General features: G+C 49.1%; 60 protein-coding genes and 3 pseudogenes (2 of these 63 running past the window's edge). 56 read left to right on the top strand and 7 right to left on the bottom strand.

From position 1 onward, the window contains the following. The 7 genes and pseudogenes from fabD to ACFSUC_RS00815 all read left to right on the top strand — a co-directional run. Window positions 1-659: the 3' portion of an ACP S-malonyltransferase gene (fabD, locus tag ACFSUC_RS00845; RefSeq protein WP_379927488.1), read on the top strand. Its footprint begins 289 nt before the window's first position; 659 of the gene's 948 nt are visible here — the last part of the coding sequence; its start codon lies beyond the left edge, outside the window; its stop codon occupies window positions 657-659. Between the two features lie 36 nt (window positions 660-695). Then, window positions 696-1439, top strand: coding sequence for a 3-oxoacyl-[acyl-carrier-protein] reductase (gene fabG / locus ACFSUC_RS00840; RefSeq protein ID WP_379927487.1), 744 nt, complete (start codon window positions 696-698; stop codon window positions 1437-1439). Window positions 1440-1502: 63 nt separating this feature from the next. Further along, window positions 1503-1736 (top strand): acyl carrier protein, encoded by a 234-nt coding sequence (acpP, locus tag ACFSUC_RS00835; protein ID WP_379927486.1) that lies wholly within the window; start codon window positions 1503-1505, stop codon window positions 1734-1736. 230 nt (window positions 1737-1966) lie between these two features. Beyond that, the gene (gene fabF, locus ACFSUC_RS00830; RefSeq protein WP_379927485.1) at window positions 1967-3205 is read left to right on the top strand and encodes a beta-ketoacyl-ACP synthase II; all 1239 of its coding nucleotides are present in this window, start codon (window positions 1967-1969) and stop codon (window positions 3203-3205) included. A 71-nt stretch (window positions 3206-3276) separates the two neighbouring features. Further along, complete coding sequence (rnc, locus tag ACFSUC_RS00825; protein WP_379927484.1) at window positions 3277-3963, top strand: ribonuclease III; 687 nt, start codon at window positions 3277-3279, stop codon at window positions 3961-3963. Window positions 3964-4132: 169 nt separating this feature from the next. Further along, window positions 4133-4719, top strand: a pseudogene (locus ACFSUC_RS00820) (IS1595 family transposase); the annotation flags it as partial. A 50-nt stretch (window positions 4720-4769) separates the two neighbouring features. Then, window positions 4770-5285: a hypothetical protein gene (locus tag ACFSUC_RS00815; RefSeq protein ID WP_379927483.1), complete on the top strand. Its 516-nt coding sequence runs from the start codon at window positions 4770-4772 to the stop codon at window positions 5283-5285. Window positions 5286-5304: 19 nt separating this feature from the next. Here ACFSUC_RS00815 and ACFSUC_RS00810 read toward each other — a convergent pair. Then, window positions 5305-5788 (bottom strand): annotated as a pseudogene (locus ACFSUC_RS00810) (transposase); the annotation flags it as partial. Window positions 5789-5943: 155 nt separating this feature from the next. Here ACFSUC_RS00810 and smc point away from each other — a divergent pair. From smc to rpiA, 19 genes and pseudogenes are all read left to right on the top strand, one after another. Then, window positions 5944-9519, top strand: coding sequence for a chromosome segregation protein SMC (gene smc / locus ACFSUC_RS00805; RefSeq protein WP_379927482.1), 3576 nt, complete (start codon window positions 5944-5946; stop codon window positions 9517-9519). A 103-nt stretch (window positions 9520-9622) separates the two neighbouring features. Next, window positions 9623-10648, top strand: coding sequence for a signal recognition particle-docking protein FtsY (gene ftsY / locus ACFSUC_RS00800; RefSeq protein ID WP_379927481.1), 1026 nt, complete (start codon window positions 9623-9625; stop codon window positions 10646-10648). A 153-nt stretch (window positions 10649-10801) separates the two neighbouring features. Continuing rightward, window positions 10802-11140 (top strand): YlxM family DNA-binding protein, encoded by a 339-nt coding sequence (ylxM, locus tag ACFSUC_RS00795; protein ID WP_379927480.1) that lies wholly within the window; start codon window positions 10802-10804, stop codon window positions 11138-11140. A 167-nt stretch (window positions 11141-11307) separates the two neighbouring features. Next, window positions 11308-12663 carry a signal recognition particle protein gene (gene ffh, locus ACFSUC_RS00790; RefSeq protein ID WP_379927479.1) on the top strand — a complete coding sequence of 452 codons (1356 nt, stop codon included), beginning with the start codon at window positions 11308-11310 and terminating at the stop codon, window positions 12661-12663. Window positions 12664-12711: 48 nt separating this feature from the next. Next, the gene (gene rpsP, locus ACFSUC_RS00785; RefSeq protein ID WP_379927478.1) at window positions 12712-12984 is read left to right on the top strand and encodes a 30S ribosomal protein S16; all 273 of its coding nucleotides are present in this window, start codon (window positions 12712-12714) and stop codon (window positions 12982-12984) included. 21 nt (window positions 12985-13005) lie between these two features. Further along, window positions 13006-13236: a KH domain-containing protein gene (locus ACFSUC_RS00780; RefSeq protein WP_379927477.1), complete on the top strand. Its 231-nt coding sequence runs from the start codon at window positions 13006-13008 to the stop codon at window positions 13234-13236. A 373-nt stretch (window positions 13237-13609) separates the two neighbouring features. Next, window positions 13610-14128 carry a ribosome maturation factor RimM gene (gene rimM, locus ACFSUC_RS00775; protein WP_379927476.1) on the top strand — a complete coding sequence of 173 codons (519 nt, stop codon included), beginning with the start codon at window positions 13610-13612 and terminating at the stop codon, window positions 14126-14128. Beyond that, a complete protein-coding gene (gene trmD, locus ACFSUC_RS00770) occupies window positions 14128-14871 on the top strand; it encodes a tRNA (guanosine(37)-N1)-methyltransferase TrmD (RefSeq protein ID WP_379927475.1) in 744 nt (247 codons plus the stop codon). Before rimM ends, trmD begins: the two co-directional genes overlap by 1 nt. A gap of 140 nt (window positions 14872-15011) precedes the next feature. Beyond that, window positions 15012-15362 (top strand): 50S ribosomal protein L19, encoded by a 351-nt coding sequence (gene rplS, locus ACFSUC_RS00765; protein WP_379927474.1) that lies wholly within the window; start codon window positions 15012-15014, stop codon window positions 15360-15362. A gap of 110 nt (window positions 15363-15472) precedes the next feature. Then, window positions 15473-16102: a signal peptidase I gene (gene lepB / locus ACFSUC_RS00760; RefSeq protein WP_379927473.1), complete on the top strand. Its 630-nt coding sequence runs from the start codon at window positions 15473-15475 to the stop codon at window positions 16100-16102. Next, window positions 16099-16989, top strand: a complete 891-nt coding sequence (gene ylqF / locus ACFSUC_RS00755) for a ribosome biogenesis GTPase YlqF (RefSeq protein ID WP_379927472.1) — start codon at window positions 16099-16101, stop codon at window positions 16987-16989. The genes lepB and ylqF overlap by 4 nt, the downstream gene beginning before the upstream one ends. Before the next feature lie 215 nt (window positions 16990-17204). Further along, window positions 17205-18146, top strand: a complete 942-nt coding sequence (locus tag ACFSUC_RS00750; protein WP_379927649.1) for an AAA family ATPase — start codon at window positions 17205-17207, stop codon at window positions 18144-18146. A 5-nt stretch (window positions 18147-18151) separates the two neighbouring features. Continuing rightward, entirely contained in the window at window positions 18152-19258 is a 1107-nt protein-coding gene (locus ACFSUC_RS00745; RefSeq protein WP_379927471.1) for a DUF58 domain-containing protein, read from the top strand. After that, window positions 19259-20539 (top strand): DUF4129 domain-containing protein, encoded by a 1281-nt coding sequence (locus tag ACFSUC_RS00740; protein ID WP_379927470.1) that lies wholly within the window; start codon window positions 19259-19261, stop codon window positions 20537-20539. 5 nt (window positions 20540-20544) lie between these two features. Continuing rightward, window positions 20545-21174 (top strand): annotated as a pseudogene (locus ACFSUC_RS00735) (ribonuclease HII); the annotation flags it as partial. Between the two features lie 119 nt (window positions 21175-21293). Next, complete coding sequence (locus ACFSUC_RS00730; RefSeq protein ID WP_379927469.1) at window positions 21294-23249, top strand: hypothetical protein; 1956 nt, start codon at window positions 21294-21296, stop codon at window positions 23247-23249. Continuing rightward, on the top strand, window positions 23246-23581 hold the full coding sequence (locus ACFSUC_RS00725; RefSeq protein ID WP_379927468.1) for an EscU/YscU/HrcU family type III secretion system export apparatus switch protein: 336 nt from the start codon (window positions 23246-23248) through the stop codon (window positions 23579-23581). The genes ACFSUC_RS00730 and ACFSUC_RS00725 overlap by 4 nt, the downstream gene beginning before the upstream one ends. Then, window positions 23562-23948, top strand: coding sequence for a YraN family protein (locus ACFSUC_RS00720; RefSeq protein WP_379927467.1), 387 nt, complete (start codon window positions 23562-23564; stop codon window positions 23946-23948). Before ACFSUC_RS00725 ends, ACFSUC_RS00720 begins: the two co-directional genes overlap by 20 nt. A 19-nt stretch (window positions 23949-23967) precedes the next feature. Beyond that, entirely contained in the window at window positions 23968-24660 is a 693-nt protein-coding gene (gene rpiA / locus ACFSUC_RS00715) for a ribose-5-phosphate isomerase RpiA (protein WP_379927466.1), read from the top strand. Between the two features lie 26 nt (window positions 24661-24686). On the opposite strand, the gene ACFSUC_RS00710 is transcribed toward rpiA, so the two are convergent. From ACFSUC_RS00710 to ACFSUC_RS00690, 5 genes are all read right to left on the bottom strand, one after another. Next, entirely contained in the window at window positions 24687-26027 is a 1341-nt protein-coding gene (locus tag ACFSUC_RS00710) for a class I adenylate-forming enzyme family protein (protein WP_379927465.1), read from the bottom strand. A gap of 23 nt (window positions 26028-26050) precedes the next feature. Then, window positions 26051-26359, bottom strand: coding sequence for an acyl carrier protein (locus ACFSUC_RS00705; RefSeq protein WP_379927464.1), 309 nt, complete (start codon window positions 26357-26359; stop codon window positions 26051-26053). Then, on the bottom strand, window positions 26359-27435 hold the full coding sequence (locus ACFSUC_RS00700) for a hypothetical protein (RefSeq protein ID WP_379927463.1): 1077 nt from the start codon (window positions 27433-27435) through the stop codon (window positions 26359-26361). The genes ACFSUC_RS00705 and ACFSUC_RS00700 overlap by 1 nt, the downstream gene beginning before the upstream one ends. Window positions 27436-27825: 390 nt before the next feature. Beyond that, window positions 27826-28005: a DUF2524 domain-containing protein gene (locus tag ACFSUC_RS00695; protein ID WP_379927462.1), complete on the bottom strand. Its 180-nt coding sequence runs from the start codon at window positions 28003-28005 to the stop codon at window positions 27826-27828. Between the two features lie 97 nt (window positions 28006-28102). Then, window positions 28103-29713: a YifB family Mg chelatase-like AAA ATPase gene (locus ACFSUC_RS00690; RefSeq protein WP_379927648.1), complete on the bottom strand. Its 1611-nt coding sequence runs from the start codon at window positions 29711-29713 to the stop codon at window positions 28103-28105. A 196-nt stretch (window positions 29714-29909) separates the two neighbouring features. Here ACFSUC_RS00690 and ACFSUC_RS00685 point away from each other — a divergent pair, with 196 nt between their 5' ends. From ACFSUC_RS00685 to sucD, 3 genes are all read left to right on the top strand, one after another. Then, window positions 29910-30197 carry a hypothetical protein gene (locus ACFSUC_RS00685; RefSeq protein WP_379927461.1) on the top strand — a complete coding sequence of 96 codons (288 nt, stop codon included), beginning with the start codon at window positions 29910-29912 and terminating at the stop codon, window positions 30195-30197. Between the two features lie 231 nt (window positions 30198-30428). Further along, window positions 30429-31589: an ADP-forming succinate--CoA ligase subunit beta gene (sucC, locus tag ACFSUC_RS00680; protein ID WP_379927460.1), complete on the top strand. Its 1161-nt coding sequence runs from the start codon at window positions 30429-30431 to the stop codon at window positions 31587-31589. A 25-nt stretch (window positions 31590-31614) separates the two neighbouring features. Next, window positions 31615-32559, top strand: coding sequence for a succinate--CoA ligase subunit alpha (gene sucD / locus ACFSUC_RS00675; RefSeq protein ID WP_379927459.1), 945 nt, complete (start codon window positions 31615-31617; stop codon window positions 32557-32559). A gap of 37 nt (window positions 32560-32596) precedes the next feature. On the opposite strand, the gene ACFSUC_RS00670 is transcribed toward sucD, so the two are convergent. Further along, entirely contained in the window at window positions 32597-32920 is a 324-nt protein-coding gene (locus ACFSUC_RS00670; RefSeq protein WP_379927458.1) for a hypothetical protein, read from the bottom strand. 268 nt (window positions 32921-33188) lie between these two features. Here ACFSUC_RS00670 and dprA point away from each other — a divergent pair, with 268 nt between their 5' ends. The 27 genes from dprA to fliP all read left to right on the top strand — a co-directional run. Then, window positions 33189-34358 (top strand): DNA-processing protein DprA, encoded by a 1170-nt coding sequence (dprA, locus tag ACFSUC_RS00665; RefSeq protein WP_379927457.1) that lies wholly within the window; start codon window positions 33189-33191, stop codon window positions 34356-34358. An 11-nt stretch (window positions 34359-34369) separates the two neighbouring features. Further along, window positions 34370-36451, top strand: coding sequence for a type I DNA topoisomerase (topA, locus tag ACFSUC_RS00660; protein WP_379927456.1), 2082 nt, complete (start codon window positions 34370-34372; stop codon window positions 36449-36451). Window positions 36452-36481: 30 nt separating this feature from the next. Then, window positions 36482-37816, top strand: coding sequence for an FADH(2)-oxidizing methylenetetrahydrofolate--tRNA-(uracil(54)-C(5))-methyltransferase TrmFO (gene trmFO, locus ACFSUC_RS00655; RefSeq protein ID WP_379927455.1), 1335 nt, complete (start codon window positions 36482-36484; stop codon window positions 37814-37816). 53 nt (window positions 37817-37869) lie between these two features. After that, window positions 37870-38790: a tyrosine recombinase XerC gene (gene xerC / locus ACFSUC_RS00650; RefSeq protein WP_379927454.1), complete on the top strand. Its 921-nt coding sequence runs from the start codon at window positions 37870-37872 to the stop codon at window positions 38788-38790. Window positions 38791-38826: 36 nt separating this feature from the next. Further along, complete coding sequence (gene hslV / locus ACFSUC_RS00645) at window positions 38827-39393, top strand: ATP-dependent protease subunit HslV (protein ID WP_379927453.1); 567 nt, start codon at window positions 38827-38829, stop codon at window positions 39391-39393. A gap of 2 nt (window positions 39394-39395) precedes the next feature. Further along, on the top strand, window positions 39396-40787 hold the full coding sequence (gene hslU, locus ACFSUC_RS00640) for an ATP-dependent protease ATPase subunit HslU (protein ID WP_379927647.1): 1392 nt from the start codon (window positions 39396-39398) through the stop codon (window positions 40785-40787). 34 nt (window positions 40788-40821) lie between these two features. Continuing rightward, the gene (codY, locus tag ACFSUC_RS00635; RefSeq protein ID WP_379927452.1) at window positions 40822-41601 is read left to right on the top strand and encodes a GTP-sensing pleiotropic transcriptional regulator CodY; all 780 of its coding nucleotides are present in this window, start codon (window positions 40822-40824) and stop codon (window positions 41599-41601) included. Between the two features lie 366 nt (window positions 41602-41967). Further along, the gene (gene flgB, locus ACFSUC_RS00630; RefSeq protein ID WP_379927451.1) at window positions 41968-42369 is read left to right on the top strand and encodes a flagellar basal body rod protein FlgB; all 402 of its coding nucleotides are present in this window, start codon (window positions 41968-41970) and stop codon (window positions 42367-42369) included. Window positions 42370-42372: 3 nt separating this feature from the next. Next, window positions 42373-42822, top strand: a complete 450-nt coding sequence (gene flgC / locus ACFSUC_RS00625) for a flagellar basal body rod protein FlgC (protein WP_379927450.1) — start codon at window positions 42373-42375, stop codon at window positions 42820-42822. A gap of 19 nt (window positions 42823-42841) precedes the next feature. Further along, window positions 42842-43147, top strand: a complete 306-nt coding sequence (gene fliE, locus ACFSUC_RS00620; RefSeq protein ID WP_379927449.1) for a flagellar hook-basal body complex protein FliE — start codon at window positions 42842-42844, stop codon at window positions 43145-43147. Window positions 43148-43213: 66 nt separating this feature from the next. Then, the gene (gene fliF, locus ACFSUC_RS00615; protein ID WP_379927448.1) at window positions 43214-44803 is read left to right on the top strand and encodes a flagellar basal-body MS-ring/collar protein FliF; all 1590 of its coding nucleotides are present in this window, start codon (window positions 43214-43216) and stop codon (window positions 44801-44803) included. A gap of 12 nt (window positions 44804-44815) precedes the next feature. Then, window positions 44816-45829 (top strand): flagellar motor switch protein FliG, encoded by a 1014-nt coding sequence (gene fliG, locus ACFSUC_RS00610; RefSeq protein WP_379927447.1) that lies wholly within the window; start codon window positions 44816-44818, stop codon window positions 45827-45829. Next, window positions 45822-46697, top strand: coding sequence for a FliH/SctL family protein (locus ACFSUC_RS00605; RefSeq protein ID WP_379927446.1), 876 nt, complete (start codon window positions 45822-45824; stop codon window positions 46695-46697). Before fliG ends, ACFSUC_RS00605 begins: the two co-directional genes overlap by 8 nt. Then, window positions 46678-47991: a flagellar protein export ATPase FliI gene (fliI, locus tag ACFSUC_RS00600; RefSeq protein WP_379927646.1), complete on the top strand. Its 1314-nt coding sequence runs from the start codon at window positions 46678-46680 to the stop codon at window positions 47989-47991. Before ACFSUC_RS00605 ends, fliI begins: the two co-directional genes overlap by 20 nt. Before the next feature lie 14 nt (window positions 47992-48005). Next, window positions 48006-48437, top strand: a complete 432-nt coding sequence (fliJ, locus tag ACFSUC_RS00595; protein WP_379927445.1) for a flagellar export protein FliJ — start codon at window positions 48006-48008, stop codon at window positions 48435-48437. Between the two features lie 29 nt (window positions 48438-48466). Beyond that, a complete protein-coding gene (locus ACFSUC_RS00590; RefSeq protein ID WP_379927444.1) occupies window positions 48467-49369 on the top strand; it encodes a MotE family protein in 903 nt (300 codons plus the stop codon). Window positions 49370-49412: 43 nt separating this feature from the next. Next, complete coding sequence (locus ACFSUC_RS00585; protein WP_379927443.1) at window positions 49413-50891, top strand: flagellar hook-length control protein FliK; 1479 nt, start codon at window positions 49413-49415, stop codon at window positions 50889-50891. 34 nt (window positions 50892-50925) lie between these two features. Further along, the gene (locus ACFSUC_RS00580; protein ID WP_379927442.1) at window positions 50926-51459 is read left to right on the top strand and encodes a flagellar hook capping FlgD N-terminal domain-containing protein; all 534 of its coding nucleotides are present in this window, start codon (window positions 50926-50928) and stop codon (window positions 51457-51459) included. Next, a complete protein-coding gene (locus tag ACFSUC_RS00575; protein WP_379927441.1) occupies window positions 51452-51841 on the top strand; it encodes a TIGR02530 family flagellar biosynthesis protein in 390 nt (129 codons plus the stop codon). The genes ACFSUC_RS00580 and ACFSUC_RS00575 overlap by 8 nt, the downstream gene beginning before the upstream one ends. A gap of 96 nt (window positions 51842-51937) precedes the next feature. Then, complete coding sequence (flgG, locus tag ACFSUC_RS00570; protein ID WP_379927440.1) at window positions 51938-52765, top strand: flagellar basal body rod protein FlgG; 828 nt, start codon at window positions 51938-51940, stop codon at window positions 52763-52765. Between the two features lie 24 nt (window positions 52766-52789). Then, entirely contained in the window at window positions 52790-53017 is a 228-nt protein-coding gene (locus tag ACFSUC_RS00565; protein ID WP_379927439.1) for a flagellar FlbD family protein, read from the top strand. Beyond that, a complete protein-coding gene (locus ACFSUC_RS00560; RefSeq protein ID WP_379927438.1) occupies window positions 53014-53478 on the top strand; it encodes a flagellar basal body-associated FliL family protein in 465 nt (154 codons plus the stop codon). Before ACFSUC_RS00565 ends, ACFSUC_RS00560 begins: the two co-directional genes overlap by 4 nt. Window positions 53479-53525: 47 nt before the next feature. Next, a complete protein-coding gene (fliM, locus tag ACFSUC_RS00555; protein ID WP_379927437.1) occupies window positions 53526-54524 on the top strand; it encodes a flagellar motor switch protein FliM in 999 nt (332 codons plus the stop codon). Further along, complete coding sequence (gene fliY, locus ACFSUC_RS00550) at window positions 54514-55875, top strand: flagellar motor switch phosphatase FliY (protein ID WP_379927436.1); 1362 nt, start codon at window positions 54514-54516, stop codon at window positions 55873-55875. Before fliM ends, fliY begins: the two co-directional genes overlap by 11 nt. A 32-nt stretch (window positions 55876-55907) precedes the next feature. Next, entirely contained in the window at window positions 55908-56270 is a 363-nt protein-coding gene (locus tag ACFSUC_RS00545; RefSeq protein ID WP_379927435.1) for a response regulator, read from the top strand. Between the two features lie 54 nt (window positions 56271-56324). Further along, window positions 56325-56948, top strand: coding sequence for a flagellar biosynthetic protein FliO (locus tag ACFSUC_RS00540; protein WP_379927434.1), 624 nt, complete (start codon window positions 56325-56327; stop codon window positions 56946-56948). Further along, window positions 56945-57149, top strand: the 5' portion of a protein-coding gene (fliP, locus tag ACFSUC_RS00535; protein ID WP_379927433.1) for a flagellar type III secretion system pore protein FliP. The gene runs 467 nt beyond the window's last position; the window shows 205 of its 672 coding nt (coding positions 1-205); the start codon lies at window positions 56945-56947; its stop codon lies beyond the right edge, outside the window. Before ACFSUC_RS00540 ends, fliP begins: the two co-directional genes overlap by 4 nt.

Below are 57149 nucleotides of genomic sequence, written 5' to 3'. Positions count from 1 at the left end.
CGCTGGTAGCGGCAAATGTTCTGTCCTTTGAAGATGCGGTACGGATCGTGCGCAAGCGTGGCGAGTTCATGGAGAGCGCTGTTCCGGCAGGCGAAGGGGCGATGGCTGCGGTACTCGGTGCAGACCGTGACAAGCTGGAGCAACTGTGTTCGGACATTTCCGCTGAAGGGCATTCACTGGAAATGGCAAACGTCAACTGCCCAGGTCAGATTGTGATCTCAGGCAGCGCACAAGGTGTGGCGTTGGCGGTGGAACGTGGCAAGGAAGCTACGGGTGCCAAGCGGGTCATGCCGCTGGAGGTTAGCGGGCCGTTTCATTCCAGTCTGATGCAGCCGGCTGCGGATGAACTGGCGAAGGTACTGACGGATCTCACTTTTGGTGATGCATCGATTCCGGTAGTGTCCAATGTAACCGCACAAGCTGTAGAAGAAGGACGTGAGCTGCGCCAGCTGCTGGTCGATCAGGTGGTGTCTCCGGTTCAATGGGAAGACAGTGTGAAATGGATGATTGAGCAGGGCGTAGATACGTTTTATGAGATTGGATCTGGCAGTGTGCTGGCAGGACTGATCAAGAAGATGGATCGCAGTGTGAGCGTGGTGTCCATCAATAGTGTAGAAGCGCTCGAAAAGGTACAGGCCAGCTTGAGTCAGACCGAGTAGACACGGCAATGTGAAATAGGAAGAGGAGGATGGGAGATGTCATTAAGCAATCAGGTTGCGCTCGTGACGGGTGCTTCACGTGGGATCGGAAAAGCGATCGCACTGGCCCTTGCGGAAGCGGGTGCCGATGTAGCCGTCAATTATGCGGGCAGTGAGCAGGCCGCCCAGGAGGTGGTGGAGCAGATTGAAGCGATGGGACGCAAAGCGGTCAAAATCCAGGCAAACGTCTCCGATTCAGCTCAAGTCAATGAAATGATTCAGCAGGTGACGGATCAATTTGGAAAATTGGACATTCTAGTCAATAACGCTGGTATTACGCGAGACAACCTCATCATGCGCATGAAAGAGGAAGAATTTGACGAGGTCATCGCGACCAATCTCAAAGGGGTATATAATTGCATACGTGGCGTGACGCGTCAGATGATGAGACAGCGTTCAGGACGTATTGTGAATATCTCCTCTGTTGTAGGCGTGCTGGGTAATGCCGGACAGGCCAATTATGTGGCTGCCAAAGCAGGAGTGATTGGTTTGACTAAATCTTGTGCGCGCGAGTTTGCCAGCCGCGGGATTACGGTGAATGCCGTAGCTCCGGGATTCATCGAAACCGACATGACCGATGAGCTGAAGGACGAGCAAAAAGCGCAAATCCTGCAGCAAATCCCGTTGGGTCGGATGGGCCAGCCTGAGCATATTGCCAAAGCGGTCGTCTTCCTTGCATCGCCGGATGCCGCTTACATGACAGGACAAACCATTCATGTCGATGGTGGCATGGTGATGTAACCAGCCTGACCTATGGCATTTTAAACTGAATTCTCGTATAATACCATGGAGGAGGTGAGCCGGGTGACAGAAGTACTGGATCGTGTAAAGAAAATCATCGTAGATCGTCTAGGTGTTGACGAATCTGAAGTGACAATGGAAGCATCTTTCAAAGATGACTTGGGCGCAGATTCTCTAGATGTTGTCGAACTAGTCATGGAATTGGAAGATGAGTTTGATATGGAAATCTCTGATGAAGATGCTGAGAAAATTTCAACAGTGGGAGAAGTCGTGAATTACATAAGCGCACAAAAGTAATTCGACGATTGAATCCCATCCAGCAGTCCCGTTTGCTACAAACGGGACTCTCTCACATTTACCTGCTCACTGAACAGGCATCGTGCAAGACGATGCGAATAGGTACGGGTTTGAAGAACGACTGGATACAGAAAGAAATGGATACAGGCATAGAGGGTAAAATGCAAAGTATGTCTTGTCTTTATATAGATTACTGGGTGTTCCAAAGCTAGGGATAGAGGTGTATACGGATGAAAAATAGAGTCGTCATAACAGGAATGGGTACGATCACTGCATTAGGCAAAGAAGTGGAGACGTTCTGGAGCAGCCTGCTGGAAGGCAAATCCGGCATCAGCCAGATTGAACATTTTGACACTTCGGACTACTCAACTAAAATAGCCGCATACGTAAAAGATTTTAACGCGGAAGACTATTTCGAACGCAAGGAAGCCAGACGCATGGACCGCTATGTGCAGTTTGCTGCAGCAGCGAGTCTGCAAGCGCTTCAGGATGCGGGTCTGAACATTCAGGAAGATACGGATCCCGAGCGTGTGGGGGTTTATATTGGTTCAGGTATTGGTGGACTGGGTACATGGGAAGAGCAGCACCGTACGATGCTGGAGAAAGGGCCAAAGCGGGTCAGTCCATTTTTCATTCCGATGATGATTGCCAATATGGGATCGGGACAGGTATCCATGATAACGGGTGCGAAAGGGCCTAACAGCACACCTGTATCGGCCTGCGCAACAGGTACGCACTCCATCGGTGATTCATTCAAGATCATTCAGCGCGGAGACGCAGATGTCATGATCTGTGGCGGTGCGGAAGCGACCATTACCCCGGTTGGGATGGCAGGCTTCTGTTCCATGCGCGCCATGTCAACGCGCAATGAGGAACCGGAAAAGGCGAGTCGTCCGTTTGACACAGGACGCGACGGATTTGTAATGGGTGAAGGTGCCGGCATTTTGATTCTCGAATCACTGGAGCATGCACAAAAACGCGGCGCGAAGATTTATGCCGAAGTCATTGGCTATGGCATGAGCGGAGATGCCCATCACATGACGGAGCCAGACCCGAGCGGAGCCGCAAGATGTATGAGAAGCGCGATCCGGGATGCGGGAATTGAAGCAGAAGAGGTGCAGTACATCAATGCACACGGAACTTCCACTCCTGTCGGTGACAAGTCTGAAACCGAAGCCGTGAAAAAAGCGTTTGGCGACCATGCCTACAAGCTGGCGATCAGCTCCACGAAGTCCATGACGGGCCACCTGTTGGGAGCAGCCGGCGGCATTGAAGCCGTCATTTGCGGGCTCGCCCTGCAAAACGGGGTGATTCCTCCGACGATTAACCTTGAGGATCAAGACCCGGCTTGTGATCTGGATTATGTGCCCAATACGCCGCGTCATACGGAATTGAACATTGCCATGTCTAATTCCTTCGGATTCGGCGGCCATAATGCAACCGTCATTTTGAAAAAGTTTGAAGCCTAGTGCCCGATCTTCAAGCTTCCACAGTGAGCGAAAAGCTGTGAACCAGCTGAGCAGCAAAGGGGGGGACATCGATGCACCGTAATTTACAGGAATTGCAGCAGCGCCTGGGTGTGCAGTTTGAGGAAAAGCGATTGCTGCAACAGGCGTTTACCCATTCTTCTTATGTGAATGAACATCGCATGGAGAAGTATGAGGACAATGAACGCCTGGAATATTTAGGCGATGCCGTGCTGGAGCTTGCCATGTCCGAATATTTGTATCATCGCCATCATACGTTTTCTGAAGGTGAGTTGACCAAGCTGAGAGCTTCCATTGTCTGCGAGCCATCTCTTGTCCACTTTGCAGATCAGCTGCAATTCGGCGAGTATGTGCGCCTGGGCAAAGGGGAAGAGATGACGGGTGGACGAACACGTCCTGCTTTGCTGGCCGATGTGTTTGAAGCTTTTATTGGCGCATTGTATCTGGACCAGGGCTTGCCGGCAGTCAAGACATTCCTGAAGCAGTACGTTTTTCCTCAACTTGCGGATGACGGGAAACCACAGGTGCAGGATTACAAGACCCAGTTGCAGGAAAAGGTTCAGCAGCAGGGGCTTGGCAGTCTCAGTTACCGCATTACGGACGAGCGGGGACCTGCACATGATCGGGAATTCGTGGCGGAGGTTCATATGAATGATCAGTTGCTCGGAACAGGCAGCGGACGATCCAAGAAGGAAGCCGAACAAAGAGCAGCTGCCGAAGCGTTGAAAGCATTGGTGTAAAAGTGTGACAAACTCCCAAACTACCAGGTTAGCGCACAGGTAACCTGCAGTGGTTTGGGCGTTTTTTTGTCGTTTAGTATATTTAACGTTTAAAGTTATATATTACCTTATTTTATATAAAATTTATTTTAATAACTATGTAAGATGTAAAGGTGGATTGCAGGCTGAAGCATTCCAGGGTATCGTTGAAATGGACGAGACCTACTTTCTGTACTCAGAAAAAAGCAAACGGAAAATTGCTGACCGTAAACCCCGCAAACGCGGAGGAAAAGCCAAATATCGTGGTATCAGCAAAGACCAGGTATGTGTCCTCGTCGCCCGAGACCGTAAGAAGACGACCTACTCAGGTGTTCTTGGGCGTGGTCGTATTCGGACAAACAAATTAGATGAAGCGATTGGCGGTCATCTGTCGGAATCGAACGTGCTTTGTACGGATGCTTGGCGGGCATTCAGCTCCTATGCGAGTGTAAAAGGCTTAGCTCACTACCGATTCAAGTCCGATGGCAAACAACGGGTGAAGGGTGTATACCACATCCAAAACTCAACAGCTACCACAGTCGTTTGAAGAAATGGATAGACCGCTTCAATGGTGTGGCAACCAAATATTTGCAACATTATTTGGCTTGATTCCGTTATATAGACAGCAAGGAATATGAGAATACGGCATCGAACAAGAAAAATATGTTGGTTAAATCATGCCTGTTTACGGTGAATGACACGAACAAACTGCTTCGGATTTCTGCGTATTCTTGTTGAGATAGCGGGCGACAAAAAAACGGTTTACAATGGGAGGAATGGGACTTTTGATGAACAATTTCAAATCAAGAATTTTATTTATATTATTTGGAGCATTATTATTAGCTGGTTGTAGTGGGAATGTGGTTAACTTACAAGACGGGGATACGCATGTAACCAAAGAAATGAATGAAGTCATTTCTGATTACATTATTCAAAAGTATTCAACCTTATATTATGAAACAGAAAAGCAATTTGAAATCCACAAAGTGTATGGCACAAATGAAACGGACGGGGTAATAACCGTCTATATTTGGTCTTATTATGGTGGCTTTAATAAATCGACTGGAACAGAATTTCAAGCTGGGCATTCATTACCTGCCGTAATTCAGTTAAGTAAAAATGGAGAGAAGTATTCTGTTATTGAATACATAGAACCTCAAGACGGTGATGAGTATCAGCCCTCTCTGAAAAAAATGTTTCCCGAAAAATACTTTAAATTGGCTCATCAAGATACTGGGAACATAAAGGAATTGCGACAAGAAATGAATGAAAAAGTAACCCAATGGTTAGAAAAGCCAGAATAGTTGTGAATTAAAATTGAGGTTTTAAGAGAGCGTCATCCGTCGGGAAGATGCTCTTTCCCTTGGTCACCTTTCGTAATTGGCGATGATAGCTTTCGATGATATTGGTGGTGTAGATCAGCTTTCGGATCTCGGGTGGATACTTGAAGAAGGTGGCAAGCTCCTCCCAGTTGTTGCGCCAGGAGCGAATGATGAGGGGATACTTGCTTCCCCAGGTTTCTTCAAACCGATCCAGTTTCATCAAAGCCATTTCTTCTGTCGCGGCTTTATAAATGGGCTTCAGATCCGCTGTGACCTTTTACAAATCCTTGTAGGAAACATAACGGGTGGAATTGCGAATCTGGTGAATGATGCACTTACGTCTCGGTTCTTCAAATCATTCAGTACGCTCAGCCAAAACTTTGCAGATTCATTTTCGCCAATCCACATGCCCAGTACGTCCTTATCCCATCGAGATCAATCCCGATGACCATGTAAGCTGCTTTGTTGATGATCGCGCCATCTTGCTACACAGTTTTTCTCGTTCTTTATTTGTACGGTTCGAAGGATGATTACATGCATATCGCACCCTAGCAGACGGGTTGTTCTCATCCAGGCAAACGAATAAAAAACGAATTCGCTTTTGGCAGACATGTGATACAATGTAGGGTGGGGTGAGATCATGTATTTAAAGCGATTAGAACTGGCGGGATTCAAGTCCTTTGCAGAAAAGACCGAGCTTGAATTTGTGCAAGGCATCTCGGCCGTCGTCGGTCCAAATGGAAGCGGCAAGAGCAACATCTCCGATTCCATCAGATGGGTGTTGGGAGAGCAAAGCGCTCGCTCGCTTCGAGGCGGCAAAATGGAGGATATCATTTTTGCCGGGAGTGATTCGAGAAAAGCGGTCAATTTTGGCGAGGTCTCCTTAACCTTGGACAATACGGATCAACAGCTGTCGCTTGACTATAGTGAAGTCACGGTTACACGCCGACTGCATCGTAGTGGAGAAAGCGAATACTTTATCAATAAACAGGCCTGTCGTCTTCGTGACATTACGGAGTTGTTCATGGATACGGGGATTGGAAAAGAAGCGTATTCCATCATCGGTCAGGGTCGGATTGAGGAAATTCTCAGTACCCGTTCTGAAGATCGGCGAGGTATTTTTGAGGAAGCGTCGGGCATTGTAAAATATAAGTCACGAAAAAAAGAAGCAGAGAAAAAACTGGATGACACGGAACAAAATCTGATTCGTATTCATGATTTGATTGCAGAGATTGAAGATCAGATTGAACCACTTCGGGAGCAGGCAGAGAAAGCCGCGACCTTCAAACAGCTGAAGGAGCAATTGAAGCAAAATGAAATATCCGTTTATGTGCATCAGATTGAAGAAATCCACCAGTCCTGGAAGGATGCGGAGCAGCGACTGGAGGAGTTGAAGCTGCGTCAGGCTGAACTGGCTGCAGTCGTCTCACGGCATGACGTACAGCTCGAAGGACAGCGCACGTACATACGCAACCTGGAAGAAGAACTGGAACAGTTGCAGCAGCAATTGCTGACATGCAGTGAGGAACTCGAAAAGAGCGAAGGCCACCGCGAAGTGCTGAAGGAGCGGGAGAAGAACCTGCATCAGCAGCTTGATTCCAGGCAGGAGAAATGGGATCGCGATCAGCATCATCAGACGGAAAGAGAACAAGAGCTGGCGGAACTGAGACAAAAGCGTGATCAATTGAAAGACCGCGTTCAAGAACTGGAAACGACCATTGAAGCGGAAGCAAAGCGATTGCAGGGGATTGCGGGTGAAGTGACCGAGGATCATGAGGATCGCTTGAAAACCGAGCTGCTGGAGACCTTGAACGAAGCGGCTCAGCTACGTAATGAACTGCGATATCTGGATCAGCAAAATGAGAGTGCAGGCAAGCAGGCAGCTAAGCTGACAGAGGAGTATGAGAAATCAGCCGAGCAGGAAAAACGGCTTGCCCAGGAGCTCGCGGATACAGAGCGCAAGCAGCAGGAGCTGGTTTCCCGTTTGAATGAGACCAGAGAAGGTTATCAATCATTGGCGGCGCAATTGGAAGAGAAGCAAAAGCTGCTGGAAGAAGCCCTGTTGGCAGAGCGGAAATGGGAGCAGCAGCTCGATGCCATGCAGTCCCGTCGGGATACGATGAAAGAAATGCAGAACGATTTTGATGGTTTCCAGCATGGGGTCAAAGAGGTACTAAAGGCCCGTGAGCGTGGAAATGGACTGCGAGGGGTACACGGAGCTGTGGCAGAGCTTGTTCAGGTTCCGGCCCGACTTGAAAAGGCGGTAGAAACGGCGCTTGGCGGTGCGCTGCAGCATATTGTGATGGAAGATGAGGCAGCTGCGCGAACCGCCATCGGATTTCTCAAGTCGAGACAGTTGGGGCGGGCGACCTTCTTGCCGCTTAATGTTATTCGTGGTCGGTTCATACAGCATCAGGAGCGATCCAAACTGTCCGGTATCGAAGGATTTGTAGGGATCGCAGTAGACCTGGTGGATTATGAAGACACGTATGATTCCATCGTGTCGAGTTTGCTGGGCCAGGTGGTCATTGCGGAAACGCTGGAGCAGGCAAACCGGATCGCGGCGGGCTGTCAATATCGTTACCGGGTCGTGACCCTGGATGGGGACGTCGTCAATGCGGGAGGCTCTATGACAGGCGGAAGCTCGCAGCGCAAGTCGGCGAATTTGCTCGGACGTCATCGGCAAATAGAAGAATTAGATGAGAAAATGGCAGAGATGAGCGCACAATTGCAAGCCTTGAACAGCAAAGTGGGCGCCATGCGAACCTTTATGCACGAAGGCAAGCAAAAGCTGGAAGCCTTGCGTGAAGAAGGAGAAAGCCTGCGTTTGCAAGAGCAGCAATGGAATAGCGAGATGAAGCGCGTACAGGCAGAGAAGGAGTCTGTCGCCATGCAGTTGCAGATTGCCAGACAGGAGCTTGAGCTGAACCGCACTGAATCGGGTGAGCTGACCGGACGCAGACAGCACTTGGAGGAAAAGCTGAAGGAAGCTGAGCAGCAGGAGCAGCATCTTCACCACCAGATCAAGCAGGCCGAGGAAGCGAGAAAATCGAACCTCAGCGTGAAGGAACAGTTGCAGAGCACGTTGACCGACTTGAAGATCGAAGCCGCCTCGCTTACGAAGGAGCAGCAGGGATATGACGAGCAGTTGAAAAAGCTTGCCAGTTCCATGAAGGAGCTGTCCCGAGAGATGGAGGAAGGTCAGCAGTTTCAGCATCATATTGAGCAAAGCCTACAGGAGATGATTACCCGAATATCCGGTCAGATCGAACAGATCAACCAGCTGAGAATTCAAAAGGCCGATATTGGGGAGAAGCTGGAGTATAAACGGGCGGAGCGCATCAAGACGATTCAGGAGCTGGAGCTCAAGGAAAGCGATACGAAGGAGCAACGGGCAGAGCTGAAGCAGGTAGAGCAGCATATGCACCAAACAGAAGTCAAAGTCAATCGGCTGGATGTAGAGCTGGAGAATTTGCTGAAGAAGCTGGCCGAGGAATATGAGCTGAGCTTCGAACTGGCCAAGCAGCGATACCCACTACCGGAGGACGTGCAAGCCGCGCAAAACCTGGTTCGGGAACTGAAGCGGCAGATCAGTGCCCTGGGAGATGTCAATCTCGGAGCGATTGAGGAACATCAGCGGATCAGTGAACGGTTTGCCTTCCTGAGTGATCAGCAGCAGGATTTGGTTGAAGCCAAGCAACAGCTGTATGGGGTGATCCAGGAGCTGGAGAAGGAAATGTCGCAGCGATTCAGAACGACCTTTGACCAGATACGCGTTCATTTTGTCGATGTATTCTCGAAGTTGTTTGGCGGGGGACGCGCTGACCTTATTCTGGAAGATCCCGATCATTTGCTAAATACAGGTATTGAGATCGTGGCCCAGCCGCCCGGCAAGAAACTTCAGAACCTGCAGCTGTTGTCAGGAGGAGAGAAAGCGCTCACCGCCATTGCGCTGCTGTTTGCCATATTGAATGTGAAGCCAGTTCCGTTCTGCGTGCTGGATGAGGTCGAAGCGGCGCTCGATGAAGCCAACGTAGCGAGGTTTGCCCAGTATTTGCGTACCTTCTCAGAGATGACACAGTTTATCGTGGTGACGCATCGCAAGGGAACGATGGAAGAGGCGGATGTCCTCTATGGGGTCACGATGGAAGAGGGCGGCGTGTCCAAACTTGTTTCCGTCAGACTGGATGAGGAAGAAGCGCAGGTATCCGCCTAAGTGAAGGATTTAAGTGTTGTTATCCTCTCTATGAGGAGGAACGCATGTAAATACAAACCAGATTTTCGACATCAGATCAGATAGGAAAGGATGAGAGTCCCCGATGAGCTTTTTTAAGAAGCTGAAGGAGAGCATCTCCACAAAAACAGAGAATGTCACGAACAAGTTTAAAGAAGGACTGACAAAAACAAGATCCGCATTTGTGGAGCGTGTCGAGGATCTGATGATCCGCCGCAAAAAGATCGATGAAGATTTCTATGAGGAATTGGAGGAAATTCTCATCACGGCGGACGTAGGAGTCAATACCGTGATGGAATTGATCGATGATCTGCGCAGTGAGGTGCGCAAGCGTAAAATTGAGGATGCCGCCGAACTTCAACCGGTATTGTCTGAGAAGCTGGTTGAGCTGCTGCAGGGTGAAGATCAAGTGACGGCCAATCAGATCAAGCTCTCTGACAATGGGTTGACGGTGATCTTGTTCGTCGGCGTCAACGGAGTGGGAAAAACAACAACCATTGGCAAGCTAGCTCACCGCTATCAGCAGGAAGGCAAGCAGGTTGTCCTGGCGGCGGGGGACACTTTCCGTGCCGGCGCGATCGAACAGTTGGAAGTATGGGGAGATCGCGTGGGAGTTGAAGTCATCAAGCAGCAGGCAGGGTCCGATCCGGCTGCGGTCATCTATGATGCCTTGAAGGCAGCCAAAAACCGGAATGCAGATATTCTCATTTGCGATACGGCAGGACGCTTGCAGAACAAGGTCAACCTGATGGAAGAACTCAACAAGATTTACCGAGTGATTCAGCGAGAGGTACCGGATGCGCCGCATGAAGTGTTGCTTGTCCTCGATGCGACTACCGGACAGAATGCGTTGTCCCAAGCTAAGCTGTTCGGGGAGAAGACCGGAGTGACCGGCCTGGTGCTGACGAAGCTGGACGGGACCGCAAAAGGCGGGATTGCCATTGCCATCAGACAGGAAATGGATATTCCAGTCAAGCTGGTGGGTCTGGGTGAGAAGATGGATGATCTCCAGGATTTCGATCCGGATCAATTCGTCCATGCACTGTTCAGTGATTTCATTCAACGGGAAGAAGAGCGGGAAGAGCTAGAGGAACCTTCAGAGCGCCTGTAAAGACCCCGGATATAGGCAAATCCAACTTCATTTATTCTGAAACAGATCGGTGACAAGGAAATATACTTGACACCGATCTTTGTTTCCAGTAAGATAGGTGAAGTGTCAAGGAAAACGGATTTGCAAGGACAGACGGAGCAAGGAGGATGAGCCATGGATGCCCTGGATAAAGTAACTCGCATCAACATGTTGATCGATGTCTACGCTCCGCTGCTTACGGATAAACAGCGTGCTGTTCTGCTGTATTATTATCAGGACAATTATTCACTCGGAGAAATATCTGACCTGGTGAAAACGAGCCGGCAGGCCGTATTCGAGCATATCAAGCGCGCAGAGCAGTCGCTTGAGGATGTAGAAGACAAGTTGGGTCTGCTGCGCAAGGACGAATCGAGACGGGATACGCTGCAAGCTATGGAACACCTGCTACAGGATAAGCATCCCGAAACGATGGCGCTGCTGGCACCGTATTTCAGGAAACTCGAACAATCCTGAGCCACAGCAAATACGCCACATCCAATACGATGGAAACAGATCGATATACGGATATCGTTCCATATACATGGATACAGAAATGCATGGTTACAGAACGAAATAGATGGATATAGATTGAAATGTCCGGACAGGGACATCGCGTTTGATTACACGGAGGAGGTGAGGACATGGCATTTGAAGGTTTGACGAGTCGATTGCAAAACGTATTCGGAAAGCTGAAGGGCAAAGGAAAAGTAACCGAAGAGGATGTAAATGAAGCGATGCGGGAAGTCCGTCTTGCGCTTCTGGAGGCCGACGTTAACTTCAAGGTCGTGAAGCAGTTCATTTCCACGGTCAAGGAAAAAGCGGTCGGACAGGAAGTGATGAAAAGCTTCACCCCGGCGATGGTCATCATAGATATCGTGAACAAAGAGCTGACAGAGCTGATGGGCGGAACGCAAAGTAAGCTGGAAAAATCCAACCGTCCTCCAACGGTTATTATGATGGTGGGGTTGCAAGGTGCAGGTAAGACGACCACCACTGGAAAGCTTGCGAAATTGCTCCAGAAGCAGAACCACAAGCCGTTGCTGGTAGCCGGTGATATCTATCGGCCAGCGGCCATCAAGCAGTTGCAAACACTTGGCGAGCAACTGAAGGTGCCGGTCTTCTCACTTGGCGATCAGGTGAGCCCAGTAGAAATCGCGCGCCAAGGGATTGAGCTTGCGAAGAAGGATCATCATGACTATGTGTTGATTGATACGGCAGGACGACTGCATATCGATGAGAACCTGATGGATGAGCTGAAGCAGATTCGCGAGACCGTCAAGCCAGATGAGATTTTGCTGGTCGTCGATTCCATGACCGGACAGGATGCGGTCAACGTAGCTGAAAGCTTCCATGCGCAAATGGAACTGACCGGTGTCGTCCTTACGAAGCTCGATGGGGATACCCGTGGCGGTGCGGCGATTTCTGTCAAGGCCGTGACAGGCTGTCCGATCAAGTTTGCTGCGATGGGCGAGAAGCTGGATGCCCTGGAGCCGTTCCATCCTGAACGCATGGCATCCCGGATTCTCGGTATGGGCGATATGCTCACCTTGATCGAGAAGGCACAGTCCAGCATCGACGAAGACAAGGCGAAGGAACTTGAGCGCAAAATGCGCAAGGCGGAATTCACCTTCGAAGATTTCCTGGAACAGATGGAGCAGGTGAAGAAGCTCGGTCCGCTGGATCAGATTATGGATATGATGCCGGGCATGGGCAAAATGAAGGGCATGAAAAATCTGAATGTGGATGACAAGCAAATGGCCCGGGTTGTCGCCATTGTCAAGTCCATGACGACAGAGGAAAAACAGCATCCCGAGATTCTAAACGCAAGTCGCCGGAAGCGGCTGGCTGCCGGAAGCGGGACGTCGATACAAGAAGTGAACCGCCTCATCAAGCAGTTTGACGAAATGAAGAAAATGATGAAGCAGTTCTCAGGTATGATGAACAACAAGCAAATGAAAAAGAAAATGAAAAAAGGGATGAACTTCCCTTTTGGTTAAACCAGGCATCACGCTTGGTATTGATTCTTGCAAGGAGGTGAATTCAACATGGCAGTACGTATCCGTTTAAAACGTATCGGTGCTCACAAAGCTCCATTCTATCGTTTGGTTGTATCCGATTCCCGTTCTCCTAGAGACGGTCGTTTCATCGAGGAGATCGGTACTTATAACCCGATTGCTCAACCGGCTGAAGTTAACATTGACGAAGAGAAAGCAATGAAATGGCTGCACAACGGTGCTCAGGCTTCTGACACTGTACGCAACCTGTTCAGCAAAGCTGGAATTATGCAAAAATTCCATGAGTCCAAGCTGCAGAAATAATGGATTGGAAGGGGATCGCTTATGAAGGATCTGATTCAAGTCATCGCGAAAGCTTTGGTTGACCATCCAGAGGATGTCCATGTAGAAGAAACGGAGAAGGAGCACGCGATCGTGTACGCCTTGTCTGTTCATCCGGACGACATTGGCAAAGTCATCGGCAAGCAAGGCCGAATTGCGAAAGCCATGCGTACCGTTGTGACATCCGCCGCAGTGAAGTTGAACAAAAAAGTGATTGTAGATATTCAGTCGTAACAGATTGCAATCGATCTGCAGCACAGGGGTTGGGAACTATTTCCTAACCCTTTTTACATATGCCCGGTTATTTAGGTTTCTCGCCAGGTTCTCAGGGGGTCTCCCACTTGATTGTACGCGTTATCCTCAAATCTTTCTTGCATGTTATGTTGCAGGTACAGTTTGCAGAGAGCGCATGTGAAGTGGGGCATACTATCCATACGGATGAACAGGCAACAGGCGAATCGTTGGACGAAACGCCTAGGTGGCCTTTGGATATAGAGCAGTGCAGTACAGAAAAGAAGTACAGAAGAGATGTGCAAGTCAGAAGAACAGCGTAATAGGGATTTTGGAGTATAGATTCAGAAAAAAAGTTTGAAGAGGAGGAAACAAGATGGAGGAAAAACTGTATCAGGTAGCTAAAATTGTGAATACCCATGGCATCAGGGGGGAACTGAAGGTCATCTCCACGACAGACTTCGAAGAAGAGCGATTCGCAAAGGGAAGCCAGCTTTGGCTGTCTCATCCAAATGAATCCAAACCGATTCCATGGACCGTTAAGTCGGCAAGACCGCACAAAGGATCTTATATTATCCTGTTTGATGGATTTACCAATATCAATGAAGTGGAAAAGTATAAAGGGGGAACGCTCAACATTACAGAGCAGCAGTTTGTCCCCCTCGAGGAAAATGAGTACTATGTCCATGAAATTGTAGGCTGTGAAGTCATCACGGATGAAGGAGTGCATCTGGGCAAGATCAGGGATGTTCTGACGACCGGAGCAAACGATGTGTGGATCGTCAAAGGTGAAAAGGGCAAGGAGATTCTCATTCCATATATTAAAGATGTCGTGCTCGAAGTGGATATAGAGGCCAAAAAAATCCGTATTCATCTGCTAGAAGGGCTTGTCTGATGCGGATCGATGTGTTGACTTTGTTCCCGGAGATGTTTGGCTCCTTTTTTGAAGCAAGCATCATGGGCAAGGCACAGGAAAAAGGGATCGTTCAGTTTCAGGCTGTCAATTTTCGTTCCTTCTCCACGAACAAGCATCAAACGGTGGATGACTATCCGTATGGCGGCGGTGGGGGAATGGTATTGAAGCCAGAGCCAATATTCGGTGCGGTGGAGAATCTGGTGTCGGCCTCCGATCGACCTGCTGCGTCGCCGCGAGTGATCCTGCTCTGTCCGCAAGGCGAGCCGTATCATCAGCGCAAGGCAGAAGAACTGTCCAGAGAGGAACACCTGATTTTGGTCTGTGGACATTACGAAGGCTATGATGAGCGCATTCGGGAACACCTCGTGACGGACGAGATATCGATCGGCGACTATGTCTTGACTGGTGGAGAGATTCCCGCGATGACCATCATCGACAGTGTCGTTCGACTGCTCCCCGGCGCTCTGGGCAACGAAAGCTCTGCGATTACCGATTCTCACAGTACAGGCAGACTGGAATATCCGCACTATACGCGCCCCGCCGTCTATCGTGACTGGGCGGTCCCGGATGTGCTGCTGTCCGGCCATCATGAGCGAATTGAAGAGTGGAGACAGAAGGAATCTCTGCGGCGCACCTGGCAGAGAAGAAGGGAAATGATCAATCCGGACAAGCTGACGAAGGCAGAGAAAAGCTGGATTGCAGAGTTTGAACGGGAAACGTAAAATCCATATTGTGTTTCCGATATGGATATGATAAAATATGTTCTGTTGGTTTGAATACGGTGGTCCTCTGCTGGAGCTAGAAGCGACAGGCTTTCTGGCTTGGATAGTATGAACACTTGTGTGGAAGGAGGACATAAGCGATGAATCAAGAGCTATTGAAAGAAATTACTCAGGAGCAAATCCGTCAGGACGTTCCAGCGTTCCGCCCAGGGGATACTTTGAAAGTACACGTAAAAGTTATCGAGGGTACACGCGAGCGTATTCAGGTGTTTGAAGGTGTTGTTATCAAGCGCCGTGGCGGTGGAGTAAGCGAAACCTTTACGGTTCGCAAAGTATCTTACGGGGTTGGAGTGGAAAGAACATTCCCACTGCATACACCAAAGATCGATAAAATCGAAGTAATCCGTCATGGTAAAGTTCGCCGTGCGAAACTTTACTATCTGCGTAGCCTTCGTGGTAAAGCTGCCAGAATCAAAGAAAGAAATAGATAAGGTTGAAGAGAGGACTTGGCTATCAAGTCCTCTTTTTAGCAAGTATAGAACGGAAAACAAACGGACAGAACAGAAAACAAGATTCCCCTCACTCAAAAGGATGAACGCCGATGGAGCAAGACGCTCATCATCAGACAACCCTTGCCCGCACCCGCTGGAACTGGAGAAAGTGGCTGATACTGGCCATCATTCTGTTTATTCTATATCACCTCATTCGCGGGTATATGCTCAGTTTTTATGTGGTGGCCGGCATATCGATGGAACCTCACTTTCAACACGGGGATCGTGTGGTGGTCAATCAACTGATTTACCAGTTTCGTATGCCAAAGCGCGGAGAAGTGATTGTATTTGACGCGCCGAATGGACAGAAGAATCTCATCAAGCGAGTGATCGCCTTGCCGGGAGACTCTATCATGGTCAAGGGCGACGATGTGTGGATCAGCGGGCAACGTGTGAGAGAGCCTTATATTGCAAATGAAATTCGTCTTGCTCATCAGCGAGGCACTTTATATAACAAGTTCAACAATTATCGTATTACGACCGAAGGTATTGTTCCCGCCATCGTACCTGACGACACCCTGTTTGTCATGGGAGACAATCGCCCGTACAGCAGGGACAGCCGATCCAGAGACGTCGGATTCATTCCGATTGAGGATGTGCTCGGAAGAGCAGAATTTGTATGGTGGCCGGCGGGACAGGCACACAAGGTCGATCATCCCGAACCGGAGGTAGGCGCATGACAATACAGTGGTTTCCGGGACATATGGCGAAGGCCCGTAGACAAATTGAAGAAAAATTAAAGTTAATCGATGTGGTGATTGAGTTGCTGGATGCCAGAATTCCTCTCTCAAGCCGCAATCCAATGATTGATCAGATTCTCCAGCAGAAACCGCGAGTCGTCATTCTGAACAAATCAGATATGGCGGATGAGCAGGTTACCGAGAACTGGGTGGCTTGGTTCGCTGAGCAGGAGCTGGAGGCCATTCCGGTGGATGCGACATCCGGGAAAGGAGTCCCTCGCATCGTACAGGCATCAAAAGAAAAAATGGCAACCAAATTCGCGGCCATGCGCAAAAAAGGAATCAACCCGAGACCGGTGCGTGCGTTGATCGTGGGTATTCCGAATGTCGGCAAATCGACCCTCATAAACCGAATGGCAGGTCGGAATGTAGCCGCAACAGGCGATCGTCCTGGCGTTACGAAGGCTCAGCAGTGGATTCGGGTGGGTCAGGATATGGAACTACTAGATACGCCCGGCATTTTGTGGCCGAAATTCGAGGATCAGCAGGTCGGTTACCGATTGGCAGCGACCGGGGCCATCAAGGATGAAATTCTTCATCCCGAGGATGTGGCCTTCCATACCATCAAGTATATTATCACGTATTATGGCGATATGCTGCTCGAACGGTATGACCTGAATGAACTGCCTGCAGATACGGAAAATCCGTCTGAAGTCGTTGACTTTATGGAAATGATTGGGCGTAGACGAGGCTGTCTGCAGAGTGGGGGTACGATTAACCTGGAGAAAACATCACAGGTTATTCTGCGCGATCTTCGCACCCTGAAACTTGGAAGACTGAGTTTTGAAACCCCGACAGAGCATGGTTCAGACGTGACAATCGGATAGACTGGAAAAGACTTCGAAAGCGAAGTCTTTTTTTTGTTTTCAAATGGGAAATGATGGGGAACACGGCTGGATTTTCATGGTGAAAACCTTTACAATATAAGTAATGCAAACGTTTGTCATTTTAATAGAATGGAACATGCAGGAGAGGGGAAGAGGAAATGGATTTAGAGAAACAGCAAACAGAATGGCAACATGCCGCACCGCAATCGGTGTCCATGCCGCAATGGATTGCGCATATTCAGCAGGTGATCGTCGGGAAACAAGAGGTCATAGAGCATTTACTTGTTGGCATGCTGGCCTCCGGACATGTCTTGCTTGAAGATGTCCCTGGCACGGGGAAAACATTACTCGCCAAAGCGATGGCTCGTTCGATAAACGGGGTTTTCAAGCGCATTCAGTTTACCCCTGATTTACTGCCAAGTGATCTGACGGGCATTTACTATTTCAATCAGAAGAGTGGAGAATTTGAATTTCGAGCAGGACCGGTCTTCTCCCATATTTTACTGGCCGACGAGATTAATCGGGCCACACCACGAACGCAGTCTGCATTGCTCGAATGTATGGAGGAAGGGCAGATCAGTTTGGAAGGACATACCCACACGCTTGAACAGCCATTCCTAGTCATTGCGACCCAAAATCCGGTGGAGCAGCAGGGGACTTTCCCGCTTCCGGAAGCTCAGCTTGACCGTTTCATGCTGAAGACCCGTATGGGTTATCCAGATCACGAAGAGGCGGCACAAATTTTAAAGCGTTTTCAGCAAAATCAGCCGCTGGCCGATTTGCAGCCCCTATTAGATCATGCTTCTCTGATACACATGCAGGAACAGGTCAGACAGGTTCATGTCAGCGATGAGCTGATTGCCTACATCGTGCGCATTGCGGAAAAAACGCGTGAGCATGAATCTATTGCGATCGGGGTCAGTCCGAGGGGCACCCAGAGTCTGCTGCGCGCTGCCCAGGCGCTCGCTTTCGTGAAGGAGAGAAACTATGTGCTGCCGGATGATGTGAAATCACTCGTCTTACCGGTATGGGCACACCGTCTGGTTCTCAGTCCGCAGGCACGCATGAAGCACATGTCCACCGAGCGTTTGCTGGAACAACTGTTGCTGGAGATCGAGGTGCCGGCCGATCATGTCGCAAGTGGAACGGCAGGCTGATTGCGATGCATTGGATTTTTTTGATTGTGCTACTGCTTGTGCTGCTGCAGCGGGCATTGTTTGTCCGAATGGGTATGAAATTTGTGACGTATGAGCGCATTTTGAACAAGGACTCGTGTGTAGAGGGCGAAGAAATTCAGATGATTGAGAAGGTCACCAACGCGAAGTGGCTGCCTGTTCCCTGGCTTCGAATGGAAGCCGCGATTCCTTCTCAGCTTGTCTTTTCTGGTGGCAAGGAAATTGAACTGGAAGTCATGGCAGGCACCTTGACGCAGACCCATTCCAGCCTGTTCAGTCTGTTTCCGAATACCCGTGTAACCCGTCGTCATCGCTTCACTTGCCACCAGCGAGGGGTCTACATATTGAAAAGTGCGACGATGAGCTTTGGCGACCTGCTCGGGATGGCCCGTCGGTATCAGACGTACTGGACGAACCTGAGACTGCTGGTTTATCCAGAACCTGTGCCCTGGGAGGACATTCCTTACCCGGTGAGACAATGGATGGGGGAAACAGAGGTCAGACGCTGGATGATCCCGGACCCGTTTCTGTTTGCAGGGGTCCGATCGTATCAGGCAGGGGATTCGCTTCATGAGGTGAACTGGAAAGCCTCTGCCCGTGCAGGAGCGCTGCAAGTTCATCAGAAGGGTCATAGTGCGGACTATTCTGTCATGGTGCTGCTTAATGTTGAGGATCGGGAGGACATCTGGAAGCATGTGATTCAAACCGAGATGATTGAATACGGCATTAAGGCATGCTCCACCATTATGCATCAGCTTCATCAGAGACAGCTGCCTTTTGGATTTGCATCCAATGGATATGAGTTGGAAGATAAGCTGAAAGCGCCGGTTTATATTGCCAGAAGCAGCGGAATGGAGCCTTTTCTGCGTACTCAGGAGGCGCTGGCTAGACTGAAGATAGAGTCCGCTGTGCCTTTTCATGATTTGTTGGCGCAAGTCGCGGATAAGGAATCTGTCCAGACGGATTGTCTGATCCTGACCGCTGTTCTGACCGAGAAGGTGAGCATGCAGATAGATCGGCTGAGGCAGCAAGGCAGACAGGTCATGGTCTATGATCTCTCAGCCTTTTCAGCACAAGGGGAGAAGGTGAGCTAGATGAAGCGATTTTCACTGGGGTTGCTCTTATGGAGAGGCGTGCTGGAGCAGCTGCTCTTCTTTCCATTGTTATTGGGATTGTTTACCTTTGTAAATCTGCATGATCAATCTCCGATCGCTCTCTGGAAATGGGTGGTGCTGCTCACACTATGCTACGCAGCAGGGGGCATATGGATTTCGTATATGCGGAAATGGCGCGTGTACGGGGTTCTGGCAGCAGGTCTGTCTCTGGCCATTGCGGTCAGTGCGATGCTGAATTTTAGCGGAATGTTCGCATTCACCTGGTATGGGATTGGCACCATCGCATTTGCGAGGGGCGCCTTTTTCGGAGAGGTACGATGGATTGAGCAGAATCTCCGAAATTATATGGGTCTAGGCTTTTCCTTTCTCGGTGTCATGTTTTATCATTTTCCTGAGGATACGAGGCCTTACTGGCTGACCGTCACTGTGTTGGGGCTAGGCTTTCTTGCGGCTACCTTGGTTTTGCTTAATCAGGAGATGATGCAGCGTGAGGCCAAATATGGAGATGCCAAAACCCCGATTCCCAAACAGATGAAGGTACTGAATGTCATCATGGTCATCGGATTTATGCTGCTGTCGATGGCATTATTCAGTATGAGGTGGGTACAGCAATCCTTTGGTCTGATCTGGGATCAGGTGAGAAGACTCTTTTTGGGCTTCATGGACTGGATGCACAATATGATGAAAATGGAGGAACCGATCGATGATGCGGCGGGACCGAATATGGAATTGCGTCCGGAGGATATGCTGCTGATCGAGGAATCCAGACCGCCTTTTTATGAATATTTTCGTTACTATCTCGAGCTGGTGCTGGAATGGGTATTCGTCATTGTCATGATCATCGGAATTCCGGTTTATCTCTGGCTGATGTGGAAGTTTGTCATTCCGAATCTCAAGTCATTTGTCCGCTGGCTCGGCATGCAGCTTCAGCAAACTGTCGGTAAGCAAGAGAAAATCTATGAAGATACGGTAGAGTATATTCAGCCGGAAAAAGATGAAAAGAATCGCTCCAGAACGTCACCGTTAAAGTCTATTCAATCTGTATGGCGCAAGCTGTCCAGGAAGGAACAGATCATTCAGCAGTACAGAAAGCTGACCCGGGAATATGCGAAGAAAGGGGTCCGTTTCTTCCGCCATGAGACACCGAATGAAGTCGGAAAGCGAATGCTGGAAAACAATGAGGAGGATCAGCGGAGAATTGTTTCTACCATTACCGCTTATAATCAAGTAAAATACGGAGAAAGAGATGATGAAGGTTAAAGAAAGAGGTTAGCAGGATGACAGGCATGTTGACGTATGAAGAACCGTTATGGTCACAGGGCCATACATATATTGCAGGCGTAGACGAGGTAGGTCGTGGCTGCCTGTTTGGGGATGTAGTCGCGGCGGCAGTCATATTGCCGCCTCGTTTTGTTCATGAGGGCATTCAGGACTCCAAGAAGCTGTCGGAGAAGAAGCGGGAAGAGATGTATGCGCTGATCACGAAGGAGGCTTTGGCCTGGGGCGTTGGCCGTCTGACGGCAGCCGAGATTGATCAGCTCAACATCAAGCAGGCTGCCAGGCTGGCCATGAAGCAAGCGATCGCACAGTTGCAGATAGAGCCGAATTATTTGCTGGTCGATGCCGAAAGCGTGGATACGCCCATCAGACAGACGGCTATCATCAAAGGGGATGCGAACAGTCAGAGCATCGCGGCGGCTTCGATTTTAGCTAAAGTAACGAGAGACAGACTCTGTCTGGAGTGGGATCAGCGCTACCCCGAATATGGCATCGCACAGCACAAAGGCTATGCGACCAAACATCACCGGGAGGCGCTTCAAACCTTCGGGCCAACCCCGCTTCATCGCAAGAGCTTTCTCGGACGTATCATCGTGGAGCAACAGACGCTGTTCTAGTGCTTGCTCCTGTTTCTAGTGCTTGTTCCTGGACGTTTCGGAAAAGTAAACAATCCTGTTTTTCAAGCCGATATATAGATTGAGACACGTCATGACAGACAGAATGGGGGACGAGAGGAATGGATGTCAGCAATTTGATGCGAGCCATGATCGGACAAGTCAAACTTCAGGATGTAAAGCCGCTTGAGCTCAAAACGGGTCAAATCGTGCGTGGCATCGTTTTGCAGATGCTGAATCAGTCTGAAGCGATGCTGCAGATTGAGGGGTATCCGGTTCGTGCCCAACTGCAAACGCCGCTTCAACCCGGGCAATCGACTCTTCTGCAGGTCCAACCCCAGCAAAAAGAAGGGCTGATTATTTTCAAGCCATTGCAGGATTCTCACGTCCCCATTGAGAAGCAGTCGCTGGATTCCTTGCTCAAATCATGGGGATTGCCTACCGATGCCCGCACCCGACAATTGGTTCAGCAAATGCAGCAGCAAGGAATGGCCTTGACTAGACCCAGCGCGGAAGCCATGCATCAAGTAGCCCATGCCTTGCCAAAAGACGCGGCTCTCTCAGAGTGGGTCGCGGCCGCCTCCATTGCCGTGAAGCGGGGACTTCCGATCACGCAGGAAACGCTTGGCGGTTTGAGACAGGTGATGTTCGGACCGCCAGCGGGACAACTGATGGAGAAGTTGGTACAACAGCTTGGACAATGGTTGCAGGGAAAGGAAGCGGCTGCCAAGGGGACAAACTTGTCGTCTCCCATGCATGCATCCTCACCGTCCCATGCCAGTCAAACAAGCCAATCCAGCCAATTCGGGCAGCATGTTCAGGCAGGCCAGTCGGCTCAGACAGGACAGATCCAGACGCTGGCCAACGCCCTGCTCAAACAATTGAAGGCGGTTCAAAGCCAGGCTGCCACATGGTCGGCTGCTTCCACTTCAAATTCGGCAAAGGCGGCCTCTGATTACGTATCCAATCCGGCAACTCCTGCTGGACGGGCAGATGCCTCGGGTCAGACGGCTTCTGCGCTCACTTCAAACCATCATGCGTCCATGGCTGCTGGCAAATCTGCTGTCGCCTCTTCCAATGGTGGAACTGCCGCGCAAGCCGCGTCAGCTGCGTCAAGTTCAAGTGGCTCTGTTCCGCCACGAACGATGGAAGGCACTGGGCCCGCGCAAGCCGCTGCTCCAAATGCGCAGGGGGCAGCAGGAGAGCAACGGGCATCCACTGCGCAGCCTGTGCAGGTAAGGGCAGATGCAACCCCTTCTGAGATGAAAGCAAACCAGACTGAAGCGGAAGGCGTCCTCAGAAATTTCTTGCAGCAGGCAGGCATGCATCATGAGCGGGATGTACTCAGACAGCTTGTCCGCACTATGCTTCAGCAAACGCAGGCGTCTGCTCCTGGCATGGAACCGTCCGAACCGGAGCTGACACCGGAAGCGATGCGAACAAGTGCGGGTGCTGCCGGGACGGAGCAGGCTGCCAGAGGGATGACGGAGAATGTGAAAGGCATGCTGCTGCAAATGATGCAATCTGATGATCTGCCGGTAGCATTGAGAGAAACCGGGCAGCAACTGCTGCAACAATTGACTGGCCAGCAACTGTTGATGACCGCAGAACGGGGGAGCATGCTTACCCATTTGACGATGACATTTCCGTTCGGAGACGGTTCCTCGGGACAGGATGTCAAGGTGACCATTCAGTCGAGACGGGGGCAGACGGGACAAATTGATACGGACAATTGCCGGCTTCTGTTTGATCTGGACCTGAAACGAATGGGCCATACGATGCTGGATGTACAAGTGGTCAACAAATATGTACAGATCCGGGTTCTCAATGATCATCCGCAGCTAGCCAGTTGGTTCGAGGGTAATCAAGAGCGATTGTCCGAATCGATTCGCGGCATGGGGTATGTGTTGAGCTCGATCAAGCAATCACCGTATCCCGATCTGTCTGCACAAGCGGATGAACATGGGAATGCGCAAGCGGAGAACGGCACACGTCCGCGTCAGGAGGACGGTTTTATTACCAATGCCCAGGTTCGATGGCAGGCACCCCAATACAAAGGAATGGATTTACGCATATGAATGAAAAACAACGCCCACAAGGCAAATCTGTGAAAAAAGCAGCAGCCCTGCAATACCATCCCTCCAAGCACGAGGCTCCAGTACTGGTGGCGAAGGGAGCAGGTCTGACCGCGGATCATATTGTGAAGCTTGCGTCCGAACATGGTATCCCGGTACAAGAAGATGCTTCACTGGTCGAAATTTTGTCCCAGCTTGATCTGGATCAGCAAATTCCTCCTGAACTGTACCAGCTGGTTGCAGAAATATTGAGCTTCATTTATCAGACGGATCAACAGATGAACCGGACACAAGAGACGTCATGGAGACCTGACAATGACCATCCGACGTTTTGATTCTCGCCGTCAAAAAGGCATTCAGGCGGAGCTTGCTGCACGACGATATTTGCAGGATAACGGGTATCATCTGCTGCACGCCAATTGGCGATGTGCACGCGGAGAGTTGGATTTCGTTTGCCTGTTTGAGGACAGGCTCGTCTTTGTTGAAGTAAGGAGCAAGACGAGATCAGGTTCTTACGGGACGGCACTGGAAGCCATTCATCCGGTAAAGCAGCAGCAGGTTCGTAAAGTGGCGCAATATTATATTCAGCGTTATCATCATGAAGAGCGAATGATTCGATTTGACGTGATTGCGATTGACGGAAGGTGGAGCAACGGGGAATGGACGCAAGTGGATTTGCAACATATCCCGAATGCATTTTAGCTTGAAGGGAGTGTTTGCCATGCATGCCGTAAACACAGAAAAGGAAAAGCAGCGGGTTGGAGAACAGGCGACGGCGTTAATTGAAAATGATATGCTGATTGGTTTGGGGACAGGCTCCACGGTCTATTATTTCTTGCGAAAGCTGGGTGAGAAAGTGCGGGAGGGGCTTCAGGTGATGGGGGTGGCTACCTCGAGACAGACGCAAACGCTGGCGGAATCGTTCGGCATTCCGCTGGTCGATTTCAATGCAGTCAATGAGCTGGATCTGACCGTAGATGGTGCGGATGAGGCGAATTACCAGCTGCAGGCGATCAAAGGCGGAGGCGGCGCCCTGCTGTCAGAGAAATTGGTGGCGTCCCGATCAAAACGTGTGGTATGGATCATGGATGCTACGAAGCTGGTCAGGCAGCTCGGAAATGTGGCCCTGCCTGTAGAAGTAATCCCGTTCGGTTATGCCCATACGATGGGGCTGCTGCAAAAGGAAGGCTGGGAACCGGTACTGAGGCAAGATAAAGGGAGCATATACACGACGGATCATGGTCATTATATTCTGGATGTGCCCATGAATGGTATCCATGACCCGCATGCATTAAGCGTCTGGCTTCATCTGTTGCCTGGTGTTGTGGAACATGGTCTGTTTCTGGATTTCGCGGATACGATGTATGTCGCAGATGGCGATCAGGTCGTTGTCATGCACAGTCATGCGAAATAATGCAGGCAGCGAATCGGTTTCATTGGTTATCTGCGTTGTTTTTTAAATCGTTCCGTGGTCAGTTTCTCCTGTGTAATTTCAACCTTTTGCGGAATTTTATAGCTGGGCAGTTTGTCCTTGCAATATTGCCGCATTCGGGAGCGAAAGGCAGATAGGCTCTCATCGGCTATGAGTTTTACCTTCGCTTTTACCGTTTGCCCCGTAATCATATTCGGTTCGCTGCTGACAGCGACCTCTTCCACATTGTCCATATTTTGCAGGATGCTCTCGATCTCTGCGGGAAACACTTTCTCTCCGCCCACGTTAATCACATCCGAATCTCGGCCCAGAATGCGAATGTAATCGCCTTCCTGCTCCACGACATCCCCCGTGATCATCCATCCATCTTCCGTGAAGGGAGAGGGGGCATTGAGGTACCCCAGCATGGCATAATCAGATTTGATTTGCAGCATGCCTTCGACGATACGCGTCTGGAATCCATCCCCGCCCACTTTCATGTAAAGGGACTCTGATGATCTGGATTTGGATTTCAAGATCCCCACTTCTGACAAGCCGTACGTTTGAATGAGCTGTACGTGTGGCAACTGATCTTTCAATAAATACAGCGTACTCTCCGGCATGACCTCTGACCCGTATGTAATGGTTTCCAAGCTGGATAGATCCATGCGCTGAATTTCTCCGCTAATAAGCAGCAGATTCAAAAAAGTCGGCGAGGATGGCAGCATTTGCGCCCGATGCTGGGCGATGGCCTGGCACACCTCATGTGGCGTGCGATCCTCCGGAACGATGAGACAGCCGGTATTCGACAGGGAATACAGCAGGGTGTTCAATCCACCGATGTGATCAAACAACATAAAGGCGATCATTCTCTTCCCGCTTCGTTTCGTTTCATATCGCTTGAGCAGGGAGGTAGCATCGTGCACCATCGCCTTGCTCTTGCCCGTTGAACCGGAGGAAAATAGCATGATACCGGGATGTCCGGAAGCTTTTAATCCGAGCAGCATGTCATGCGTGGCCTGTTTGCCGGTTGAATGAGTGTGTAGTTCACCACCGGTGACATAGACGATTCTCTCGGCTTCAACCAGGTGAACATATTCTTGCTTCTTTTCTGGGACAGATGAATAATGAACTGGAACGACAATGCAGCCCAGTTCGATCATCGCCAGCAATGCGGAGACGGAGTACGGAGAAAAATCCGACTCCAGTGCCACGACGGTTCCTTTCACACAGCCTTCATCACGAAGACGTATCTGAAACGCTTGAATCTGCTCGAGTAGCCAGCGATAGGTATAGCGTTGATGTTTCCATACCATAGCCTCCTGATCCGCATCCTCCTGGAAGCGACTCAGCAACAATGATAAAACCATGATTTCCCTCCCCAACTGTTCAGTTAATGTGTTTGAACGGATGATTCTGCCATTAAATGTTGCAGGTAGTCCACAAACTGGTGAATGGTAGCGAACGGACTGTTCTTTTGATTGAGATTCTGTTCCCCGGAAGTCAGATCCAGCGAGATATTCAGTTCTTCCTCGATCTGCTGTTCGACCATGACCAGCAGGGAGACGAGTCCCACCGAGTCCAGGACGCCTTCACGACCGTATAAAAATCCATTGCCATGCTCATCCACCTGAATGCTTGGTTCCAGATGTTCATTGCATTCTTCGACCGCTGCCAGCACAATGCGATGTAACGCCGTCATCAGATCACCTCTTTTGTTTTTTCGTGCAGGGAATCATATAAAGTCCATTCACGCTGATTTATTTTCTGAATCTTCTGAATAATTTGATCAAACGAATATTTGCCTGTTTTCTTTTGATTCGTATAGAGAACGAAAAGCTTGTGCGCTTTTTCCCAGTCTTTCGTGATCGACTTGATCTCGGCAGCAAATGGCTGATAGACCTCACCGAACGTTTTTGCGCATTCTTCCATGAAATGAATGGTATAGTAACGGTTCCAGCGCGTGTTGAATACACGGTCCATGTGATCGATCAACCGATTCGGATCATCCAGATAGGTTTTCTGTAAGTCTGTTAATAGCTGCTCAGACGCCCGATACCCGAAATAATAGTCTTCATTTCGGTAGTGAATGACGGCGCCTCGTCTGTATTCCGTCACAAGCTGTCGCAGAATGTGAAACAGGTAGGATTGGTACGCTTCCCTGGAACGTAACGGAATTTTGATATTCAGGTCATAAGCGGTAAACGATTGCAGTTTGTCGATTCCAGGCTTGTCCTGCAGGGCCGGAATGGCTCGATTGCCTTGCCAGAATGCTTCAAAATCACGGACGGAAATAGGGCCTTTCTGTTTATGGGGAATCGGATCGTAGACGTATATGTATGGGTCTTCCATGCCATAGACAGAGAGCCAGTGATCCATCACCTGAAATAACGAGTCAGGTTGCGAAAATTTCTCGAGGTAGTTCGGGTTCTCATAGTCTTCGCTGTAGGGGAGGAAGTAGGTCGTTCCGGCGGTAATAATGGATTCCCCATCCTCCAACTTGCCTTTCAGGTAACGACATCCTTCATCAAAGGAAGAAAAGTGGATAGGCGAGAAGCTGTACAATTCCTCTTCTCCGTAGCCTAGCAGCTCTCTCATTTTGAAAAAGGCGAGAAAGCGGGTTCGGCTATAAACAGGCAGACCGTATAATTTCATGTTGGATATCATCGGAATACTGCTGTAATGCCCTTTCAGTTGCATTTTCAATTGAATGTTGGGCAAGCTGCATTCGTAATAATACGCAAAACCATCTGCTTCTATGAAGTTGTCAATCTTCATCTTTTATTAATTCCCTCCTTTACAGTCATCATGCAGCCATCGGAATTTCATGACAAAATACCCCGCTGATATATGAATCCATGCGGGGTTGTGTTTAAATGGCCATTTAAACAAGCATTGCCCTTTTGTTCCGTTGACAAGATAGGCATAAAGTTACAGGTAATCAAAATTAAAAATGACAAAATATTCTGAAATCTGACTTAATCATAAATGGATTCATTTAGATTAGTCAAGCGATATATTGATATTTTCTAATATATTGGAAAGGTCTATTTATGCAGATGAGAAAAAGGACCTCTTCCGATTACGGAAGAAATCCTTTTGAAAAATGGCTTTAGAAATGTTCCTGTTGAATAAATTTCGCGGCATCCGGAAGACGCAAATCGGTCGTTACTTCTTTAAACATTTGTTTTCAATAAAATGAATTTGGTTTTCCAGTCGATTGAGGTGTTCGATCTCGTGCTGGGTTGAATCTGTCTGCATTTTCAACTCCGCCAGTTCCTGCTTCAGTTGAGGCAAGTCGGCTGAGGCACGGGAACAGTCATAGCTGCTTTCAAGGTTTTCAATCATGTTGGCTTCCCTCCAGCATAATGTCGATTCACCAATAGTATGGAAAGATGCAGATAGAATTATGCCTTGGCAGACAGAATGATGCCTTTAGGGTGGATCAGACGTAACGATCCAGACTGCGGTACTGAACGGCTTCCGCGATATGCTGGGTCGTGACCTGTTCGGATTCATCCAGATCCGCGATGGTTCTGGACAGCCTGACAATGCGGTCATAGGCACGCAGGCTGATACCTAGTGAATCGAGAATGTGGTCCAGCATCTGCCAGGCGTCTGGTTCCAGGCTGCTAAGGGCGGTCAGTTGCTTTCCTTTCAATTGACTGTTGCTACGAATTTCTGTCGTTTTGTAACGCTCCTGCTGCATGCGCATAGCGGCTTCGACTTTTTTCTTCATGTCTTTACTCGACAGTGCATATTTTCGCTGGTTGTCTGTAGGCGCATCCATGTCAGGCCTGCGTAATCTCGGAATCTCCAGCTGAATGTCAATGCGATCCAGCAGAGGCCCGGATATTTTACTTCGGTATTGTTGCACGCGATGCGGACTGCATGTACAGACCACGTCTGTATCTGTCGCGCCCGCATACCCGCATGGGCATGGATTCATAGAAGCAGCAAAAATGAAGCGGGCAGGGAAGGTGTATACGGCGCGAGAACGGCTGATGGTGACCTGCCCTTCTTCAAGCGGCTGACGGAGCACCTCCAGTACTTGTCTGGAGAATTCAGGCAGTTCATCGAGATATAAGATGCCGCGATGCGCGAGACTGACTTCACCTGGCTTCGGGATCGTGCCTCCGCCAACGAGACCGGAGAGCGTAATGGTGTGATGGGGCGCACGAAAGGGGCGATGTCTCAGCAAAGACTGAATGCGACCAAGTTTTCCACTTGCACTGTACAATTTGGTTACGTCCAGTGCTTCCTCATCGTCCAAATCGGGCATGATCGTGGGCAAACGGCGAATCAGCATGGTTTTTCCTGTGCCCGGTGGACCGGAAAATAACAGGTTATGCATGCCAGCGGCAGCCACCATGAGCGCCCGTTTAGCCTGATACTGACCTTTGACATCAGCAAAGTCTTCCTCTGACTCAGGGTGCTCCGATTGTATGGACATTTCATCGGTGTCAGATGGTCGATCTTGAATACGATTCCCATTGAGAGGACTTAACACGGCAGATGAGCTGTCGTCTGTCGTCGAATCGATGGCGTGATCGAAATCGGGATGCAGCTCACGTAAATGGGCAAGGGGAAAGGGGGTCAAGTCGGCAATCAGTTCACATTCTTCCTTCTGGCTTTGCGGCAAGGCAATCGTCCGCATGCCATACTGTCTCGCACTGTCCAGGATGGGGATCAAACCTTGAACAGGCCGAAGCGTGCCATCGAGTGACAGTTCACCAAGCCATAAGACATGTGCATGGTCCTGTTCTGGATAAGCGGGACTGATCTGCCCGCTAGCTTGCAAAATGGCCACGGCAATGGCGAGATCAAAGCTGGCACCCTCCTTGCGCATGTCTGCGGGAGCCAGGTTTACGGTAATGCGCTGGGCAGGGAATTGAAAGCCGCTGTTCTTGATGGCAGAACGGACGCGTTCTGTAGATTCCTTCACAGCTGAATCCGGCAGGCCGACCAGATGCAAGGCGGGCAGTCCGTTGCTGATATCCACTTCGACTTCGATTCGTTTTCCTTCAATTCCAGCCATGCAGCTGCTGTTCACCATACTATACAAAGACGTCACCTCTTTCTATCCATACGTGCTTGAAGGATTGATGGAAAAAGGTGCTTCCTTATGATTCCATTCTGGCAAATTGTATCTAGTTAATAATGTAGTGGAAAGTGGAGATGAATTCAACCACATTCTTGCAGGAATAGAGCAAGGAGCAAGAAGGTCATACTGTATAGAAAGGAGTGAGGATATGGATCAGATGGATACGACGACCGGGAAACCGGATTACCCGTATTTTTGCCCGAGCTGCCGTTCAAATCGCGTGAAGTTCAGCATCATCAATAAATCGATACAGTCCATACGAAAAGACGCCATTAGCGGGGCCGTCATGGAACGCGGGGAGGCCGCTGCGGTAATGGAAGACGATCCGGTCATTCAGTGCAATATTTGTCAGTATACAAGCAATGAAATGCGATTTATGAAGCAGGCTGAGCGTGAGCCTCGCAAGGATGAGACACCGACGATTATGTATGGATGAACCAGCGCTCCACTTGATCTGCCGATCAGGTCGGGGCGTTTTTTGATATAACAAGAAAGTGATTCATGCTATGAAAAAAATCTGAATAATTTGAAGAAAAAATGGAGGAAACCTTTTCCCAATAGTGATACAATAGGAAAGGTGCGTCCTATGCTAGACGCAGCAATCGGATGTTGGGCGAGATGGCTAAGCATCTTATAGATAGCAACCAAATGATAGGAGGACCTGAGGATGAATATCCATGAGTATCAAGGAAAAGAAATTCTCAAACAGTATGGCGTATCCGTTCCGGAAGGCCAAGTGGCTTTTACAGTAGAAGAAGCCGTGCAGGCTGCCCAGGAATTGGGCTCTGCTGTCAGCGTCGTGAAAGCACAAATCCATGCTGGAGGACGCGGTAAAGCAGGCGGGGTAAAGATTGCGAAGAATCTGGATGAGGTGCGTACATATGCCGAGGAAATTCTGGGCAAGGTGCTCGTCACACATCAGACTGGACCCGAGGGCAAGGAAGTGAAAAGACTGTTGATTGAGCAAGGCTGTGATATTCGCAAGGAATATTATATCGGTCTGGTTGTGGATCGTTCGACAGGTCGCGTTGTGATGATGGCTTCCGAAGAAGGCGGCACAGAGATCGAGGAAGTAGCGGAGAAGACACCAGAGAAAATCTTCAAGGAAATCATTGATCCGGCCGTGGGACTTCAGGCGTTCCAGGCGCGCAAGCTGGCTTATGCGATTCATATTCCGACTGAATTGGTAAATAAAGCGGTTAAATTCATGATAAGCCTTTATACGGCATTTGTTGAGAAGGATTGCTCCATTGCGGAAATCAACCCGCTGGTCGTGACCGGAGACGGGAACGTAATGGCGCTGGATGCCAAGCTGAACTTTGATTCCAATGCACTTTATCGCCATTCGGATGTACAGGCATTGCGTGATCTGGATGAAGAGGATGAGAAGGAAATCGAAGCGTCCAAATTTGACCTGAGCTACATCGCCCTGGATGGCAATATCGGCTGCATGGTTAACGGAGCCGGACTAGCCATGGCGACGATGGATATTATCAAGCACTATGGCGGTGAACCTGCAAACTTCCTAGATGTAGGGGGCGGTGCCACCACGGAGAAGGTAACGGAAGCCTTCAAGATTATTTTATCCGATGAAAAAGTAAAAGGCATTTTTGTAAATATATTTGGCGGTATTATGCGCTGTGATGTGATTGCAGAGGGCGTTGTGGCCGCTGCAAAGCAAATTGGGCTCGATCGTCCACTTGTCGTTCGTCTGGAAGGGACGAATGTAGAGCTTGGCAAGAAGCTTTTAAATGAGTCTGGATTGAACATTGTGGCCGCGGATTCGATGGCAGACGGGGCACAAAAAATCGTTTCTCTTGTAAAGTAATCTCGGTTCAGGAGGGAAATTTCTAATGAGTATTTTAATTGACAAGCATACAAAGGTCATTACGCAGGGGATTACAGGCGCAACTGGTTTGTTCCATACGAAGGGTGCGCTTGATTATGGCACGCAAATGGTCGGTGGAGTAACCCCAGGCAAAGGTGGCACAAATGTAGATATTACACTGGAAAATGGCGAGGTTGCTTCGCTCCCGGTGTTCAATACGGTGATGGAGGCCAAGCAGCAAACCGGTGCAACCGCTTCCGTTATTTATGTTCCGCCTGCATTTGCCGCAGATGCCATTATGGAAGCCGTGGATGCAGAACTCGATCTGGTGATCTGCATTACGGAAGGGATTCCAGTATTGGATATGGTGAAGGTCAGCAAGTATATGGAAGGCAAAAATACCGTTCTCGTGGGGCCGAACTGTCCAGGTGTCATTACGCCGGATCAGTGTAAGATCGGCATCATGCCGGGCTACATTCATACAGCAGGTCATGTCGGTGTCGTATCCCGCAGCGGAACATTGACGTATGAAGCGGTTCACCAGCTGTCTACCAGAGGTATCGGACAATCCACAGCGGTAGGAATCGGCGGAGACCCAGTTAAAGGGATGGAGTTCATTGATGTGCTGAAGCGCTTCAATGAAGATCCGGATACGTATGCGGTTATTATGATCGGGGAAATTGGCGGTACGGCCGAGGAAGAAGCGGCAGAATGGATTCAGGCTAATATGACCAAGCCGGTGGTTGGATTCATCGGTGGTCAAACAGCGCCTCCAGGAAAACGGATGGGCCATGCTGGCGCGATTATCTCCGGCGGAAAAGGAACTGCAGCCGAGAAGATCAAAGTGATGGAAGCATGCGGAATCAAGGTTGCTCCAACCCCGTCTGAAATGGGCTCGACACTTGTCGGGGTGCTGGAAGAAAAGGGTCTTCTGGAAGCTTGCACAACGAAGCAAACGCAAAACGGATAAGTACCGAATAACGGTCATTCGACAAGCCGCTGTCCCTCTACAAGGACGAGCGGCTTGTTTTTTTCGATAGAAGTGTATGCAGCTCCTGAATGGTGTACGTACCTTCAATGCCCGCTACATAAATAGGAATTGGTTCACGTGTTGTGTCTGTAACAGGACTCACCGCCGTGACCTCTGCCAACACGATTAAATCGAGGTCGCCATTTGCTATCATTTGATCGAATGTCAGGGGGGACCAGTCGGTCATCGTATTCGCCTCTTTCACTCTGTTCGCCTCTTGTGCTGTACAACTTGTCAGCAAGAGTAAGAGAAGCAAGATTGGCAGGATCATGGAACGGGACAAGATGCTTTTTTTGTTCATGTGATCCTCTCCTTTCATTCACTTGGCAGGACGTGGCTGTTTCAATCATTGACTGACAGATGAGAGTCGTTTATGATCATATTTAACCAGAAAACCAACTATTGTAAAAGCATAATGACGGAGTAAAATGAAATATTCAACTGAATGAGAAGCTTTATACGAGCATACAGGGAATCAGGTAGGCAACCTTTCCATCCAGAACAATGGGGAGGTTGTCTTTTTTTTGCAGCTTTTGAATCAGATGAAAATGGAGGAGGACGGATCGGAAATGAAGATGAGTAGAAATCTGTCGAATCAAGACGTATTGTTCATGCTACATGAAATGAAGGGAATCGGGTGGAAGACGATCGATGAGTTGTGGCGTAGCTGTGAGCAGTTGAACGAGCTGTGCCATCGTGACCATCCGGTATGGAAACAGCTGAAATGGTCAGGAGACAAAAAAGCACGCATACAGCAACATTTAAATGAAAGGTTTTTAGAAGAAAGACTGCGAATCTATGAGCAGAACGAGGTTGAAGTGCTCACTTATGCAGATGAACGCTATCCTGTACGCTTAAAGGAAATGGCCAGTCCGCCATGGGTGTTGTATATGAAGGGAGATTCAGCATTGCTTCACGGGATCAGTCTGGCCATCGTCGGGACGCGACATCCAACCGCTTATGGACTACAGGCAACAGAGAAACTGGCATCCGCGTGTTCTCGTAAAGGCATGACTATCGTTAGCGGCCTCGCATCCGGAATCGACGCGGCTGCCCATGCTGGAGGGTTGAAGGGGATCGGCAAGACTATAGCGGTCATGGGGACGGGGATGGATCGCATTTATCCAAGGCAAAATCAGAGTTTGTACCAACAGATCCGTCAGGATGGACTGGTCGTCACAGAGGTGCCATTCGGCACCCCGGTTCACCCCGGTCTGTTCCCGCAGCGCAATCGGATCATCGCCGGGCTCTCTGTGGGAACCCTGGTCGTCGAGGCAGCGGAGAAAAGCGGCTCATTGATCACCGCAGATTATGCGATGGAAAACGCCAGAGATGTGTTTGCCGTGCCGGGTTCTATTTTCTCCAAGCAAAGCGGAGGCACGCATTTATTGATTCAGCAGGGAGCCAAACTAGTCTGTAGTGAAGCAGATGTGCTGGAGGAATACTTGCACATATGGAAGGATCGATCTTCAAAACATCCAACCCAATCTGAACCGGACGAGGAAGCGTTCACTGCATCCTCTACGAAAATAAATGATCGTTCCGAGAAGGATTTGAGTGAGGAGGAGGCGAATGTGATGGAGATCATGACGTATTTGGGGCAAGCCTCCGTCGATGATTTATTAGAAAAATCGAAATTCTCATTTGGACATTTGCAGTCAGTTCTGTTATCTTTACTAATGAAAAAAGAGATTATTCAAGTTCCCGGTTCATTATATATTGTGAATCAGCGTGAATGAGGGGGGTAACCATGGCGGATTCCTTGGTCATTGTCGAATCACCAGCGAAAGCAAAAACCATCGGAAAATATTTAGGTAAAAAATATATCGTAAAAGCCTCTATGGGGCACGTCCGAGATCTCCCGAAAAGCCAAATCGGAGTTGAGGTAGAGAAGGACTTTGAGCCAAAGTATATTACCATTCGGGGAAAAGGCTCTGTATTGAAAGAATTGAAGGATGCGCGCAAGAAAGTCAAGCATGTCTATCTGGCAGCTGACCCGGATCGTGAAGGGGAGGCGATTGCCTGGCATCTTGCCCATTATTTAGATATTGATGATACGGCTCCCTGTCGAGTCGTCTTTAATGAAATTACGAAACAAGCCGTAAAAGATGCATTTAAAACCCCGAGAAAGATCAATATGGATCTGGTCAATGCGCAGCAGGCCAGACGTATCCTTGATCGGCTGGTCGGATATAAAATCAGTCCGTTGTTGTGGAAGAAAGTCAAGAAAGGCCTTTCCGCAGGTCGGGTACAGTCCGTGGCCGTCAAGATCATTATTGATCGTGAAAATGAGATCGATGCCTTCGTTCCCGAAGAATATTGGTCCATTACCATTCAATTTTCAAACGGCAAGCAAACCTTTGAAGCGAAGTTCTATGGCGTGGGCAAGGAAAAAATGGAGCTGAAAACAGAAGCCGAAGTACAGGATATTTTGGCGAAGCTGAAGAACGCTGCGTTCTCCGTACAGGAAGTGAAAGAAAAGGAGCGTTTCCGGAATCCCGCTGCGCCCTTTACCACGAGTTCCCTTCAGCAGGAAGCAGCGCGCAAGCTGAATTTCCGTGCTGCCAAGACGATGTCAGTGGCACAGCAGCTGTATGAAGGGGTGGATCTGGCGAAAGAAGGAACCGTCGGTCTCATCACCTATATGCGTACTGACTCCACACGTATTTCACCTGTCGCTCAGGAGGAAGCAAAAACCTACATCGCTGAGAAATTCGGGGAGTCATATATTCCGGACCAGCCTCGAACCTATACAAAGAAGGCTTCCGGCAGTCAGGATGCGCATGAAGCGGTTCGACCAACCTCGACCCTTCGTGATCCGGATAGTGTAAAAGCGCATTTGTCCAGAGATCAGTTCCGCTTGTATAAATTGATCTGGGAACGCTTTGTTGCCAGCCAAATGTCTTCCGCAGTGCTCGATACGATGAGCGTAGATATTGTGGCAAATGACGTCAAGTTCAGAGCTAACGGCTCCAAAGTCAAATTCCCCGGCTTCATGAAGGTGTATGTCGAAGGGAACGATGATGGACAGATTGATGAGGAAAACATGCTGCCTCCTCTTTCAGCCGGAGACAAGCTTAAACAGGAAGAGATTGAGCCCAAGCAGCATTTTACCCAGCCGCCACCGAGGTATACGGAGGCTCGTCTGGTTCGAACGCTCGAAGAAAAGGGTATCGGACGACCAAGTACGTATGCGCCTACGCTGGAGACGATTCAGAAACGTGGATATGTGGCGCTGGAAGAGAAGAAGTTCTTCCCGACGGAGCTCGGCGAGCTGGTCCTTCAATTAATGGAGGAGTTTTTCCCGGAAATCCTGAATGTAGAGTTCACCGCGAACATGGAAGATGATCTGGACCATGTGGAGGAAGGAACGGAGGATTGGGTGGAGATATTGAAGGATTTTTATTCTTCCTTCGAGAAGCGCCTTGAAGTCGCGGAAGAAGAAATGAAAGAAATCGAAATCCAAGATGAAGTCTCCGATGAGATTTGTGAAAAATGCGGCAAGCATTTTGTATATAAAATGGGTCGATTCGGCAAGTTTCTGGCCTGTTCCGGTTTTCCGGATTGCCGAAATACGAAGCCAATCGTGAAAGAAGTCGGGGTCGCCTGTCCGAAATGCAAGGAGGGTCAGGTTGTGGAACGCCGAAGCAAGAAAGGAAGAGTCTTCTACGGCTGTGATCGTTACCCCGAGTGCGATTTTGTATCATGGGATAAGCCGGTCGATAAACCTTGTCCGGATTGCGGCAGCCTCATGGTGGAAAAGCGGACGAAAAAACAGCACAATTTGCAATGCACGGAATGTTCGTATAAAGAAAGCATAAATGAAGAGTAGGGGAAGAACCCCGGCAGGAGGTACCATTCATTGTCTAATCATTCAAAAGGTGTGACGGTTATCGGCGCAGGTCTTGCAGGAAGTGAGGCGGCTTGGCAGATTGCCAAAAGAGGCGTACCCGTCACGCTGTATGAAATGCGTCCCGTTCGTCAGACACCAGCTCATCATACCGATCAGTTTGCCGAACTGGTATGCAGCAACTCCCTTCGGTCCAATGCCATCACGAACGCGGTGGGCGTATTGAAGGAAGAAATGAGGAAGTTCGATTCGCTGATTCTGTCGGCGGCAGATAAGCATGCGGTACCAGCTGGTGGCGCCCTCGCAGTCGATCGGGATGGGTTCACAGGGGAAGTGACCCAAACGCTGCGCAACCACCCGCTAATCACGGTCAAAAATGAAGAAATGACAGAGCTGCCAAATGACGGTGTGACACTGGTCGCAACGGGCCCGCTGACCTCGCCGGAATTGTCTGAGCAGCTGCGCAAACTGACGGGTGAGGAGTATTTGTACTTCTATGATGCGGCCGCTCCTATTCTCGAGAAAGATTCCATTGATATGGAGAAGGTATTCCTGGCATCACGGTATGACAAAGGCGATGCCGCTTATCTGAATTGTCCGATGAACGAAGAGGAGTTTGATCGCTTCTATGAAGCTTTGATTACGGCTGAGACCGCTCCGCTCAAAGAATTTGAGAAGGAAGTGTTCTTCGAAGGCTGTATGCCGATTGAAGTCATGGCGAAGCGAGGCAAGCAGACGGTTCTATTTGGCCCGATGAAGCCAGTGGGACTTGTCGATCCCAGAACCGGTGTGATTCCTCATGCCGTCATTCAGCTCAGACAGGATAATGCAGCCGGAACGCTGTACAATATGGTCGGCTTCCAGACACATCTCAAATGGGGAGAGCAGAAGCGAGTCTTTTCCCTGATTCCGGGATTGGAGGAAGCGGAGATCGTACGCTATGGCGTTATGCATCGCAATACCTTTATCAATTCTCCCAAGTTGCTGGAGCAGACTTATCAGTTTAAGCAGAACCCGCAGCTTTTCTTTGCTGGACAAATGACCGGTGTGGAAGGGTATGTGGAATCGGCAGCATCCGGTTTGATCGCTGGTCTGAATGCTTCTCGAACAGTGGTCGGTAAAGAACCGGTTGTACTACCGCGTGAAACCGCCCTGGGAAGCCTCGCGTATTATATTACAACCGCTGAATTCACGAATTTTCAGCCGATGAATGTGAACTTCGGACTGTTCCCGCAGTTGAATGAGCGCATTCGCAACAAGAAGATGAAAAACGAAAAAATCGCGGAACGGTCCATGCAGGCGATCGATCGTTTTCTGGAAACCCTGGAGGAACAGTCTAGCGATTGATCCGCGGCAGACAGATAACAAATGGCTTGAAGTGAGGAATGGAGGAATGACTTGTGACGGAAACCAAAGAGGGATCAGGTTTACACAATGATCACTGGATTGATCAGTTTGTTCACTATTTGCAGGCCGAGAAGCATGCATCCAGTCATACCATCCATCACTATGTGAAGGATATTCTTCACTTTGACCGTTATCTCAGGCAGCGTCGCATCGTGCGATTTGCTGCTGTTTCTTATTTGGACGTACGGAGCTATTTGGCGACATTGCACCAGGAATCTTATGCGAGACGTTCCATTGCTCGTAAGCTGTCCGCCCTGCGTACGTTTTATCGATTCCTTATTCGGGAATCGGTCATTGAACATAGTCCGCTTGAGCTTCTGAAGACACCGAAGCTGGAGAAGAAACTGCCCAAGTTTCTGTATCCCGCAGAGATCGAGTCTTTGCTTAACTTGCCGGATCACCAGGATGCGATCGGACAGCGGGATCGCGCCATTATGGAGTTGCTGTACGCAAGCGGGATGCGGGTCAGTGAATGCCAAGGGCTGAATGTGCAGCATCTTGATTTAAATACGGGCGTGGCCCTTGTTTATGGAAAGGGAGCCAAGGAACGATACGTTCCGATTGGCGATCATGCCGTGGAAGCGCTGCAAACGTATTTGCAGGATGGACGCAAACAGCATTTGAAACAGGCTGAAACAGAGGCTGTATTTCTCAATTACCGAGGAACGAGACTGACAGATCGCAGTATCCGCAGAGTGCTGGATCGCTATGTGGATCGCCTGGCTGAAATCAATCGTGTCAGTCCGCATACGTTTCGACATTCTTTTGCGACGCATTTGCTGGAGGCGGGAGCAGACTTGCGAACCGTCCAGGAACTGCTTGGGCACGTCAATTTATCCACGACCCAAATTTACACACACGTGACGAAAGATCACTTGCAAAGTATATATAATCAGGCCCATCCCCGAGCATAAGGCCGGGACGGGAAAGAAAGGAAGAGCACATACCCTATGGATCAAACGTTTCATGCAACGACGATTTTTGCCATCCGTCATCAAGGAAAGGGCGCCATCTCAGGGGATGGACAGGTCACCTTTTCCAATACGATGGTCATGAAGCAGGCTGCCAAAAAAGTGCGAAGACTGTACAGAGGAAAAGTAGTAGCCGGATTTGCAGGCTCGGTTGCAGATGCCATCACCCTGTTCGAGAAATTTGAAGGCAAGCTGGAGGAGCATCACGGACATTTGCAGCGTGCGGCTGTTGAACTGGCCAAGGATTGGCGTTCTGATCGCGTTCTTCGGAAGCTGGAAGCCATGATGATCGTCATGGATGAAGAACACTTGCTGCTCATTTCCGGAAATGGCGAGATCATTGAACCGGATGACGGAATTCTGGCTATTGGGTCAGGCGGCAGCTTTGCTCTGGCAGCTGGCCGGGCTCTGAAGCAATACGCTGGTCATTTGACCGCAAGGGAGATTGCGGAGGCGGCCTTGAACACAGCTGCGGATATCTGTGTCTATACCAATCATCAAATTATCATTGAGGAAGTCAGTACGAGCGGAGGGGATCAGTCATGAGTATTCAACAGCAAGCTTTGACACCTCGAGAAATTGTGTCGGAATTGGATAAATACATCATTGGTCAAAAAAAGGCGAAGAAATCTGTGGCACTGGCACTACGGAACCGCTATCGCCGCAGTCGACTGGATGAAGAGATGCGGGATGAGATTGTGCCCAAAAATATATTGATGATCGGCCCGACCGGTGTAGGGAAAACGGAGATCGCGCGCAGACTGGCAAAATTAGTGCAGGCTCCATTCGTAAAGCTGGAAGCTACCAAGTTTACCGAAGTTGGCTATGTTGGACGTGATGTCGAGTCGATGGTGCGTGATCTGGTTGAGACGGCGATCCGAATGGTGAAGCTGGAAAAGATGGAGACGGTTCAGGATCAGGCGAAGCGCATGGCAGAGGAACGCATTGTGAAACTGCTTAGTCCTTCCCCTCAAAAATCGAAAGGGATGAAAAATCCGCTTGAAATGCTGTTTGGTCAGCAACAGCAGGAGGAACCGGAAACGGAAGAGCCGATGGATCTGAAGCAGAAACGGGATCAAAGACGCCAACAGTTGGAAATGGGTCAACTGGAGGATGAGGTGATTGAGATTGAAGTGGAGGATCATTCCCCTTCCATGTTTGATCTGTTCGCCGGACAGGGTAATGAACAAATGGGCATGAACATGCAGGAAATGTTCGGCAACATGCTTCCGAAAAAAACGAAAAGACGCAAGCTTCCGGTAAAAGAAGCAAGAAAGGTGTTAATCCAGGAAGAAGCGGCTAAACTGATTGATATGGATGAAGTCATTCAGGAGTCCGTCACCCGAGCTGAACAGAGTGGTATCATTTTCATTGATGAAATAGACAAAATTGCGACCGCAGGCAAAGGCAGCGGACCGGATGTATCCAGAGAGGGCGTTCAGCGGGATATCTTGCCTATTGTAGAAGGGTCTACGGTCATGACCAAGTACGGACCGGTCAAAACCGACTATATCTTGTTTATGGCAGCAGGCGCATTCCATATCTCCAAGCCGTCTGACCTGATTCCGGAGCTGCAGGGTCGCTTTCCGATTCGGGTTGAATTGAGCAGCCTGAAGATGGAAGACTTTATCTGTATTCTGACAGAACCCAAAAATGCGTTGACCAAACAGTACACATCCCTGCTGGAAACGGAAGGCATCCGCATTGAATTTTCTGAGCAAGCGATTCAGGAAATCGCGAGGATTGCCGTCGAAGTGAATCAAAATACGGACAATATTGGCGCCCGCAGGCTGCATACGATTTTGGAAAAGTTGCTGGAAGACTTGTCATTCGAAGCACCGGAGCTGCAACTGGAGCATTTCACGATTACAGCGGAGTACGTAAATGAAAAATTGTCAGGTATCGTCCAAAATCGGGATTTGAGTCAGTATATATTGTAGAAAGAGCGGCACAGATAAGTAGGAGGAAATGTAGATGAATTTGTTATCGAAAACAAGGAGGTTAAATCGACTTCTGCAAAAAGCAGCAGGAAAAGCAGTGAATTTCACTGAAATGGCTGAGGTACTCAGAGACACCATCCTGTCCAACGTCTATGTGATCAGCCGCAGAGGCAAAATCCTGGGCGGTGCAATTGCCGATCCGTTAACCTCGCACGAACTATCACAGCAATTGGGTGAGGAGAGAAGGTTGCTTCCCGCTTATAATGATCTCCTGCTGACCATTCAGGAAACGGTTACGAATCAGGAGATATCTTCCATCGTTTCGGAAGACGAGGCATTTATGAACATGATTGCCGAAAAGCACTTGACGCTGATTCCGATTATCGGTTCCGGAGAACGTCTGGGGACGTTAGTGCTCATTCGCAAGGAGAAGCCATTTGTCGAAGACGATTTAATCCTGGCAGAATACGGTTCCACCATTGTTGGAATGGAAATACTGAGAGAGAAGACAGAAGAATTACAGAAAGAAGCGCGTAATAAAGCAATTGTGCACGTAGCGGTGAACTCCCTCTCTTACAGCGAGACCGAAGCTGTGGAGCATATATTCGAGGAACTGGAAGGAAAGGAAGGGCTGCTCGTCGCCAGTAAAATTGCGGATCGTGCAGGCATCACCCGTTCCGTCATCGTCAATGCGCTGCGCAAGCTGGAGAGTGCAGGCGTAGTAGAAACCAAATCGCTCGGGATGAAAGGCACCTATATTCGCATATTGAACGCGCAGCTTCTCCAGGAGCTGGAGAAAAGCCGCCAGGCCTAATGGCAAACCAGTCATTGTATCTGTAAACCTCTATGTATCCATCATCATCAGCCACAGAATGTCACTGTATCATCAGTGGGAATCTGGGGCTTTTTGCTGTGAAATGCGGGCAAGACGGTCTCGATAGAGGACGGATGGATGGATCAACCAGTATAGGAATGATGTTCTAGGAAGATCTAGGTACATAGGTCGATTTTCATATTGTAAACTAGAATAGAATCCGTCATAGTAGGTTCATACCGTCCAAATCCTCCAAATTCGGACGAAAAACGATTATTTTTTCGAAAATGTCGAATCAAGAAGGAAAAGCTGAGTTGGATGTTGAATACGTGTACAAAGCTGAACTTTACGAGGTAGGTGACACATATGGATCTGCTCAATACGAGGCATCTCTCACTCATCGAATCGACGCTGGATGCTTCCGCGTTAAGACAAAAGGTAATTGCAAATAACATTGCCAATGTGGACACGCCTAACTTCAAGCGCTCAGACGTCAAGTTTGAACAATTGCTGGCCGAACAGATGAACGGCGGTCAGACATTGACAGGCATGCGTACGAACGAGAGACATATTCCGATCGGTAACATCGGCTTGCCTCAGCAGAATGTGGAGGTGGATCAATCGACTGCCTTCAATAACAATGGAAACAATGTGGATATGGATTATGAAATGGCCCTGATGGCCAAAAACCAGCTGCGTTACAATACGCTCGTTCAACAAATGAATCACGATCTGAAAATGATACGAACTGCTATAGGAAGGGGTTAAATAATGAGATTGACGAATGGGTTTGATGCTAGTGCATCTGCATTAACTGCTCAGCGTCTTCGCATGGATATTATTTCTTCCAACATCGCGAATGCCACGACAACTAGAGGGAAAAAGGTCGGGGATACCTGGCTTCCCTATCAGAGAAAGATGGTTGTCATGGAGCCAAGACAATCACAGTTTGCCCAGATGCTGAATCAGGAAATACAGGGAGAGGCGCCGGGCAACGGGGTACGTGTCTCTCGAATTATTGAGGATCAGGCACCGTTCAAAAGCGTCTATGATCCGAGCCATCCCGATGCAGATGAAAACGGCAATGTTTGGCTGCCGAATGTAGACATTGCAAAAGAAATGGTCGATATGATATCCGCTACAAGAGCGTATGAAGCTAATGTGACTGCCTTGAATGCATCCAAGTCGATGATCATGAAGGCACTGGAGATTGGCAGATAGATGAAGGAGGCAACGTGGAATGATCGATAAATTAGGTTCATTACAATATTCGAATGGTATACTCCCGAATCAGGGGGGAGCGGTCAAAATGGGCGGGCAAATGTCTGACGCCTTTGCAGGTGCACTGGAGCAGGCGATCACGAATTTGAACACACAGGAAAACAAGGTAAATGTACTTACCGACCAGTTCGTTCGTGGTGATCTGACCGATGTCCACCAGCTCACAATCGCTGCACAAAAAGCTTCCCTTGGATTGGAACTGGCTGTTCACGTACGGAATAAAGCCGTGGAAGCATATCAGGAGATTATGCGTACACAGCTATAGCATCCTCCGAGTAGAAATATGGAACCATCCATATAAATGGAGAGGGCAGAGACTTAGAGGTGAAAAATGAACGAATCATTAAGCCGGTATTGGGAGAATACCAAGCAGTATTGGATGCAGTTTAGTCGTACACAAAAAATTATGATTATTTCAGTCTTTGCACTGACCGTATTGGCTTTGAGCTTGCTCGTTTACTACTTCTCACGAACCGAATATAAATGGGCCTACTATGATCTGGATGCGACAGACATGGCCGCAGTGACCGATTACCTGGATACCGCCGGGATTCCTTATCAATATGGAGCCGATGGAACGAGCATCGCCGTTCCCAGTTCACAGGTTACAGAGGTAAAGGTGGATGTAGCTGCACAGAATCTCGTGCAAAGCGGTAAGCAGGGTTTTGGTCTGTTTCGGGATAATATTTCCGGTTTTGGTATGACCGACAAGGAATTTGATTTGCTAAGCGTGGATGGTCGTGCGGGCGAAATCGAGAAGCTGCTTAACAGCTATCCCACCGTTTCCCGTTCCCTGGTTCTCCTGTCGATGCCGGAGGATTCGGTATTTGCAGCACCTGGCGAGGCAGACACGGCTTCCGCATCTGTACACGTCATGTTCAAGGAAAATTTCCGTCCAGATCAGAGCATGATCGACAGTATGTACAATCTGGTTCGATCCAGCGTAGGTGTGGATAAATTGCCTACCGAAAATATTACCATCATTGACCAGTCTGGCATTCAGCTGATGCCTTCCAATGTATCCGACGGCGGAGTGGGACAGGCGATGAATGCGATTGAACAGCAGATGCAGATCAAGAAAGACTATGAATCGGGGATCAAAACGAATGTGGAAGCATTCTTGAGACCCATCATCGGTCTGGATCGCGTCGTTGTCAGCGTCGTGTCCAGCATTAACTTTGATCAGCGTAACAGACAGGAGAAACTGTTTGAACCGGTAGACAAAGACCAAATGAAGGGCATTGAGCGCAGTGTTCAGGAAGTACAGAAATCTTTCAGCAGCGAGAATGGGGCCGCACCTTCCGGTGTTCCGGGTACAGGCGGAACCGATGTGCCAGGCTACCAGGAGAGCGACAGCGGAAAGTCCGAATCGGAAGAGGTAAGCAAGACAACCAACTATGAAGTTAATGAGATTACGCAGTCCATTAGTTCAAGTCCATATGTGGTACAGGATCTGACGATCTCGGTTGCGCTTGAACCGACTGAGGAGAAACCGATTACGGAAGCCATGCAGGATCAGATAAAAAACATGCTTTCTACTATTATAGGGACTTCACTGGCCAACAGTGGACAGACCTTTACGCAGGATGAGTTGAACAACCGAGTCACCGTATTCCCGGCTACATTTGAAGGGAGAACGGAAATACCGGCACCATCCCAGACAAGTACATTTTTGTATTATGGTTTGGCTGCTGCAGCACTTGCACTCATTGCATTCGGAGGATTTTTCGTCTTCAGGCGCAGCAAGAAAGAGTCGGCGGAAGAGCCGATTCCAACAACGACACCGTCGATGGAAATTCCATCTATCGATTACGAAAATGCTTCACATGATCAACAGGTTCGCAAACAGTTGGAATCCCTGGCCAAGAAAAAACCAGAGGAATTTGTCAATCTGCTCAGAACCTGGTTAGTGGATGAATAGAGGTGCACGTGAATGTCAAGGACGTACCAGGGATTAACTGGAAGACAAAAGGCTGCTTTGCTATTAATTTCATTGGGGCCTGAGGTATCGGCTGAGATATTCAAACATCTTCGCGATGAAGAGATTGAACAGTTGACCTTGGAAATCGCCAATGTGCGCAAAGTATCCAGTGAAGATAAAGAAACCATCCTAACAGAATTTCATGAGATTTGTCTGGCGCAGGAGTATATTTCACAGGGCGGACTGACTTATGCCAAGGATGTCCTGGAAAAAGCGCTGGGCAGTCAAAAAGCGGTCGATATTTTGAATCGATTGACCGCGACATTGCAGGTTCGTCCGTTCGATTTTGCACGAAAAGCAGATCCGGGACAAATTCTCAACTTTATTCAGAACGAGAACGCCCAGACGATTGCTTTGGTTCTATCTTATCTGACGCCTGATCAGGCGTCTGTGATCTTGTCCTCCCTGTCACAGGAGAAGCAGGCTGAGGTTGCAAAACGTATTGCCGTGATGGACAGTACCTCCCCGGAAGTGATCAACCAGGTGGAGCGGATTCTGGAACAGAAATTGTCCGCAACGGTCACGCAGGATTACACCAATGCAGGTGGCATTGAGTCTATCGTACAGATTCTGAACGGGGTCGATCGCGGAACAGAGCGTACCATTCTCGATTCACTGGAAATTCAGGACCCCGAGCTGGCAGAGGAAATCAAAAAGCGGATGTTCGTATTCGAGGATATTGTCAATCTCGACAATCGTTCCATCCAGCGCATCATCCGCGATGTGGAGAATGCGGATTTGCAGCTTGCACTCAAGGTTTCCAGCGACGATGTACGGGATGTCATTTTCCGCAATATGTCCAAGCGCATGGCGGATACCTTCAAGGAAGAAATGGAATTTATGGGTCCAGTTCGATTGCGAGACGTGGAAGAAGCTCAAACTCGCATCGTAGCCATTATCCGCAAGCTGGAGGAAACTGGAGAGATTATTATCGCACGTGGTGGAGGAGACGATATCATTGTCTAATCTCATTAAATCGACTGCATACTCCCCTGTTGCCGACAAGAAAAAAATTGATCTGACCAGCCTGTCCTTCTCACCGATCCGAGCAGATGCGGAAGTGAAGGTGGAGAAGAAGAAAAGCGTACAAAGCGTGGAAGATTTACCGGAGGATTTGCGTCAGGAAGTGCTGGAATTCCAGCAGCAACTGAAGCAGCAGGCAGAGGAAGCCGCTCAGGAATGGACTCATCAGGCTAGATTGGAGTCCGAGGAAATGAAAGAGCAGGCCAAATTGGACATACAAGACTGGTGGGATCAGCAACGATCCGAAGATGAGAACCTGCGAGAGCAGGCGCGTCAAGAAGGATTTGAGCAAGGCTTTCAGCAAGGAAGCGAAGAAGCGGTTCAGCGCATCCAAGAGGAATACGGACAAGTCATGCAGGAGATTCAGGCTACCTTGCAAACCGCCTATCTTCACAAAGCATCGATCATCCAGGAAGCGCAGCCGTTTCTCATTGATATGAGTACAGCGATTGCAGAAAAGCTCATCCGCAAACAGCTTGAAGCAGATCCAGCCTGGCTCGTTGAAATCATCAAGCCGCTTCTGGCACGCTGCAGAGAACAGGAACTGATCACCATTCACGTATCGCCAGCCTCCTATTCCTTGGTGTATGAGGCGCGGGATGAACTGAAGCAATCTCTCGACAAACCGGCTGAAATCCAGGTAATACCAGAACCTTCGATTGAAGAAGGGGGATGCATGGTTCGTACCTCATTTGGAAGTATGGATGCCAGTATCACTACACAGCTTGAGGAAATAAAAAAAGTGCTCAAACATCTTCCGATGGAAGCACAAGAGGGGCATGAGGCGGATGATGAAACCGTTGAAGGCTGATCCTTATATTCGCAAACTGGCGCGTATGGACCCGATTCGAATGAACGGGAAAGTCATGCAAATTATCGGACTGATGGTCGAGTCACAAGGCCCGGATGCCAATATCGGGGATGTGTGCTATATCTACTCGCAGCGTGCCGGACATGCTCTCCCGGCCGAGGTGGTCGGTTTTCGGGACAATCGTCTGCTGCTCATGCCTCTTGGAGACCTGCAATCGGTAGGCCCCGGCTGTGATGTGGTGAATACAGGCAATGCCCTCACGGTCAAAGTCGGTCATGAATTGCTCGGCAAGGTGCTGAATGGGTTAGGTGAGCCGCTCGATGGCAGCAAGCTGCCTGAGCATATGATGCATTACTCCACGCATAATCAGCCTGGCAATCCTTTGCAGCGTCCGCGCGTACAAGAGCCGATGAGCGTAGGGGTTCGATGTATAGATGGATTATTGACAATCGGAAAAGGCCAGCGGGTCGGCATCTTCGCAGGCTCTGGTGTAGGAAAGAGTACCTTGATGGGCATGATTGCCAGAAATACCTCGGCAGACATTAACGTCATTGCCCTGATCGGGGAGAGAGGCCGGGAAGTGCTGGATTTTATCGAACGAGATCTGGGTCCTGAGGGACTGGCTCGATCGGTCGTAATCGTAGCCACATCTGATCAGCCTGCACTGCTTCGCATGAAGGGAGCACTCATCGCGACGACGATCGCCGAATATTTTCGAGATCGCGGCATGAATGTCATGCTGATGATGGACTCTGTTACCCGATATGCGATGGCGCTTCGTGAAGTGGGGTTGGCTGTAGGGGAGCCTCCGGCAACGAGAGGATATACCCCTTCTGTATTTGCCAATTTGCCCAAGTTGCTGGAGAGAGCGGGTACTTCATCAAAAGGTTCCATTACGGCCTTCTACACTGTATTGGTCGATGGGGATGACATGAACGAGCCGATCTCCGATACGGTAAGAGGCATTCTGGATGGTCATATTGTCCTGAGCAGGGCACTGGCCAATCGGGGTCACTACCCGGCCATCGATGTACTGTCCAGCATTAGCCGGGTGATGAAAGAAATCACCCCTGGCGAACATCAGAAGGCAGCCGAGCAATTGAAAAAATGGCTTTCCGTTTATACGCAATCCGAAGATCTGATTCAAATCGGCGCTTATCAGGCAGGTTCGAATCCGGAGATTGACACCGCCTTGTCCTATATCGAAACAATCCGTTCATTCACCACCCAGCAGGTGGACGATAAAGTGGATTATGAAGAAGCAAGGTCACAGTTGATTCAGCAATTTCTATAAGGGGATGATGGGAATTGAAGTTTCGCTATCCTTACCAAAAAATTGTGGATTTGAAGGAAAATGAGACCCAGCAAGCCCAATGGATGCTCTCAACCTCGTTGCACCAGCTGCAATCAGAGGAGACGTCGCTGGAACAACTCTACATACAGAAAAGACAGGTACAGGAACAGATATTGAGTCATTCCGCTTCAGGTTCTTCCATTTCTGAACTGCAGCGGTTACAGGATTATCTGGCTTTTCTGGAAGTGCGTATTCAGGCACAGTCCGATTCGGTCCAGCATGCCACTGAACGGGTTCATCAACATCAGCGGGAATTGCAGTCCAGAAAAATCAATGAGCAAACCTGGAATAAAGCGAGAGAAAAGGCGTTGTACACCCACATGAAAGAATCAATCAAGAAGGAACAGGCTATACTCGATGATCTCGTTTCAGTTCGAAACGGCTAAGAGAAGCAGGTGGAGGGGAGGGAGATCATGTGGCAGATTTAGAGGTGAAGGAGAAAAGTTCATACGGAGCCTTTGAGCGGTTTCTGTATTTATTTCTCATTCCAATCGTATTTACATCTATCCTGACCGTCGTACTCCTGTCTATGTTTAATTATAATGTAATGAATTCCTTGCTCCGGGTAGCCGACAGCATCCCGCTGGTCAATATGATTGTGCCTGATCCCGCTACGAACGCGGATGAGGAACAACCTGACGGGGTAGACGGAGATCCCGTCACCACAGATGCGGGCCCAGAGCAGCTGGCTATGCAAATTGCGGAGCTGGAAACCAAAATTTCCAATAGCCGTGATGTGATTACAAGGAAAGATAGTGAGATTGAGAAGCTGAGGGAGCAGATCGAGAAGTTACAGGAAGATCTTGCGACCAAGCAGCAGACGGATGAAGAATACCAGACCCGAATTAGCAATCTGGCGCAAGTTTATGCAGATATGACAGCGAGCAAAGCTGCTGCGATAATGGAAAATTTGACCACACCCGAACTGGTGCTGATCCTGAATCAAATGGGTTCTGATGATCAATCCCGGATTCTCGAAAAAATGAATCCGGTCATTGCAGCCGAAGCTTCTATTCAAATGAAGGATGAAGTCACGGCAAAAGATCAGCAAATTGCGGCCTTGCAGGCCAGACTGGATATTCAGGAAGGCGCCCTTACGCCTGAAACCAAGTTTTCCATGGAAGAACTGGGCCAGACCTTTGCCAACATGTCCACGAAGAGCGCTGCGTCCGTTCTGATGGAAATGTATGCCTCAGACCCGAACAAAGTGATCAATATTTTGCGTGTCATGAATGTAGGCAGTCGTTCTGAAATTCTGGATGAGATTGCGGATGAATCGAAAACAACCGCTGCTGAGATTTCCAGAAAACTTAGCTGATCAGGAAAGGTACTGATCATGCGCCATGAAAGGAGGTGAGAAAATGAACGCGATGAATCTACTCGCACTCGCAACTGGAGCCAAACCAGTCACGCCAGGGCAAACCGCCACGACTCAGTCTGGACAAAGTGATGCTGCTCCAATCGGTTTCATGTCGATGTTCCAGCAAGCGATGGGTCAAACGGGTTCGCTCACGGCGATGACCGCGATGTCAACGCAAGCTGTCCTTCCAGGTCTGAGCCTGCCTAACGCCTTGCAGCAGCTTTTGCAGACTGAACTGCATACAGAAGAAGGAACTGCAGAATCGCTCACGGCGCAGGAATCCTGGATGCCACAACTTCAAGCGTTGCTGGAGCAGTTGGAAATGGCAACGAACGGGGAAGAACAGAAAGCAGTGATGGCCGCTATCATCCCTATGCTTCAGCACATGATGCAAAGCATGGAAAAGATGATGGACATGGCAAGCACCGTTGCTCCTGTCACTACGTCCCTGCATGAAAATCTGGCTGGCACTCCTTCATCCATGAACACCATGATGACATCTGAGCTTCAGGCTCTTCAGACGTTACATACCCAATTGAAACAGATCATGGGTCAAGTTGAAGGACATGCGGAACAGATGAAATGGTCTGAGTCCCTCTTGAAGGAAGTGAAGACTTGGTTGGCCGATCTGGAGAAGACAAATCCGATTGTCAGCAAACTGGTAACCACCCCTTGGAGTGATCAGCAGCAACAGGAATGGCTGACTCGCTTGAGCAAGCTGGTAGCCAACATTGCAGCGAATGATCAAGCAGGTAAAGCAGAGGGGAAAGCACCGCAAGGATCTGAAATGTCCAAGGATGCCAAATCTGCCGCCGGTATAGCGACGGGGATTGTGCAGGGAGAACAAACAAAAAACCAGCCTGCACACATTCAACCTACAGCTGAACCCGTGATTCAAACTGAAGTACAGTCTAATCAGGGCAAACCCCTTCAGGTCGCCTTTGCCGACACAATGGTAAAAGCAGCGCCAGCAACCGAGATATCTTCCTCTTCAGCGGAGCAGCAAGCTTCTTCCGCCAAAATGAATGTGAAGGAATTCGCGGATGAGATGATGAAAATGGTGCGCTCCATGCAGTTTCAGCAGCAGCAAGGGATTTCCGAAGCCAAGATTCGATTGATGCCAGAGCATCTCGGCCACGTTGAGGTCAGAATCAGCATGCAAAATGGCATGATGACCGCACAGTTTGTAGCCGATACGATTATGGGCAGAGACGCACTGGAACAGCAGATGGTTCAATTCCGTCATCAGCTGCAGCAGCAAGGCATTCAGGTGGACAAGATCGAAGTCACCCAAAGCAGTCTCTTCGGCAACCTGAATCAGAACCAGCAGCAATTTGCCAGAGAAGGACAGGCTCAGCAACAGGGGACCAAGCTGAAGAAAGGCTCCTATGAAGAAGTGGACGTATTTGATTGGGATGAAACCGTTATCCGCAGCGAATCCACCTCTTATTATGGAAGTACTTTTCAGGCTAAAGCCTGATTGAACGGAGAAAGACAGGCAAAGGAGGTACAACATGTCACCGATTAGCGGAGCACAAGCGATGTGGCCGAACTATACAACAGCGAATATCGAGAAGCTGCGAGAGCCGAAATCCACATTGGGCAAAGATGAGTTTTTGCAGATATTGGTTTCGCAACTTGCAAACCAGGACCCGATGCAGCCTCTCCAAGATCGTGAATTTATCGCTCAAATGGCCCAATTCAGTTCCGTCGAGCAGATTATGAACATGTCGGAGGAACTTGGCAAGCTGAGACAGTCGATGGGAATCAGCTCAGATCTGATCGGCAAGGAAATTAGCTACACCTCGTGGAATCAGAGCGAGATGGCCGAGGAAGTGAAGAGCGGGGTCGTGGAAGGCATCACCATGCGCCAGGGACTGCAATACGCGAATGTCAACGGTCAGGATATACCGCTTGAATCCATTGTGAAGATTGCGTTGTCAGGACTCGGAGACCCGAACAATGAACCAGAGGGCGGATCATCTGGCGAATCTGGCGAGGCAAGCACGGGTGCAACCGAAGGGGAAGGAAGTGGGTCCGTTGGCTGATGGCGTGAAGGTCGGGAGTTTGTACACACAGACGCCCATTCCGATTCGTCCACATCAGCAGCAAGGGAAGGGCGCTTCTACAAGTCTGAATTCCCAAGATTCATTTCAACAGGTACTCAATCAGAAACTGCTCAAGTTTAGCCATCATGCGGAAATGAGACTGGCCCAAAGAGGAATCCGAATCCAGCCTGAACAATGGACGAAACTGGAACAAGCTGTACAGAAAGCGGCGGGAAAAGGCGCTAAGGATACGCTGCTGCTGATGAACAATCTCGCTTTTATTGTCAATGTGAAGAGCAACACCGTCGTGACGGCCATGGATCAGCAATCTTTACAAGACCACGTATTTACTCAGATCGACAGTGCCGTAGTCGTTAGATAGCAGGATAGCAGTACAAGGGCTGGACCGAACAGGAGGCCCGCAACATCCGTTGACCGATTGATACGGATGTAACATGAATCGAGGAGGAAGTACAATATGCTAAGATCTTTGTACTCAGGAATTTCTGGTATGAGAGGTTTCCAAACCAAGCTGGACGTTATCGGGAACAACATTTCCAATGTTAACACGGTCGGATTCAAGGGAAGCAGAGTCATGTTCCAGGATATTTTGTCACAAACCATTTCCGGTGTTTCCGCTCCAACCGATGAAAAAGGGGGCGTCAACGCCAAACAGGTTGGACTTGGCTCTACGATCTCTGCGATTGATACCATTCATTCCGGCGGCAGTGCGATGACGACGGGTATGGTAACTGATTTGAGAATTAACGGAGATGGATTCTTTGTCGTCAGTGCGGACGCAGATGGCGAGAATGCATTCCTTACCCGAGCTGGTAACTTTACTATTGATGCCAACCGCAATCTCGTCAACGCAGACGGTATGTTCGTGCTAGGTGCTGATGGTGCACCGATTCAGCTGGAAGAGGAAGTAACGGCTTTCTCCATCTCTCAGAACGGTCAATTTATCGCCGTGAACGCAGATGGCACCAGTGAAACACTGGATACGCAGATCGGGGTTGCCAAGATTACAAACCCGAGCGGTCTGGAGAAAGTGGGAGGCAGCTTGTACAGATTGACGCCAAATGCCCAGGCGGAAGCGGAGTCTGTCCTTGATATTATCGGTGCACCAGCAGATGCCGAGACCGGCACGGGTTCCATTGTGTCCGGACAATTGGAAATGTCGAATGTTGACTTGACAGGTGAATTCACAGAGATGATTGTGGCACAGAGAGGCTTCCAGGCCAACTCCCGTATTATCACAACCTCTGATGAAATTCTGCAGGAAGTCGTCAATCTGAAACGATAATTGGATGATTAAGGGGGGCACCAGATGATTACAGTCACTCGGTTAAATGGAAGAAAAATGTCGATTAATGCCTTGTTCATTGAGACGGTTGAGGCCACGCCAGACACCATTATTTCGCTGACAACAGGAAATAAATTTATTGTTCTCGAAACCGTTGAAGATGTGGTAAGCTTAATTCGACAATATCTGAGTCAGATTGGACTCGTCGGTGCCTCTGCCTTACGCCATAAAGAGGAGGAGGCCGAGGAATGAAAAAACTTGTTCCCATTCTGATCATTGTGCTTGTATCCATTACACTTATTGCCGTAGCCGCTTTCTCTCTCTATCATTTTATGCTCAAGGATGATTCTGGCAGCAATGGGAATGAGATTGCCATTGAAGAACCTGCCCAATTAACCGCAGAAGAACGCAAGGAATTAACGGTAGAAGTCAATGAAATCATTACGAATTTGTCCAATCTGGATTACATTGTTAAGCTGAATCTCGATCTGATCGTAGAGAATGAGAAAGTGAAAGAGGAACTGGGGTTTCTGACCTCAACCGTAAAATCAATTATCGTGAAAGCACTGGCCGATACAGCGCCTGACGCGATCTCTGGCAGCCAGGGACAGGATGCCTTTAACGCCAGAATGATGAACGAAATTAATGCCATTCTTCAAGAAGGCAAGCTGAAGGAAGTACAAATTACGGATATTATCATTACGCAACAATAACATACGTTCTTGAAAGCGTAAGTCTATGAAGCAAAGGGGGTGTCTGTATGGTAGATGTACTCTCGCAAAATGAAATTGATGCCCTGCTCGCGGCGCTTTCATCTGGCGAAATGAATGCAGAGGAACTGAAAAAGGAAGAAACGGAAAAGAAAATACGCATCTATGACTTTAAGCGTGCGGTGCGATTTTCCAAAGATCACATTCGCAGCTTGACACGCATACATGAAAATTTCGCCCGCTTTCTGACGACTTATTTTTCAGCCCAGTTGCGTACATTTGTGCAGATTAGCGTCGTTCAGGTGGAGCAGCTGCCTTATGATGAGTTTATCCGATCCATTCCTAAAATGACGATACTCAATATATTTGAGGCGGAGCCACTAGAGGGCAGGATGGTTCTGGAGGTCAATCCAAACGTAGCTTTCGCTATGCTGGATCGGCTGCTGGGCGGTTCAGGGACATCCCCTTCCAAAATAAATAACTTGACTGAGATAGAAACAACAGTGATGGAAAGAATTTTCTCGAGGGCGTTTGACAGCCTTCAGGAAGCCTGGAAAACTGTTGTTGATATAAATCCAAGGCTGGAGGCACTGGAGACCAACCCGCAATTTATGCAAATTGTGTCTCCGAATGAAACAATCGCGCTGATTTCACTCAGCACAAAAATTGGTGATACCACCGGCATGATCAACTTGTGTATTCCGCATGTGGTCATCGAGCCGATTATGGCCAAGCTTTCTGTGCACCATTGGTTTGTTTCTCAGAAAAAACAGCGGGGTGAGCGTGACACGTCTGCATTGGTGCAGAACGTCCATCGTGCTCAACTTCCGATTATTGCTGAATTAGGTACATCTGAAATTACCGTGCAGGAACTTCTAAACCTGTCTGTTCATGATGTCATAGCCTTAAATAAGCCAATGAGTACCGGGTTACATATTAAGGTCGGAGAGAAGCTGAAGTTTTTCGGCAATCCTGGGCAGGTGAAGGGAAAAGTAGCCGTACAAATCACGGATATTGTGGAAGAAGGGGAGGAAGAGAATGTCGAATAAGGATTACTTGTCGCAGGAAGAAATCGATGCTCTGCTAAACGCGTCAGCCGTTTCGGATGATCAAGCTGACGGAGACAGTAATTCGGGTTCCGGTTCAGAAAGCGTAACGGTAGATGATTATTTAACTTCCCTCGAGCAAGATGCACTGGGTGAAATCGGGAATATTACATTCGGCAGTGCAGCCACTGCGCTATCTACATTGCTAGGCAAAAAGGTGGATATTACGACTCCCACGGTCACTGTTGTCGAGAAAGACAAACTGGAAGCGGAATTTCCCAAACCGCATGTGGCTGTACATGTCAACTATGTAGACGGCTTCGAGGGAGCCAATCTGCTGGTCATTCAAAAGCGTGATGCACAAGTGATTGCCAACCTCATGCTCGGTGGCGACGGCATGATTACCGAAGAGGATGAGCTGACCGAGATTCATATCAGTGCGGTACAGGAAGCGATGAATCAGATGATGGGTTCATCTGCCACTTCCATGTCTACCATCTTCAATCGCATGGTGAATATTTCTCCGCCAGGCATTGATATTCTGGATTTGACCCAGGGAGAAGGGGAAACCAGACTTCCTGACGAAAAAGTGTATGTTCAAATCTCGTTCCGTCTGAAGATTGAAGATCTGATAGATTCCAATATCATGCAGCTGTTGACTGTGCCATTTGCCAAAAACATGGTTGTCAGCTTGATGGGTGGGGGCGAGGAAGTCCAGGAAGAAGCTGTCGAAGCCGAGGAACCGTCTGTACAGGCAGAACAAAATGTGCCGACACCACCTTCAGCACCTTCACAGCCACCTGCAGCTGCGCAAGCACCACCTGCGCCTGAACAGCCTGCACCGCAGCAGCCAATGGGGACACCGCCACAACCGAATCCATATGGGGGACAGCAGCCACCACAGCAGCCTCCATATATGCAGCCTCCGGCTGCCCAAGGCTATCCGGATATGTATGGGCAACCGGCTCCGGGTCATTATCCACCACCAATGGGTTACCCGCAAGGGGGCGGTATGCCGCAGCAGCCAAATCGCAATGTGAATGTGCAGCCTGTTGAATATGCGCAATTCCAGGGAAGCGGCATGCAGGGCGCATCGTCTAATCTCGATTTGCTGATGGATATCCCGTTGAAGGTAACCGTTGAGCTTGGCCGAACGACCCGACAAATCAAAGATATACTCGATTTGTCCCAGGGATCGATACTTGAGCTCGATAAGCTGGCTGGTGAGCCTGTCGATATACTGGTCAACAACAAATTGGTGGCCAAAGGCGAAGTGGTCGTCATAGACGAGAATTTTGGTGTTCGGGTAACGGACATCGTAAGTCAACTAGATCGCATCAAAAATCTTCAATAGACGCAGTGACAATGGATTAGGAGGAAATAACAATGTCTAACAAAATTTTAATCGTGGATGATGCAGCTTTTATGAGAATGATGATCAAGGATATCCTTTCCAAAAACGGGTACGAGGTCGTTGGTGAGGCGAATGACGGTTCTCAGGCTGTTGAAAAGTACAAGGAGCTTCAACCGGATCTCGTGACCATGGATATTACGATGCCTGAAATGGACGGCATTACAGCACTGAAAGAGATTAAAAAAATGGATGGCAACGCAAAAGTCATTATGTGTTCCGCAATGGGGCAGCAAGCGATGGTCATCGATGCCATTCAGGCAGGAGCGAAAGATTTTATCGTAAAGCCATTTCAGGCTGATCGAGTCATCGAAGCGATTAAAAAAACATTAGGCTAATGGGACTGCCTGCAGGCAGGGCTAAAGGATTGGCTGCAGAAGGGATTGTGCAATTTGATCAGTCATAAAAGCTTACGAATTCTAACTGGAACATCCGTATCTGTCTGGAGCTGGTTTGCAGTTTCCAGGCTTGGGTTCGCAGCTGAAAACGACAAGTTAGACAATTCTTTCAATGGATGGGAACCGAATTTCTCATCCTTCATTTACGTCATGGTCGTTTTGATGGTGATAATTGGACTCATCATTGTTCTTCTCCGGTTCATTGCTCAAAAAAACAAAACCTGGTTTTCCCAATCTGGCATTCGGTCGATCAGTGCGCTAACCATTGCACAAAACCGTTCTGTCCATGTGGTCCAGATTGGCCCCAAGATCTACGTCTTGGGTGTGGGTGAGGATATCACGGTCGTGGATCGGATTGAAGGGGAAGAGCAAGTAACCGAATTGCTGAATGCGCTGGATCATCAGGAACAGAATCAGTCCCTGAGAGGGAAACTGAAGCTGGATCGACTCTGGTCGAAATTTCCCAAAAAGCAGTCGGACAAAGGATTGGATCATGAAGTTGAACCTGTATCTTTTCAGAAAGTGATGCTGGATCGACTTCATGAAATGTCCAATCAAAAAAACCACTTGCACGATCCATATGAGGATGATGAGCGAAATGGAAAGGATAAGCGATGAATAGGACCTTCGAAAATATTATCAATATACCGGGGCTTGAACCATCGAGTACCGTCTCCATCATCGTGCTCATCACGATCTTGAGTATTGCACCGGCCATCCTTTTGCTTATGACCTGCTTTACGAGAATTGTCATCGTTCTTGGCTTTGTCCGAACGGCACTGGCCACCCAGCAGATGCCTCCTACACAGGTCATTATTG

The sequence above is a fragment of the Marinicrinis sediminis genome, assembly GCF_042685085.1.
In the GTDB taxonomy this organism is placed as follows: Bacteria; Bacillota; Bacilli; order Paenibacillales; family KCTC-33676; genus Marinicrinis; species Marinicrinis sediminis.
The sequence above is the reverse complement of the archived record's forward strand: the minus strand, read 5'-3'. Positions and strand labels throughout refer to the sequence as shown.

Excerpts from the sequence above, each read along its gene's own strand:
- flgG (WP_379927440.1), top strand. The coding sequence starts at position 51,938 with ATGCTAAGATCTTTGTACTCAGGAATTTCTGGTATGAGAGGTTTCCAA.
- ACFSUC_RS00685 (WP_379927461.1), top strand. The coding sequence starts at position 29,910 with ATGGATCAGATGGATACGACGACCGGGAAACCGGATTACCCGTATTTT.
- ACFSUC_RS00690 (WP_379927648.1), bottom strand. The coding sequence starts at position 29,713 with ATGGTGAACAGCAGCTGCATGGCTGGAATTGAAGGAAAACGAATCGAA.
- flgB (WP_379927451.1), top strand. The coding sequence starts at position 41,968 with ATGGATCTGCTCAATACGAGGCATCTCTCACTCATCGAATCGACGCTG.
- fliY (WP_379927436.1), top strand. The coding sequence starts at position 54,514 with ATGTCGAATAAGGATTACTTGTCGCAGGAAGAAATCGATGCTCTGCTA.
- ACFSUC_RS00710 (WP_379927465.1), bottom strand. The coding sequence starts at position 26,027 with ATGGTTTTATCATTGTTGCTGAGTCGCTTCCAGGAGGATGCGGATCAG.
- ylqF (WP_379927472.1), top strand. The coding sequence starts at position 16,099 with ATGACAATACAGTGGTTTCCGGGACATATGGCGAAGGCCCGTAGACAA.
- ACFSUC_RS00740 (WP_379927470.1), top strand. The coding sequence starts at position 19,259 with ATGAAGCGATTTTCACTGGGGTTGCTCTTATGGAGAGGCGTGCTGGAG.
- rpiA (WP_379927466.1), top strand. The coding sequence starts at position 23,968 with ATGCATGCCGTAAACACAGAAAAGGAAAAGCAGCGGGTTGGAGAACAG.
- fabG (WP_379927487.1), top strand. The coding sequence starts at position 696 with ATGTCATTAAGCAATCAGGTTGCGCTCGTGACGGGTGCTTCACGTGGG.
- ACFSUC_RS00670 (WP_379927458.1), bottom strand. The coding sequence starts at position 32,920 with ATGAACAAAAAAAGCATCTTGTCCCGTTCCATGATCCTGCCAATCTTG.
- smc (WP_379927482.1), top strand. The coding sequence starts at position 5,944 with ATGTATTTAAAGCGATTAGAACTGGCGGGATTCAAGTCCTTTGCAGAA.
- rpsP (WP_379927478.1), top strand. The coding sequence starts at position 12,712 with ATGGCAGTACGTATCCGTTTAAAACGTATCGGTGCTCACAAAGCTCCA.
- ACFSUC_RS00560 (WP_379927438.1), top strand. The coding sequence starts at position 53,014 with ATGAAAAAACTTGTTCCCATTCTGATCATTGTGCTTGTATCCATTACA.
- trmD (WP_379927475.1), top strand. The coding sequence starts at position 14,128 with ATGCGGATCGATGTGTTGACTTTGTTCCCGGAGATGTTTGGCTCCTTT.
- codY (WP_379927452.1), top strand. The coding sequence starts at position 40,822 with ATGAATTTGTTATCGAAAACAAGGAGGTTAAATCGACTTCTGCAAAAA.
- hslV (WP_379927453.1), top strand. The coding sequence starts at position 38,827 with ATGGATCAAACGTTTCATGCAACGACGATTTTTGCCATCCGTCATCAA.
- rimM (WP_379927476.1), top strand. The coding sequence starts at position 13,610 with ATGGAGGAAAAACTGTATCAGGTAGCTAAAATTGTGAATACCCATGGC.
- fliM (WP_379927437.1), top strand. The coding sequence starts at position 53,526 with ATGGTAGATGTACTCTCGCAAAATGAAATTGATGCCCTGCTCGCGGCG.
- ACFSUC_RS00565 (WP_379927439.1), top strand. The coding sequence starts at position 52,790 with ATGATTACAGTCACTCGGTTAAATGGAAGAAAAATGTCGATTAATGCC.
- topA (WP_379927456.1), top strand. The coding sequence starts at position 34,370 with ATGGCGGATTCCTTGGTCATTGTCGAATCACCAGCGAAAGCAAAAACC.
- ACFSUC_RS00700 (WP_379927463.1), bottom strand. The coding sequence starts at position 27,435 with ATGAAGATTGACAACTTCATAGAAGCAGATGGTTTTGCGTATTATTAC.
- dprA (WP_379927457.1), top strand. The coding sequence starts at position 33,189 with ATGAAGATGAGTAGAAATCTGTCGAATCAAGACGTATTGTTCATGCTA.
- lepB (WP_379927473.1), top strand. The coding sequence starts at position 15,473 with ATGGAGCAAGACGCTCATCATCAGACAACCCTTGCCCGCACCCGCTGG.
- ACFSUC_RS00720 (WP_379927467.1), top strand. The coding sequence starts at position 23,562 with ATGACCATCCGACGTTTTGATTCTCGCCGTCAAAAAGGCATTCAGGCG.
- ACFSUC_RS00750 (WP_379927649.1), top strand. The coding sequence starts at position 17,205 with ATGCCGCAATGGATTGCGCATATTCAGCAGGTGATCGTCGGGAAACAA.
- ACFSUC_RS00545 (WP_379927435.1), top strand. The coding sequence starts at position 55,908 with ATGTCTAACAAAATTTTAATCGTGGATGATGCAGCTTTTATGAGAATG.
- ylxM (WP_379927480.1), top strand. The coding sequence starts at position 10,802 with ATGGATGCCCTGGATAAAGTAACTCGCATCAACATGTTGATCGATGTC.
- ACFSUC_RS00705 (WP_379927464.1), bottom strand. The coding sequence starts at position 26,359 with ATGACGGCGTTACATCGCATTGTGCTGGCAGCGGTCGAAGAATGCAAT.
- ACFSUC_RS00730 (WP_379927469.1), top strand. The coding sequence starts at position 21,294 with ATGGATGTCAGCAATTTGATGCGAGCCATGATCGGACAAGTCAAACTT.
- fliI (WP_379927646.1), top strand. The coding sequence starts at position 46,678 with ATGAAACCGTTGAAGGCTGATCCTTATATTCGCAAACTGGCGCGTATG.
- rnc (WP_379927484.1), top strand. The coding sequence starts at position 3,277 with ATGCACCGTAATTTACAGGAATTGCAGCAGCGCCTGGGTGTGCAGTTT.
- flgC (WP_379927450.1), top strand. The coding sequence starts at position 42,373 with ATGAGATTGACGAATGGGTTTGATGCTAGTGCATCTGCATTAACTGCT.
- fabF (WP_379927485.1), top strand. The coding sequence starts at position 1,967 with ATGAAAAATAGAGTCGTCATAACAGGAATGGGTACGATCACTGCATTA.
- sucD (WP_379927459.1), top strand. The coding sequence starts at position 31,615 with ATGAGTATTTTAATTGACAAGCATACAAAGGTCATTACGCAGGGGATT.
- ACFSUC_RS00585 (WP_379927443.1), top strand. The coding sequence starts at position 49,413 with ATGAACGCGATGAATCTACTCGCACTCGCAACTGGAGCCAAACCAGTC.
- fliF (WP_379927448.1), top strand. The coding sequence starts at position 43,214 with ATGAACGAATCATTAAGCCGGTATTGGGAGAATACCAAGCAGTATTGG.
- ACFSUC_RS00815 (WP_379927483.1), top strand. The coding sequence starts at position 4,770 with ATGAACAATTTCAAATCAAGAATTTTATTTATATTATTTGGAGCATTA.
- ACFSUC_RS00780 (WP_379927477.1), top strand. The coding sequence starts at position 13,006 with ATGAAGGATCTGATTCAAGTCATCGCGAAAGCTTTGGTTGACCATCCA.
- ACFSUC_RS00580 (WP_379927442.1), top strand. The coding sequence starts at position 50,926 with ATGTCACCGATTAGCGGAGCACAAGCGATGTGGCCGAACTATACAACA.
- ACFSUC_RS00695 (WP_379927462.1), bottom strand. The coding sequence starts at position 28,005 with ATGATTGAAAACCTTGAAAGCAGCTATGACTGTTCCCGTGCCTCAGCC.
- ffh (WP_379927479.1), top strand. The coding sequence starts at position 11,308 with ATGGCATTTGAAGGTTTGACGAGTCGATTGCAAAACGTATTCGGAAAG.
- ftsY (WP_379927481.1), top strand. The coding sequence starts at position 9,623 with ATGAGCTTTTTTAAGAAGCTGAAGGAGAGCATCTCCACAAAAACAGAG.
- fliE (WP_379927449.1), top strand. The coding sequence starts at position 42,842 with ATGATCGATAAATTAGGTTCATTACAATATTCGAATGGTATACTCCCG.
- ACFSUC_RS00725 (WP_379927468.1), top strand. The coding sequence starts at position 23,246 with ATGAATGAAAAACAACGCCCACAAGGCAAATCTGTGAAAAAAGCAGCA.
- sucC (WP_379927460.1), top strand. The coding sequence starts at position 30,429 with ATGAATATCCATGAGTATCAAGGAAAAGAAATTCTCAAACAGTATGGC.
- ACFSUC_RS00745 (WP_379927471.1), top strand. The coding sequence starts at position 18,152 with ATGCATTGGATTTTTTTGATTGTGCTACTGCTTGTGCTGCTGCAGCGG.
- fliG (WP_379927447.1), top strand. The coding sequence starts at position 44,816 with ATGTCAAGGACGTACCAGGGATTAACTGGAAGACAAAAGGCTGCTTTG.
- rplS (WP_379927474.1), top strand. The coding sequence starts at position 15,012 with ATGAATCAAGAGCTATTGAAAGAAATTACTCAGGAGCAAATCCGTCAG.